The organism is Metallococcus carri (assembly GCF_011440275.1).
In the GTDB taxonomy this organism is placed as follows: domain Bacteria; phylum Actinomycetota; class Actinomycetes; order Actinomycetales; family Dermatophilaceae; genus Metallococcus; species Metallococcus carri.
Genome location: NZ_JAAOIV010000001.1, coordinates 225,896 through 282,698 on the forward strand (window position 1 = coordinate 225,896; position 56,803 = coordinate 282,698).

The following is a 56,803-nucleotide window of genomic DNA, read 5'->3' on the forward strand; positions in this document are numbered from 1 at the left end:
CCGCAGGGTCGCGACACTGCGCCCATCCCTCGATAAACCCGCACCCGGTGATGTCGGGTATCGGATCGGCGCGTCCAAGGGACGCGAGGTGTGGGCGTCGGTGGAGGACTCCATCCTGCTCATCGGCCCCCCGCGCTCGGGCAAGGGCCTGCACATCGTCATCCCCGCGATCCTCGACGCGCCCGGCGCCGTCGTCACCACCAGCACGCGGCCGGACAACCTCACCGCTACCCTCCGCGCCAGACAGCGCCTCGGCCCCGTGGCGGTGTTCGACCCCCAACACCTCGCCGAGGGCATCCCCGCCGGGATGCGCTGGTCACCGATCCGCGGGTGTCAGGACCCGCTCACGGCAATGATCCGCGCCACCGGCCTCTCGGCCGCGACCGGCCTGTCCGCTGGCGGGGTCGAATCCGGCGGCTTCTGGGAAGGCAAGACCCGCACCGCCCTCCAAGCACTCCTGCACGCCGCAGCCCTCGACCACCGCCCACCGGCCGAGCTGTTCCGCTGGACCCTCGACCCCTCCGCCGCCGCCGAAGCCGTCGCGATCCTCACCAACAACACGCAGGCAGCCACCGGGTGGGCAGACTCCCTCGGGGCGATGATCGACGCCGACCCCAAAACCCGCGACTCGATCTGGCAAGGCGTCGCCCTCGCCCTCGGCGCATTGGCCGATCCGCGTGTACTCGATGCCGTGTCCCCGGGACCGGGCGAGGGTTTCGATCCGGAACGCTTCATCCGCGGCCGCGGCACGCTCTACCTCCTCGCCACCGGCGCGGGCGCCGGGGCATCCGCCGCCCTGGTGGCGGCGTTCGTCGAAGACCTCATCGAAACCGCCCGCCGGATCGCCGCCCGCTCACCCGGCGCGCGCCTCGACCCACCGCTGCTGCTCGCCCTGGACGAGATCGGCAACCTCGCACCCCTGCCATCGTTGCCCACCTTGATGGCCGAAGGCGGCGGCACCGGCATCACCACCCTGCCCGTCCTCCAGTCCCTCGCCCAAGCACGAGACAAATGGAACGACAACGCGGCCGGAGCGATCTGGGACGCCTCCATCGTCAAGATCATCCTCGGCGGCGCATCGAACTCCCGCGACCTCCAAGACCTCTCCACCCTCATCGGCGAACGCGACGAGTACACCGACAGCGTGACCCTCGGCGACCACGGCACCCGCTCCAACCAACGCTCCGTGCGACGGGTACCGATCCTTCCGCCGGACCGGATCAGGACCCTGCCATTCGGCACCGGCGTCACCCTCCTTCGATCCGCCCCACCGATCGTCACCGACCTACACGCCTGGCCCTCCCGACCCGACGCTGCTCAGTTGAAGGCCGACCGGGCTGGCATCGAGGCGCTGCTGCGCGGACCCGGCTCGTAATCGGGGCGCGCGCGTTGGTGGGGGCCGTGCACCTGACTGGCACAGCCGCGGCGTCAGATCGCGCGGCCCGATTGGAAGGAAGCCGGAGATGTCGATACTCAGCAAGCCATCGATCCGGGGGTTCGTCGCGAAAGCACCCCAGGAACTGGAGACAAAGAACGGTGATCCGTACGTCAAGGTGAGGTTCGGCCAGGACCGCAAACACCGCGAGCCGGACGGCACCTTCACCGACCTCGGAAAGACCTACGACACGATGGTTGCCTACGACGACAACGTGCAGCGGATCATCGACAATTTCGTTCCTGGTGACCGTTTCGTCGCGCAAGGTCACATCCGTACCTTCTCTAAAGGCGACGACGGCCCCGAGAGCGAGGTGTTCGTCGTGACCGGGATCGGCCACGACAGCGCCTACACCCGCTATGACGTGGACCGCAGCGCTCGACGGGCCCCCGTTGAGCAGACGCCCGAACGCGCCGCCTCACAACAGGCACCCGCGTTCGAGTCACCCGAGCGATCAGGGCAGAGCACATCCGCTCCTGCCCTCGGCCTGTGACACAGGCGGGGAGACGCCGTGAGCGAGTACCTGACAGACCCTGACAGGCTCGACGAGGACGACCTGCTCGATGTGGACGAGTTTGCCTCCGACGAGGCGCCGGACGTCGCGGAGCTGCCGCATCCGGTGAACTGGAACCTGCTGACCGCCGAGGAGCTGGAGGCCGAGTGGTTCGCCCTAGACCGGTGGGTGACCTGGCTGCGCCGCACCTACGGTCTGCCCGCTTTGGTGGTGCCGCCGTTCTGGCACCACCACCCTGAACTGGTGTGGGAGCTGTCAGCGCTGCATCTGCACTGGCTGGCCGCCTATGACCCCGAGCAGAATGCCTCCGCGGCGATCGGTTGGCACCGCGACTTCGCCGACGCCCGTGCACGGCTACGTGATTGGGTCGCGGCCTCGGGCACCCGGATCGATCGTGATCGGCCGACCCGTCAGACGGTCTGGCCCGGGGAGGAACCAGCCGAGCCCGTCGAGGACACCGCGATCGCCGACCGAGCCGCGGAGTTCGAGGCCTTCGTCACCGCGGAGGTCGCCCAACGCCGGCAGGCCGAGGACGACTTCTACGCCGCGATCGCGGAAGAGGAACCGTGAGCACCGTGAGCACCGATACCGCGTGCCCGCCACCCGCTGAGGTGGGCGAGGTCATTCCCGAAGCCGCCTACGGAGCCTTCGTCGCTGGGTGGTGTGCCGGGATGGCCCGGCGCACCACCCATCCTGCATCTCAAGACGTAATCGAGCAGGTCGCGACGATGCTCGATGCCGCCAACGTGGCCGACGCGCTCACTCGGCCGGAGTGATCCTCAACCGCTCCTCGGTCGGTGCCGTACCCGGCAGCGCGTCGATCCGGTGGATCATCCGTCGCAGGTAGGCGCGCTTCTCGGTGATCGTCCTCTCCTTCCACGTCGCGATCAACGCTGGGCCGTCCTTGATCGGGAACTCCTCCAGCTCCATTGCATCCAATCGGCGCTGGAGGCCATCAAGGCGCTGCTGCGCGTCAGCGATCAGCGACAGCAGCACCGTCACCATCGCACCCCGGTACTCCCCGGTGCCCTGCTTGGATAGCAGCGCATCACGCTCGGCCCTGGCTTCATCGAGCTGTGACAGCACCTCATTGATGCCCACATCGGCCCGGGCGGCACGACGTCGGGTACGCGCGGCGGCGAGCGCATCATCGGTGATCTGGGCGAAGAACCAGCCCAGCACAAATGCCTCGCCCTTGACCGCATCGATCGTGCATCCGCCCAAGCAGTTCCCCGGACCCCGGATCTTGTTGGCCTGGCAGCGGTACGCGAACGCCGGCACTCGCTCACCAGAGGCACGCTTGCGAGACTTCTGATGCCCGTACAGGCGTTCCCCGCACTGGCAATGCAACAGCCCTGTCAGCAGCCACTCGTGCGAACCCCACGGTCGCCTGGTCCGTGAGGTCTTCGCTTCCTCTAACAGTCGGCGCGCACGCAACCAGGTCACCCGATCACAGACCGGTTCCTGAGCGATGACCGGTTCGCCTGACGCATCCCGGGCGATGAAGTCGAGCAAGTCGAGTTTCACACCACGCTGGTGTTCGGGCACCTGCCGCATCCGGTAGCCAATCATCCGGGGCGAGACCAGCGACCGGTACACCGTCGCCTCAAACACCGGCCCGCCCGCAGCAGTGGTGATCCCGTACTGGTCGCTCCAGTAGCGAGCGATCTGCGCCAGGCTCTTGCCCGCTAGCACCATGTCCACCGCGTCCTTCAACGCCGGATGTTCCACCGGATGCGGCACCAGCCGCACCCCGGAACGTCCGAACTCATCGACCACGCGCGGGCCAGCCATCCACCCAAGTGGCGGCGTGCCGCCGTGGTGGAACCCAGCCTCGGCCAGGTGCCGCTTCGAGGCCAATTGCCGCTCACTCATCGAGTCCGTCTCAACCTCCGCGAGCAGTGCCTTGATCCCGGTCACCAGCTTCGCCCCCGCGGTCGCGGTGTTCAGCTCATCGGCGCTGTCTTGATGCGACAACAAGTACACGCCCGAGCGCTGGCACTGCCCGATCCACTCGATGCACTTCGCCGCGATCCGGTTCGTGCGATCCAGCTTCCAGAACGCCACTGCTGGTACCGTCCCGGCCTGGATGTCCTGGTTCAGCTGACGCCACCCCTTGCGGTTCTTCGCCGCAGAAGCGCTCGCTGAGTCGTTATCGATGTACTCACCCATCACCGTCCACCCACCCTCGGCGGTGAGCTTGCGAGTCAGATCAAGGCGCTGACGCTCGATCGCATCCGCCTTGTCCTTGTGGTACTTCGACAGCCGCAAGTACAGATAGATCGGCCGCGTGCCTTCCACTGGTGTGTCCGGCCCCGTCTGAGTAAACGCCGGATAGACCACCGCCCGTGTCGCCCGTCCCGGCCGTGCGTTCGCGCCAGGCTGCCTCGTAGTCGTCTTCATCAGTGACCTCCTTCGAGAAGGAGGTGCACTTTCCATTGCTCGACTCGTCGAGGAAGAGGATGCCGGTGTGGGCCCGCGAGACGGCGCCCGGCCGGATGCGTCCCGAACCGCCGCCCACCATCGCCGCCAACGACGTCCCGTGGTGCGGAGCGACGAAGGGTGGGTGGCGCACCAGCACGTCCGCCTCGAGCTGACCGAGCACCGAGTGGATCGCGGTCACCTCGAGCGCCTCGGCCTCGGTGAGCGCCGGCAGGATGCCCGGCAGTCGTTCGGCGATCATCGTCTTGCCCGCGCCGGGCGGTCCGATCATCGCCATGTGGTGTCCGCCGGCCGCGGCGACCTCGACGGCATACCTCGCCTCGGGTTGTCCCACGACATCGCGCAGGTCGGGCAGCGACCGCGAACTCGGCGAGGGCGGTTCGATGACCGGCAGCGGCGGCGGCTGCTTACCGCGGGCCAGGCAGCGATAGCGCACCACGAGGTCAGCCAGATCCCGCACCGGCACCACCTCGACACCGCTCACCAGTGCCGCCTCGCGGGCATTCTGCTCGGGGACGACGACCGTGCGCACGCCGGCCGCGGCGGCCGCGAGCACCGCAGGCAGCACGCCGGGCAATGGCCGCACGGTGCCGTCCAGACCGAGTTCACCCAGGTGCACCACATCGCGGATCACCCGCGTGTCGACCTCGTCGCCACCGGCGGCGAGCGCCGCCAGCGCGATCGCCACATCGAAGCCGGACCCCTGTTTGGGCAGGTCGGCCGGCGACATGTTCACCGTGATCCGCTGGCGCGACAGCTTGAGATCACTGTTGGCGCAGGCGGCCAGGATGCGGTCGGGCGCTTGTTTGCAGGCGGTGTCGGGCAGGCCGCCGAGGATGAACTTCGGCAGTCCGGCGGACACATCGGCCTCGATATCGACGACCGTCCCCTCGATCCCCACCACGGCGACGGCCCGAGTCCGTCCGACGCCCATCAGGCCACGTCCCGCAGGTGTTCGAGCTGATAGCTGCCGTCCCTGGCGACCAGCACCCCGATCACGTCGACGCGCAGCGCGGCGGCGTGCGCGTCGTGGTCGCGCGCCCAGCGAGCGGCCAGCCGCCGCAACCGATGTGCCTTGACCTGGGTGACCGCCTCGATCGGGCTGCCGAAGGCGACGGACCGGCGCGTCTTGACCTCGACGACCACGATCGTGCGGGTCGGCTCCTCCCAAGCGACCAGGTCGATCTCGCCATCGCGGCAGCGCCAGTTGCGGTCGATGATCCGCAGCCCGGCGCGGGTCAGGAAGGCTGCGGCGTAGTCCTCACCGCGGGCGCCGAGGGCCCGGCGGTCGCCTGTGTCGATGTCCATGCCGACCAGCGTCGGCTGCGCGCACAGGCGAGGCGAGCGGCATACGGCCGGACTGTGAACAACTCGACCTAGCGACCCAAGGTCCCCTGTGAATTACTCCGGGAGCTCAAGCTCCCGGGGCGGCAGCTCCTCGACGTTGACGTCCTTGAAGGTGAGCACCCGCACGTTCTTGACGAACCGCGCCGGCCGGTAGACATCCCACACCCACGCGTCGTTCATCCGCACTTCGAAGAACACCTCCGCGCCCTCGCCCCGCACCAGGACATCCACCTCGTTGCACAGGTAGAACCGCCGCTCGGTCTCCACCACGTGGGTGAACAGGCCGACGACATCGCGGTACTCCCGATAGAGCTGCAGCTCCTGCTCGTTCTCATAGCGTTCGAGGTCCTCAGCGCTCACACCTGCATCCTTTCAGGATCGCCGGCGACAGGGGCCTCCGCGACGAACCGGCGCCACGATCGCCGGTGCAGCTCGCACGGCCCATGCTGATCCAGCGCTGCCAGGTGGTCCGGCGCCGAGTAACCCTTGTTGCCGGCCCAGTTGTACTGCGGAAAGCGCTCGTGCCTGTCGACGAGCATGCCGTCGCGCTCGACCTTGGCCAGCACCGACGCGGCCGCGACCGACGAGCACTTCATATCCGCCTTGATCATCGTGCGCACCGGGGGTGTCGCCGGCGCGTCGAGCAGGCCGAACAATCCCACCCGTGCGGGATCGGTGAGCCAGTCGTGATTTCCGTCCAGGATCACCAGATCAGGTATGACGGGCAGCGCGGCGAGCGCTCGCTCCCCCGCCAGCCGCAGCGCACGCATGATGCCGATCTGGTCGATCTCCGCCGCGGATGCATGGCCAACGGCATACGCCACCGCCCACCGCCGCAGCTTCGGCACCATCGCGACCCGGGCGGCGGGCGTGAGCAGCTTTGAGTCACGCACACCCTGCGGCGCGGTCCGGGATGACTCATCGATCACGACGACGCCGACCGACACCGGGCCGGCGAGCGCACCGCGCCCGACCTCGTCCATCCCGGCCAACAACCGGAATCCCTCGCGCTGCAGTGACCTCTCGACCCGCAGGCTCGGCCTGCGGACGGTCACGGGTTCGGCACCTTGGCGAAGACTTGCGGGTATGCCGGCAGCGACTGGATGCGACTGATCGGCCACGCGATCGCCACCACCTGGCCGGTGATGAGGTTCTCCGGCACCGAGCCGGTGCGGCCGGATCCGTCGTCATGGCCACGCGAGTCGTAGGAATGGTCCCGATTGTCACCCATCACCCAAACCCGTCCGGCCGGCACGGTGATCGAGAAGTTGTCGGCGCACGGCCGGTTGCCCGGGGCGACATACGGCTCGTTGAGGGCGGCACCGTTGACGGTCACCTTGCCGCTCACGCAGGCGACATTGTCACCGGGCAGGCCGATCAACCGCTTGACGACGTGGTGGCCGCCGCCGGGCAGGATGCCGACGAACTCAAGCGCGCTCTTGGCACCGCGGACCACCGCATTGGAACTGTCCTGCTGCACCGGTCCCCACGAACTGGGCTGCTCGAACACGATCACATCTCCACGGTTCAGCGCCGAGCGTTGCGGCGTGAACTTGCTGACCACGATGCGATCGCCGATGTCGAGGGTGTTCTCCATCGACTCCGACGGGATCGAAAACGGCTGCGCCACAAAGGTTTTCACCAGAAACGAAATGGTCAACGCGATGACCGCGATGATGATGACTTCCCGCAGGGCACCGCCACCGCGGCGCGGGCGGCGCTTGCCCTCGGACCGGCTCGGCACCTCGCCCGGGGCATAACCGTCGTCCGTTCGCGCGGGAGAGTCGGTGGGTTCCTCGGTCATCGATCAGGCACCTTGTCGAAAGTCGTCGAATAATTGCTCAGCCAGCTGCCCCGCCCGACCGGCCAGATGATGCCGATCGCGCGCCCGGTGACCTTGTCGATCGGCACCGACCCGGTCTTGCCCGTCCCGTCGTCGTGAGCACGCGAGTCGGCCGAATCGTTGCGATGGTCGCCCATCACCCAGATCCGGCCCGGAGGCACCACGATGCTAAACCGTTCGTCGCTCGGTGCGGCCCCGGCATACAGATAGGGCTCGGTGAGCGGGACGCCGTTGACGGTGAGGCGACCCTGCTGGTCACAGCACGCGACCTTGTCGCCGGGCAGCCCGATCAGTCGTTTGATGAGGTGGTCGTCGCCGGCCGGATAGAGACCGACGAACTGCAGGCCGGACACCACCGCTCCGCTCACTCCGGACCGCTTGGCCGGCGGCTGGTCCAGCCAGTTGTCCGGATCGGAGAAGACCACGACGTCTCCGCGGCGCAGGTCGAAGACCCCAGGCGTCAGCTTGCTGACCAGCACCCGGTCACCGGGCTCCAAGGTGCTTTGCATCGACCCCGACGGGATCGAGAAAGGTTGCACCACAAAGGTCTTGATCAGCAGCGACAGCACCAGGGCCGCCACGATCACGATGGCGAGCTCGCGCACCCATTGCAGCACCGAGGTGGGCTTGTGGGTGAGCGGCAGTTTGGTGCGCAGGCCGGTCGGCACCGGCGAGGGCCGCGGCGCTCCGCGCTGCAGCTCGATCGCCTGAGTCAGGTTGGGGTCGGCGGGTGCCTTGGGCATGGGCAGCTTGGCGCGCGGCCGGCCCCGCTCGACGAGCTCGCGCACCTGGGCGGCCGACATCGCCGAGGTGTCCTCGGTCGAGGTATGCCGCCGCGGCAGCCGGAATCGCTCCTCGCTCACGGCCCGAGTCTCCCCCACGATGACGTCGGCCAGTAACGCCACGTCGCCACTCCGATCACATCGCCCTGCCGTATGCCGCCGCCGCCCGGGTCACCGAGATGGTTGCGGGAGTCGTCGGAGTCGGCCCGCCGGTCGCCGAGCACGAAATAGCGGCCGGCCGGCACGGTGGTGTCGAAGGGCGGGCCCTTGGCGCCCCGCGGGCTGAGATAGGGCTCAGGTTGCACCCGCCCATTGATGCGCAGCACGCCGCGGGAGTCTGCGCTGACGCGGTCCCCCGGCATACCGACGACGCGTTTGACGTAGACCGGCCGGCCGGGATGAAAACCAAGCGCAGCGAGCACGCCGCCGCCACCGTCGCTGCCGCGGAAGGCCTCGCCGGCGTCGAAGACGACCAGGTCGCCCCGGTGGATCGCGGTATGACGCAGCACGACGATTCGATCGCCGGGACGCAGCGTGGGTTCCATCGAAGAGGACGGCACCGTGAAGGTCTCGACCACGATGCCGTGCAGGACGGCGACCAGCGCGACCACGAGGAGGGCCGCGAACGCGGGGCGCCGCAGACGCGACGGCGGCGCGCCCTCCGAAGAGGACGCGCCGCCGGTCACGTGCGCTGTGGAGATGCTCAGGCCTGAGCCGGAGTCTCGCGCTTCTCCTTGATCTTCGCCGCCTTGCCGCGCAGCTCGCGCAGGTAGTAGAGCTTGGCGCGGCGGACGTCACCGCGGGTCACGACCTCGATCTTGTCGATGACCGGGGTGTGCAGCGGGAAGGTGCGCTCCACGCCGACGCCGAAGCTGACCTTGCGGACGGTGAAGGTCTCGCCGACGCCCGCGCCGTGGCGGCGGATGACGACGCCCTGGAACACCTGGACACGGCTGCGGTTACCTTCGATGACCTTGACGTGCACCTTGACGGTGTCACCCGCGCGGAAGGCGGGGATGTCGGTCCGCAGGCTGGCCTTGTCGATCTCGTCGAACTTCTGCATGAGTTCTGCTTTCTCGTGACGCCGCAGGTCGTCACCGTCGTGGGTCTGGTGCGCGTCGTCCTTCGCGGCCACATGCTGCGCACTCCCCCTGCGGCGGGGGCCGGTCGACGCAAGGATCAAGTATGCCGGACCACCCGCCTCCCCGCGAAATCGCCGGTGCGGTGCGCAGACTGGTGCCGCCACTGGCATGCGCTCCGGCCACTCGCATGCGGTCCGGCTACTCGCATGCGCTGACCACGGCATGCACGTGCGCTCACCGCATGCGAGTGGGCTCAACGCATGCGAGTGCGCGCCAGCTGGACCACGCGGGCGGGATCGGTGAGGTCGGACCACACCAGCCGGACCACCTCGTAGCCCGCGCGGCGCAAGGCATCCTCGCGCCGCTTCTCCGCGACCAACGCAGCCCGACCGTCGGCGCCGTCATACTTCACCGCGCCATCGAACTCGATCACCACATTGCGGACGAGCAGGTCGACACGAAAGCACCCCGCGTCGGTGCCGATCTCGACCTGACTGCGCACTGGGAAACCGGCACCGACGAGGATCAGCCGGGTGAGGGACTCGCCGGGCGATTCGGCCAGCCCGTCTGCCAGGTGCAGCATCTGGCGCGCAGACCGTATGCCGGGTCGCCGAGCGTTGGCGTCGATCCAGGCCATCAGCGATTCGGTCGTCACCAACGAGTGGTGCAAGGCGGCGTCGCACGCCACGACGCCGGCCTCGAGACCGGATCGCAGAGCATGCGAGATGACCGCCACCTCGGGTCGCACCACGCCAACGCCCGCGAGCTGCACAGCCGACCCGGGGCCCCAGCAACGCTCCACCACGACACCGGGGTGGCGATAGGCCCCACCGGCCGCAACCCGGGCGAGCACGACCAAGGGATCGTCGTGCAGGACGGGGAGCCGATGCACCGCCAGCGCCGTGTGCCCGCTGCCGACCCGAGCGATCTGCCCGGCGTCAAGGTCTGAGCCACGAAACCCGCGCAACACAGCGCGCGCCTCGAGCATCCGTCTCGTCGCCCGATCCCCCGCCTGCCACGCGTCGTTGTGCACATAAGCCCCACGCCGCACGCGGCGCAGCACGCCCTCGCGGACCCATCGGTCGGCCTGGGTGGCATCGACGCCGATGGCCTCGAGGTCAGCGAGACCGACGGCACCACCCATCGCGAAGAGTCGGGCGTGCAGCGGTGAATCGAGAACGGTCATCGGCATACGGTCGGCCGAGGCACACCGGACGGTGAAGGGACTCGGGCCGCAGCTGTGGATATCTCGGGCTTCGAGCTCACCGCGAGCTGTGGACAACAAGGATGCCCGGCACCCACTCGCATACCTTCCGGCCACTCGCATGCGGGCACATCACCTGCATGCCGTGGTCACGGTCTGCGAGTCAACCCAGCGCATGCAAGTGGGCTCAGCGCATGCGAGTGCAGGTCAGCTGTCGGCGGGCGGGGGCGGTGGCGGGAGGAGGTCGGGGCGCCGGGCCTGGGTGCGGGCGATGCGTTGCTCATGCCGCCACTGGGCGATCCGGCCGTGGTCACCGGACAGCAGCACCTCTGGCACTGAAAGCCCTTGCCACACAGCGGGTTTGGTGTAGACGGGATACTCCAGCAACCCGTCCTCGTGCGACTCCTCCACCAGGGATTCGGCGTTGCCGATGACACCCGGCAGCAGTCGCGCGACCGCCTCGACCATGGCGAGCACCGCCACCTCACCACCGTTGAGGACGTAATCGCCGAGCGAGAGGACGCGCACGTCATACGCGCTGGTGGCCCACTCGTAGACCCGCTCGTCGATGCCTTCGTACCGCCCACAGGCGAAGACCAGCCACGGCTCCTCGGCCAGCGCACGCGCGGTCGGCTGGGTGAAGCGTTCCCCACCCGGCCCGGGCACTATCAACGTCGGGCGTGAATCACCTTGCCCCGCAACGTATTCGAGCGCCTCGGCCCACGGCTGGGGTTTCATCACCATGCCGGCACCACCGCCATAAGGCGTGTCGTCCACGGTGCGGTGCCGGTCGTGCGTGAAGTCGCGCAGGTCGTGCACATGCAGCTCGATCAGCCCGTCGCGCCGAGCCTTGCCGATCAGTGAAAGGTCAAGAGGCGCAAGGTAATCGGGGAAGATCGTGACGACATCGAGGCGCATCAGCCGAGCTCCAGCAGACCCGGCGGCGGGGTCGCGATCACCCGGCCGGACTCGAGGTCGACCTCGGGCACGATCTCCTCGACGAACGGCAGGTATGCCGATCCGCCGTCCTCCCGCTCGATCTCCAGCAGGTCTTGCGCCGGCCGGGAGTGCAGCGCCACGACGGTCCCGAGCGGAGTGCCGGAAGCATCCACGACCTGCAGGCCGACGAGGTCGTCCTCGTAGAAACCGTCGTCCTCCTCCTCGTCGGCCGCGGCGAACAAGCGCGTCCCGCGCAGTGCCTCGGCCGCCGTCCGGTCGAGTGCTTCCTCGAAGCCCAGCAGCTGAATCCCGTTGTGCACGCGGGCTGTTCGCAACCGCAGTGGTCCGCGCTCGGCGGGTTCGGTCGCGAAGACCGCGCCCACCACGAACCGCTCGTCGGGGCTGTCGGTGTGCACCTGCACCGTGACCTCGCCGCGCAGCCCGTGCGGCTTGCCGATCCGGGCGACCAAGACCTCGTCCATGCGCTCAGTCTCCCAGGATGGTTTTCTCGGTCGGCATCACCAGGGACATCGCCGACAGGGCCACGGCCGCGAGCAGGGGCAGCACCAGTGCCCGCTGTATGCCGAACTCGTGCACCAGGGCGCCCATCGCGCCGGGCCCGATGAGCGAGGTGGCATAACCGGTGGTCACCACGATCGACAGGGTGCGCCCGCCACCCGCCATACCGGCAAGGCCGTAGATCTGCGGTGCGATGAGAGCGACACCGGCACCGACGACACACCAACCGAGCAGCAGGACCGGCAGTGGCTTCGCGAGCACGCCGATCAGATAGCCGAGCGCAGCCAGCCCGGCGCCCCACCGCACCACCTGCCGCCGACCGAAGCGGTGCACCAGGTGGTCACCACCGAAGCGCACCGCCAGCATGCACACCGACACCGCCGCAAGCCCCCAGGCGCTCTGCGCGGAGGTCACCCGGGCGACATCGCGCACGTGCACCGACGACCAGTCGTATGACGTGCCTTCGGCAAGCCCGAAGCCCACCGCCATCGCGGCGAGCACCCACGCTGCCCGCGGAATCGGTTGGCGCACACCGGATTCGTCCCGATGGACGACCCGCGGGGTGTCGACCCTGGACCACAGGCCCAGCACGGCCACGACGACCAGCACCACGCTGGCGACACCCAGCGCGGACCGCGCCACCGCCGCTGGCCCGGACCACAACCGACCCGAGAGCACCACCGCACCCGAGCCGAGCAGCATCCCCACGCTCCACATCGCGTGCAGCCGGCTCATCACCGGTCGGGGCCGCGCCGCTTCGACCAACACGGCGAGCGCGTTCATCGCCACATCGGTCAGGCCGTTGCCGAGGCCGTAAAGCACGGCGATGGCGATGCCGATGCTCGGGCTGGGCGCAAAACCCATGCCGCACAACGCAATCGCCATGAGCAGACCGCCGGCGACCATGAATCGCGACGCCCCGAAACGGTCCGACAACCGGCCGCCCGCGCTGATGCCGACCACGGCACCGAGCCCGGCGGCGACGAGCAGCGCGCCGAGCGCCCGGGTGTCGGTGTCCCACCGGTCGGCCAGCGTCGGCAACAGCCCACCGAGCACGCCCACGCCGAGGCCGTTGGCGACGAAGGTCGCGGCGGTGGTTGAAACGGCTCGCGACGAGCCGAGGTGAGGACGCACGGGGGAAGCCTTTCGCACAAAGACAGGTGAGGTAGGCCGAGAGGCGAGCTCTCGTCCTACCTCACCTGGAGGTTGAACCGGTCAGCGAGCGCGGTCGGTGTCGACGATGTCGACGCGCACATTGCGCCCGGCCGCGAGGGCCTTGATGACCTCTCGCAAGGCCGACGCGGTGCGACCGGAACGGCCGATGACGCGACCGAGGTCGTCCGGGTGGACGCGCACTTCGAGCATCTCGCCGCGGCGTCCGTCCTTGTGCCGCACGACGACCTCGCCGTCGTGGTCGACGATGCCCTTGACCAGGTGCTCCAGTGCTTCCTCGAGCACCGGATCAGCCCTCGGACTTGGCGCCCGGCGCCACGAAGCCGGCGGCCTCGGCGGCCTCGGCCGTGGTGAACCAGACCTCGGCGACGGTCGAGTCGTACCACTGGCTGTCGGTGGTGTGGTACTTCATCGAGTCCTTGTTGCCCTTGACGGTGAACTTGGCCGGGTCGGGCGACGCGCCGTCCGCGAGCGGAGCGGCGGAGTCGGGGCCGAAACCACCATCAGCGGCCTCGGCCGCCGGAGCAGCCTCAGTGGCCTCAGTGGCCTCAGCAGCCGGAGCCTCGTCGGCCTTCTTCTCGGCCTTCTTCTTGGTGGTGGCGCCGCCCTTGGCGGAGTCGTCGGCACCGTCCTGCGCGGCCTTCAGCGCGGCCTCGTAGAGCGACTTCTTGTCCGGCTTCGGCGGGGCGACCTTGAGGGTGCCCTCGGCACCCTTCTCGCCCTTGAACTTCTGCCAGTCGCCGGTGACCTTCAGCAGCGCGGCGACCTGCTCGGTCGGCTGCGCGCCAACGCCGAGCCAGTACTGCGCGCGCTCGGAGTCGATCTGGATCAGGCTGGGGTCTTCCTTGGGGTGGTAGACCCCGATCTCCTCAATCGCGCGGCCGTCGCGCTTCGTCCGCGAGTCCATGACGACGACGCGGTACTGGGCGTTGCGGATGGCGCCGAGGCGCTTGAGACGAATCTTGACTGCCACGAGTGTGGTGTCTCCTTCTTCAGCTGTGAGACACGGCGAGACCGGGTGGGGAACACGCGGGGAGCCGATGCCTCGGGGGTAGGTGCGCGATCCGTCCGGGAGAGGGCCATCGGGGGCGCAGGTACGCCGGACATCATGCCAGAGGTGCGCCCTTGCGGCCCAATCGTGCGACCGGGGTGACGAGCACCGTCAGTCGGTCGGCGCGTGCCTGTCCAGGAACTGGTAGATCTCGGTGTCGTCGACGCCGGGAAAAACTCCGGGCGGCATCGCGGCGAGCAGGTGGGAGTGCACCCGGGCCGACGGCCAGGACTGCCCCTGCCAGCGGCCGGCCAGATCGGGCGGCGGCTGGGTGCAGCACGACGGGTCGGGGCAGCGCGACACCGCTCGATGGGTCGTCTCGCGGCCGCGCATCCACTTCACCTGCTGGTAGGGCACGCCGACGTTGACCGAAAACAGCCCATCGGGAGTGCGATCGACGACCGCGGTGCACCAATAGGTGCCGGACCGGGTGTCGGTGTAGGCCTGGAAGGCCTGCGAAAGGTCCGGTTGCTCGAAGACCCGGCGCGCGGTCCAGGCCCGGCATACCCGTTGTCCCTCAATGGCTCCCGTCGCGTCGGAGGGGAAGATCACCCCGTCGTTCTCGTAGGCCTTGTAGATCACGCCGCTCTGCGCGATCCGCATGAAGTGCACATGTATGCCGAGATGCTTGGTGGCGAGGTTGGTGAACCGGTGCGCCGCCGTCTCATACGAGACCGCCCAAGCATCGCGCAGGTCCTCGATGGCAATGTCCTTGTCCTTCATGGCTGTTCGCAGCGCGGCGACGGTTTCGGACTCGGGCATGAGCAGCGCGGCGGCGAAGTAGTTGATCTCGACGCGTTGGGAGAGGAACTCGGCGTAGTCGGCCGGGACCTGGTGGTCGAGCACCAGATGGCCGAGCGCCTGCAACGCGAGCGACCGCGAATCGTGTTGTCCCGCTTCGGGTTGCGGCAAATAGATGCGTTTGTGGTGCAGGTCGGTGACGGTGCGGGTCGAGGCCGGCAGATCCGAGGTGTGCACCAGCCGGAAGCCCAGGTGACCCGCGAGCCGGTCGACCGCGGCCCGGCTGATCGGGCCGCCCGGGTGGTTGATCGCGCCGAGCAGCCGGCCGGCCTCCGCCTCGATCTCACCGAAGTAGTTGTCGGCCGCGCGCATCTTCAGCCGCAGCTCGGCATTGGCCCGGCGGGCCTGCTCGGGGGTCGCGGCCCGCTCGGCCTGCGCTGCGGCCATCGCCTCGTGCATGCCGACGAGCGCCTCGAGCGCCTCCATCGGCAGTCGCGGGCCGATCTTCACCGCCGGTATGCCGAGCGCCTGGTAGCTGTCGCGTCGCTGCGCGCGTTCCAGCTTGATCTCCAGGGCGGCGCGCCGCGTGGGCGGCGTGGAGGTGAGCAGATCTTGCACGCTGGTGCCGAGGGCGCTGGCCAAGGCGGACAGCACCGACAGCTTGGGCTCGCGCTTGCCGTTCTCGATGAGCGAGAGCGCCGAGGCCGACATACCCACCTCCCCGGCGACGTCGCCGAGGGTGCGGCCACTCTCGGAGCGCACGTGGCGCAACCGGCGACCGATGAGGAGCGGATCGAGCTCGACCGGAGCAACAGACGTCATACGTCCACGATAGCGAAAGATCCGCAGATATTTACACCCGAACCGCGGTGCAGAACCGGTTGATCGCGGTCACGATGGCTGTGTTGATCAAGAAACCCCCATCTCGAATGAGGAGCCATGAGCGAGAACCTGACCGCCGCTGACCTGCAGAAGGCCTGGGAGACCGACGAGCGCTGGAAGGGCGTCACCCGCGATTACTCCGCCGACGACGTCGTCAAGCTGCGCGGCTCGGTCCAGGAGGAGTTCACCCTCGCCAAGCGCGGCGCCGAGCAGCTGTGGGACAAGCTGCACACCGAAGATTTCGTCAACGCGCTTGGCGCGCTGACCGGCAACCAGGCCGTGCAGCAGGTCAAGGCCGGCCTCAAGGCCATCTACCTGTCCGGCTGGCAGGTCGCCGGTGACGCGAACCTCGCCGGCCAGACCTACCCCGACCAGTCGATCTACCCGGCCAACTCGGTGCCGGCCGTCGTGCGCCGCATCAACAACGCGCTGCTGCGCGCCGACCAGATCGAGTTCGCCGAGGGCAAGAAGTCGGTCGACGACTGGCTGGTGCCGATCGTCGCCGACGCCGAGGCCGGCTTCGGTGGCGTGCTCAACGCCTACGAGCTGATGAAGTCGATGATCGCCTCCGGCGCGGCCGGCGTGCACTGGGAGGACCAGCTCGCCTCGGAGAAGAAGTGTGGTCACCTCGGTGGCAAGGTGCTGATCCCGACCCAGCAGCACATCCGCACCCTCAACGCCGCCCGTCTGGCCGCGGACGTCGCGGGCGTGCCGAGCGTGGTCATCGCCCGCACCGACGCCGAGGCCGCGACCCTCATCACCACCGATGTTGACGAGCGCGACCAGCCGTTCATCACCGGTGAGCGCACGGTCGAGGGCTTCTACAAGGTGAAGAACGGCATCGAGCCGTGCATCGCCCGCGCGAAGGCCTACGCGCCCTACGCCGACCTGATCTGGATGGAGACCGGCACGCCCGACCTCGAGCTGGCGCGCAAGTTCTCCGAGGCGGTCAAGGCCGAGTTCCCCGACCAGATGCTGGCTTACAACTGCAGCCCGTCGTTCAACTGGAAGAAGCACCTGGACGACGCGACCATCGCCAAGTTCCAGAAGGAGCTCGGTGCGATGGGCTTCAAGTTCCAGTTCATCACCCTGGCCGGCTTCCACGCGCTGAACTACTCGATGTTCGACCTGGCACACGGTTACGCCCGCAACCAGATGTCGGCCTATGTCGACCTGCAGGAGCGCGAGTTCGCTGCCGAGGAGCGCGGTTACACCGCGACCAAGCACCAGCGCGAGGTCGGCGCCGGCTACTTCGACCTGGTCGCCACCGCGATCGACCCGAACAGCTCCACCACGGCGCTCAAGGGCTCGACCGAAGAAGCTCAGTTCTGATCAAGAACTGCAGTTAGACCACTCGGGCTCCCGCGGTCACCTGGCTCCGGCCGCGGGAGCCCGAGTTTCATCCCACCAGCGCTCGTCCACCCGGCTCACGACCCCTTGAGGAGGTCGCCATGAACACCGCAACCCGCAACCCCACCGTCCGCGGCACGATGCATCCACGATTCGAGGAGATCCTCACCCCCGAGGCCCTGCGGTTCGTTGCAGCGCTGGACGACGCCTTCGCCGGTCGTCGCGCAGAACTGTTGCAGGCCAGGCGACTTCGCTCGCGTGAGATCTCCAATGGCGCCAACCTGGACTTCCTGCCCGAGACCGAGCAGATCCGTGCCGACGACAGCTGGCAGGTCGCGCCCCCGGGCCCCGGCCTGGAGGATCGCCGCTGCGAACTCGTCGCGCCCGCCAACCGCAAGATGGCGGTGCACGCTCTCAACTCCGGTGCCAACATCTGGCTGGCCGACCTCGAGGACGCCACCGCGCCCTCCTGGCAGAACGTCATCGAGGGACAGCTCAACCTGTATGACGCCGTCCGCGGCACCCTGACGTATGACGAAGCCGACGGTGCCCGCCTCTCGGTGGGCGACCACCGCCCCACCCTGGTGATGCGTCCCCGTGGCTGGCACCTGTGCGAGAAGCACATCGTGCTCGACGGGCGACCGTTCTCGGCGTCCCTGGTCGACTTCGGCCTCTACTTCTTCCACAACGCCCAGCGGCTGATCGACCTCGGCCACGGTCCGTACTTCTACCTGCCGAAGGTGGAGTCGCACCTGGAGGCGCGACTGTGGAATGACGTGTTCGAGCTGGCTCAGCAACTGCTCGGCATACCGCAGGGGACGATCCGCGCGACGGTGCTCATCGAGACCATCACGGCGGCCTTCGAGATGGACGAGATCCTCTACGAGCTGCGCGAGCACTGCTCCGGGCTCAACGCCGGCCGGTGGGACTACATCTTCAGCTATGTGCGCACCTTCGCCCACCGTGGTGAGGAGTTCGTGCTGCCGGACCGGGACAAGGTCACCATGACCACCCCGTTCATGCGGGCTTACACCCAGCTGCTCGTGGACACCTGCCACAAGCGTGGAGCGCACGCCATCGGCGGTCCCGCTGCGGTCAACCCGACTCGTCAGGACGAGGAGTCGCGTCATCGGGCGCTCGGCCTGGTGCGTTCGGAGAAGGAGCGCGAGGCGGCGGAAGGTTTCGACGGTTCGTGGGTGGCGCACCCGGCGCTCGTCGAGATCTGCCAGACGGCATACGCCTCGGTGCTCGGCACCCGGCACGACCAGCGGGACGTGCGGCGCGCGATCGACGTGACAGCCGCAGACCTGGTGTCGCTCAACGGAACTCAGCAGACGATCACCCTGCAGGGCGTCCGCACCAATGTCTCCGTCGCGCTGCGCTACCTCGCGGCGTGGATCGGCGGCCGCGGTGCGGTCGCGATCGACAACCTGATGGAGGACGCCGCGACGGTCGAGATCTCGCGGGCCCAGCTGTGGCAGTGGCTGTTCCACAACAGCCAGCTCGCCGAGGGTCCGCAGGTCACCCGGGACCTGCTCGACCGGATCGTCGACGAGGAGCTCGCCAAGCTGACCCGCGGCCTGGACGACCGGCACTCCAAGCGCTACGAGCAGGCGCGGCAGATCCTGGAGGAGACGGCTTTCGGCGACTACCTGCCGGGCTTCTTCACGCCGTACGCCTACGTGCGCTACCTGATCGACCGGCCGCTGCGGATGTCCGGCCCGCTGAGCAAGGAGGACGTGCGGCAGTCCGAGCAGGTCGCGGCGGCGCGCACGAACGGCACCGCTGCCTGACGCAACACCTCACGCCGGAGCGACCGTCCTCAGCCGAGGGCGGTCGCTCTGGCGTGTAGCGCGATGTTGACAATCTGGTTGGGCGTCAACGGATTTCGCGTGTCGATGCGAAAGACCCGTCCGATCGGCAACGGCTCGGCGTCCGCGGGAATCACCTGCAGGACCCGCTCCGGTGCGATGCCCGCGCTCGCGAGGCCGCGCTGCACGTGGGCGAGGTCGGACTGGCGGAGGTTGTTGTCCAGCACTCCCCCGCTCGGTGAATCGGCGAGCAAGCGCCACATCAGTTGCGAAGCCGCCGCTTCGTCATACAGCGTCTCCTTGAGGATGTCCTTGGACCACAACGGAATCCCGAGTTCGGCGGCGACCCGACGCGCGATCGTCGTCTTGCCGGAGCCGGGCAGACCGTTGACGAGGACGACCACCCGTGGGTGCTCGTTGTCGCGGTATGCCGCTGTGTCCTCCCCGGCCGTGAGCGCATAACTGTCGTGGTCGCGCCAGGCAGCGGGCTCGTCCTGGGCCTCGAGCAGGAGCATGTCCCGGACGAAGCCCTCACGGCGAAAACCTAATGACCGCAACAGTCCTGCCGACCTGGTGTTGCCTGGCCGGACGTTGGCCTCGATGCGGTGCAGCCCCATGCCGGCGGGGGCCGGGTCGAAGCCGAGACGCAGGATCAGCCGCATGCCCTCGCTGAAGAGCCCGCGCCCGTTATAGGGGTCGTAGGAGTCGTAACCCATCGTTGCGGACTGGAAGCGACCACGAATCACGTTGCTGACATTGACCTTTCCGACCAGGTCGTGGGCTGCCTCGCGTTGCCGGGCGTGGATCAGGAAGGTGCGGTGGTCGGCGCTCTGGCGCTCGAGATGCCACAGCAGATCCTGGGTGGAGACCGGGTTCCACTGACCGATGCGCTCAGCGGACGCCTCGACCGCCGAGCGGTATTGCGCGAGATCGGCGCTGACGAGGCTGCGCACCCAGACACGCTCACCCTCGGCATACAGCGGGCGAACCTCGGAGCTCACCGGAAAGCCTTGCCGCGCAACACGATCTGGGTGGGGGCGGCGAGCACACGGACATCGTCGCGTGGGTCTTCGGCATACACGACGAAGTCCGCGCTCGCTCCCTCGGCGAGCGCGTCGCGACCGAGCCACTCGCGGGCGCCCCAGGTCGCTGCGTTGAGCGCCTCGACGTTGGTCATGCCGACCTTGGTGAGCTCCTCGACCTCGCGGGCGACGAGACCGTGCGGGAGTTGGCCGCCGGCGTCGGTGCCGACAAAAACCTGGACGCCTGCCTCGTGCGCCGCGCCGATGGTCGCGTAGCGGCGGTCGTAGAGGTCGCGCATGTGCGCGGCATACCCGGGGAACTTCGCCTCGCCCGCGTCAGCGAAGCTCGGGAAGTTGGCGATGTTGACCAGGGTCGGCACGATCGCAATCCCTTGTCGCGCAAAGGAATCGATGCTGTCTTCGGTGAGACCGGTGGCGTGTTCGATGCAGTCGGTGCCGGCCCACGCGAAGTCACCGAGCGACTCCTCGCCGAAGCAGTGGGCGGTGACGCGGGCGCCCTCTTCATGGGCAGCGTCGATGGCAGCCTTGAGGGCTTCACGCGGCCAGCACGGTGCGAGGTCGCCTCGATCGCGGTCGATCCAGTCGCCGACGAGCTTGACCCAGCCGTCGCCGCGGCGGGCCTCCTGGCGGACATAGGCGACCAGGTCCTCGGGCTCGATCTCGTGGGCGAAGTTGCGGATGTAGCGCTTGGTGCGCGCGATATGACGCCCGGCCCGGATGATGCGGGGCAGGTCGTCGCGGTCGTCGATCCAGTGCGTGTCGTAGGGCGAGCCGGCGTCGCGCAGCAGCAGGGCTCCGGCGTCACGGTCGGCGACGGCATGCTCCTCGGCGCGCTCGGGTGGCACTCCCCCGGTCGCCTCGAGCCCGACATGGCAATGTGCGTCGACGAGGCCGGGGACGACATACCCCTGGACGGTCTGGACGTCCGTGCTCGCCGGCCGGTCGAAGGTGACCTTGCCGTCGACGACCCACAGTTCGTCCATCACCTCCTGCGGGCCAATGAGGATCGAACCGTTGACGTGCAGGACCGCGCCACTCATAGTCCTCGACCTTAGTCAGCGAATGCGCTCGTATGCCGTCCCTTCCCGGCCAGTCGGTCGTGTCGCGTCCGGGTGCAGCAGGTGGGCGAGATCCTCGACGCCGTCGACGAGGCGCGGGCCGGGCCGCGCATAGGAGGCGTTGGCGTCGACCGCCCAGACGGGGACACCCTCCGGAAGGTTGCCCGAAGCGAGGAGTTCGCTGGCCAGTCGGCTGGACTGCTCCAAGCCGAATCCGCATGGGGCACAGACGATCACGTCCGGTTGCGCTGCGCGGATCGCCTGCCACGTGGTGCGCTGGGACTTCTCGCCGGCGCGCCCGAGCAGAGGTATGCCGCCGGCTCGCTCGATCATCTCCGGGACCCAGTGGCCGGGGGTGAATGGTGGGTCGGTCCATTCGAGCAGCATCACCCTGGGTCGTGGGGCGCCCTGGACATCTTCCTCGACCGCGGCGAGGCGTGCGCGGAGGCTTTCGACGAGTTCGCTTGCTGTCTGGTCGCGGTCGGTGACCTGGCCGAGACGCGTGATGGAGTCGAGGACGTGGTCGAGCGTGTGCGGGTCGATGGTGACGACCTCGGCGGTGCAACCGAGATGGGCGAGGGCATCGTCGACGACCGACACGTCGACGGCGCAGACGGCACAGAGGTCCTGGGTGACGACGATGTCGGCGTCGAGGCCGGCGAGGGCACCCGCGTCGAGGTGGTAGAGGTCTTCGCCGCGGCTCATCGCCTCGCTGACCCAGGCGTCGATCTGTTGCGGGTCAAGGCCTTCGGGCATCGCGGAGGTCGACACGATGGTGCGGGTCAGTGCTTCCGGGGGCGTGTCGCATTCGAAGGTGACACCGACGACCTGGTCCCCAGCGCCGAGGTCGAAAAGGATCTCGGTGGTCGAGGGCAGCAGCGAGACGATTTTGCGCACGCTCTCACCGTAGGCGCAGCACCCTTCGCAGCAGGGTGAGGTCGAGGTCCGAAACCCGGCCGAGTGCGCTCGCGTCGTCGATGCTGATCCAGGCGACACCGGCGATTTCGGCGTTCGGGACCAATTCCCGGGTAGCGACCACCGCCCCGGTGAACAGCGCGCACCGGACTTCGAGTCCCGACGCGAGCCGAAGCCTGCGCACGCCGACGAAGCGAGCGTCCCGCATCGAGCCGCCGGCCTCCTCGGCGAACTCACGGACCGCAGCCTCTTTGGGACTCTCACCGGGTTCGATCTCGCCGCCGGGCAGCTCCCACTGGTCGCGATTCTTGTTGTGCACTAGGCAAATTCGTTCACCATCCGTGGCGATCATCACCGCGACGGCGAGCGGCCATCCCTCGACGTCGACGAGCAGTTCGCGTTCGTGGCCCGAGTCCCAGCTGACCATCTGGGTGCCGATGTGGTCGGTAGCGATCGGCGGCCCTGGCCAGCCAGCTTCGTCGTTCATGACGCGTCGTCGTTCATGCGGCCATGACCAGTCGCAGGAGTTCCTGCTCGAACCGGGAGGGATGCTGGGCGTCGATGGTCGGCAGCGGCAGAGGTGGTGGGGTGCTGGTGTACGCGTGGCCCGTCGGGGTGGTGGTGCTGACGGTATGCCGCCGACTGCCTCCGCTGCCGCTGTCGTCTTGGGTGTCGCGTCGGGTGTGCCAGTCGGGGTGTTCTTTGAGGTAGTTGCAGCTGGCGCACAGGCCTTGACCGTTGTCCATGCTGGTGGGTCCGCCGTCGGTGTGGCGGCGGATGTGGTCGATGTGGCGGATGGGTGCGTCGCAGTAGGGGGTGCGGCAGACTTCGTCGCGCAGGCTGATCGCTTGGCGCAGCAGCCCGGTGAAGGTTCTTGAGGTGGATTCGATGCGGACCAGGTCGGGGTCGTCGGGGTCGGTGAACAACCGCCGGATCAATGCCCGCGAGGTCCGGTACTCGCGCTGCCGATCCTCACGCTCACCCGTTTCGTCGGGATTGCCGGCTCGATCGTCGGCGCGATCTGGGCTACCACCTCCACCGCCTTCTCCAGTCGCACCGTGTCCAGCAGCGCCGTGTCCAGCTGCACCGTCGTGCCGCCCACCGGGTTCGTCGGGTGCGTGGGGTGCGTCTGGTACGTCTGGTGTGTGGGGTGGGGTGGCGGTGGGGCGGGTGGTGCCGGTCGCGGCGAGTTTGCGGGCCAGGATCCCGGGCAGGGTGCCCATGTTCTCGATCCGGGCGGGGGTGTTGCTCGCGCCGACCAGCGTGTCGGGGGTCATCAGCACCCCGATGGTCACGTCGCACCCGCCGGTGACGGGGTTCCGGCCGGTGAGGCGTTCGATGAACAGGTCGGCTTCGATCTGCGCCCTAGTGCGCCGGGTGCCACCCATGGCTTCGGGGACCTGCCCGGGCTGGGTGGCGTATACGGCCGCGGCGGCATCGCGTACCGCGAATTTCGCGGCGACGGCTTCGGTGAACGGCACGATCGCGGTCAACGCGGCCATCCCATCACCCAGGTCCCGCACGCTGACCCGCCGCCGGGTCACGGCCGCAGCGTGCCGGTGTGCGGCCGCGTCGGGTTCGTGCTCATCGACCAACGCCCGGGCGCGCCGCCCGACCCGCCGGGCCGCCCACCGGGTGCACCCTTCGGCGTGCAACCGGGCATCCACCACTCCTGCGGTGTGCCGGGAAGTGTGCGCGGTCGCCCGGGCGATCTGCGCGGCGGCGTCTTCGGACAACTCCCCACGCGTCATCGCCGCCAACGTGCCCGGTAACCGGTCCACCAAAGCCTCAGCCACCCCGAGCAGGCGCCGCCCCTGGGATGGGGAACACCGCTGGGCTAACCCGACCTGCGCGGCCACCGACCGGCGGGTCACGCCCTCATCCAGCCCGCGGGCCTGGTCCCGACCGGTCTGCACCCGGTCCAAGTCCACGGCCAGGCGGGCCTGCGCGGCCGCGCACGCGTTCTTCACCCGCTCCAACACCGTGATCGCTTCCACCAGCACCGCACCCGTCAGATCCGGGCCGCCCGAATCAGCGGCAGCACCAGGATCAGCGGGGTCGGCAGTGTCGGCGGGCGGGGACACACTCAAGCTGACCTCATCCAGGGCAGCTAACCGCTCGATCAACACGCGCAACTCCGCAGCGGTCGGCGCCGACAACGCCCCATCACATGTCGGGGCGGCCGCAGCGGTGGGTGCGGCGGTGGGTGCGGAGGTGGCGTCCGACACAGCATCCACCGCGCCGTCCGACATGGCGTGCGATGAGGTGGCGGGCACCGGGTCACCGGCGTGACCGGAGGCGTCGGAGGTGTTGTTGGTGCTGTTCGAGCGCATGGGGTCCGCGTCAGCGGCCGGTTCCGGCCCTGACGTGGGGGTGTTGTCGCGCGCTTCGAACATGTTTCTATTCTAGCTGCCCGGTGCGACATTGTCAGCATTTTTCACAGGGTCTATTTACGCTGAGAGCGAACATTCGAGGCTGTCAGTGGTGCCGGTTAGCGTGGTCCCGTGTGTGCTTCTTGACGGCCGCGACCGGCACCCAATTCCGCAACGACAGAACCTCCCCCGAAGGGCCGAAAAGTGGTCGCTATCACCGCCACATTCCTCTACTACGGATGTAGAGAACGCGAGGCGAGCTCACGGCAACCGGATCGGCAGGCAGGCAGTCCGGCAGGCGGGCACTGAGCTCGCCGAGGAGGACTGCCGGATCGGCCGGCTCGGCGTTCTGGTCCCCTGCCCGCGGGATTCACCGCCCCGGCGGGGCGGGTGAGAAATCAGCGGGGGCACGACGAAAACTGGTCGCTATAGCCGCCGGTTTCCTCTACTACTGATGTAGAGAAGGCGAGGCGACCGCCAGGCGACCATAACTCGCCGCTCGGCCGGTGATTGGTGCCCGCTCGGGCGACGAAAACGTGCCGCTCGGCAGCCTCGGGAACTGGTCGCGATAACCGCCGGATTCCTCTACTACGGGTGCAGCGAGCGCGAGGCGACCCACCCCGTCATACCGGCCGAGGAGAGTTCGCGCAGGGGCTCGGCGGCCTCACCTCGCCCGCGCCTGAGGACGAGAGCAGTGACAGTGTCGGTGGCAGCGGCAATGCTGGTCATCGTCGAGCACCACACACCGAGGAGGCAGCATGTCCGGACCCGTTCACTTCGAGATTCAGGCCGATGACCTGGAGCGGGCAAAGTCGTTCTACGAGAAGGCCTTTGGCTGGAAGTATGAGGACTACAGCCAGTTCACCGGCTCGCCCTACTGGGGCATCACCGCCGCTGCTGAGGGCGGCAACGACGGCATCAACGGCGGCCTGCTGCAGCGTCCCGCCGCCGCGCCCAGCCCGCAGCAGGGCACCAACGCCTATGTCTGCACGATGGCCGTCGACGACTACGACGCTGCCGAGAAGCGCATCCTCGACGCCGGCGGCCAGGTCGCCATGCCGAAGTTCGCGCTGCCCGGTATGGCGTGGCAGGGCTACTACATCGACACCGAAGGCAACACTTTCGGCATCCACCAGCCCGACGAGAACGCCCGCTGACGGCGCTTAGCGCAGGAAGTCGCGCAGGATCGCGGTGAAGGTCGCCGGCTGCTGCGAGTGCACCCAGTGGCCGGCGTTCTTCACCGTGACCAGCCGCACCCGCGGGAAGAGCGCCTCCATCGCCGGCCGGTAGTCCGGCGTGATGTATGCCGAGTCCGCGCCCGCCACCCAGACGACCGGACCGTCATACCGAGCATCGCTCGGCAGCCGCGGCCAGCCGCCGAGTTTCGGCAACGACCGGGCGAGCAGGTCGAGGTTCATCTGCCAGCGCCACCCGTCGTGATCGCGGCGCAGGTTCTGCAACAGGAAGGCGCGCACCACGTCGTCGGGGACTGCGTCGCGCATGGCCCGGTCGGCCTGGGCCCGGGTCGTGGTGGCCGGCAGGTCGAGCGCCGCCATGGCCTCGACATACCCGTCGAAGGAGGTGAGACCGCCGTAATCCACCGGCGCGATGTCCACGACGCACAACCGTGACACCAGGTCCGGCTCCGACAACGCGAGGATCATCGCGACCTTGCCGCCCATCGAGTGACCGACGACGGCCCACGGGTCCGAGCCACCGATCTCCCGCAGCGTCGATGCGACCTCGGCCGCCATCGCCTTGTAGGAGAAGGACTCCGACCACGCGGACCGGCCGTGATCGGGCAGATCGAGCAGCGTCACCCGGTGATCGTCGGCGACGGCCTTGGCGACCCCGGTCCAGTTGCGGCCCTGCCCGAACAACCCGTGGCAGAACGCGACCCGGGGGCCGGCCTCGCCGTATGACGTGGTGTGCAGCTTCACGTGACCCCCGAGTCCGCCTGCGCGTCAGTCCTGCTTGCCGAGGTACTTCTCGAAACCCTTGGGCAGCTTCAGTTGCGACAGATCCGGCTCCTCCTGGGCGCCGACCGCCTCGTTGAAGGCCTTCTCGCGCGCTTCCACCTGACGCTGCTGGGCGGCGGCCTCCTGCTGGGCGCGCTTGGCCGGGTTGCCCGACTTGCCCTTCTTCTTGTTCTGGGCCTTGCCCTTCTTCGCGCCGCCGGCGCCACCGGGGATCCCCGGCATACCAGGCATTCCCGGCATACCGCCGCCGCGACGCAACTGGCGCATCATCTTCTGGGCCTGACCGAAGCGCTCGAGCAACTGGTTGACCTCGGACACCGTCACACCCGAACCGCCGGCGATGCGCGCCCGCCGTGAGCCGTTGATCTGCTTGGGGTGGGTGCGCTCGAAGGGCGTCATCGAGCGCACCATCGCCTCGACCCGGTCGAACTCCTTCTCATCGAGGGAGGCGAGCTGGTCGCGCATGTTCGCCATGCCGGGCATCATGCCGAGGATCGACTTGAGGTTGCCCATCTTGCGCACGGCGCTCATCTGCTGCAGGAAGTCGTCGAAGGTGAAGTCCTCCTCCGCCATGAACTTGCGCTGCATCTCGGCGGCCTGGCGCTTGTCGAACGCCTTCTCGGCCTGCTCGATGAGGGTGAGCACGTCGCCCATGTCGAGGATGCGCGAGGCCATCCGGTCGGGGTGGAAGACCTCGATGTCCTTGACCTGCTCGCCGATCGAGCTGTACATAATCGGCTTGCCGGTGACCGAGGCGACCGACAGGGCGGCACCACCGCGGGCGTCACCGTCGAGCTTGGACAGCACCACACCGGTGAAGTCGACGCCCTTGCTGAAGGCCAGCGCGGTCTCGATCGCGGCCTGGCCGATCATCGCGTCGATGACGAAGAGCACCTCGTCGGGCTGGATCGCGTCGCGGATATTGCGCGCCTGGTCCATCAGCGCCTCGTCCACCGCGAGCCGGCCGGCGGTGTCGACGATCACCACGTCGTACTGCCGGACCTTGGCCTGGCCGACACCCGCCTGCGCCACCCACACCGGGTCGCCGAACGAGCGCGTGCCCTCCCCGGTCTCGGTCACCGCGTCGTGGCCGCCCTCGTTGCCCCGCTCCGGCGCGAAGCACGGCACCCCGGCCCGGTCGGCCACGACTTCGAGCTGCCGCACCGCGTTGGGGCGCTGCAGGTCGGCCGCCACCAGCACCGGGAAATGTCCCTGGTCGCGCAGCAGCCGGGCGAGTTTGCCGGCGAAGGTGGTCTTGCCCGAACCCTGCAGACCGGCGAGCATGATCACCGTCGGCCCGGTCTTGGCCATGTTCAGCCGGCGGGTTTCGCCGCCGAGGATCTGGATCAGCTCGTCATTGACGATCTTGACGACCTGCTGCCCGGGGTTGAGCGCCCCACTGACCTCCGCGCCGAGCGCCCGCTGACGCACCCGGCCGGTGAATTCGCGCACCACCGGTGTCGCGACGTCCGCGTCGATGAGCGCGAGGCGGATGTCGCGGATCGTGGAGTTGATGTCGGACTCGGTGAGTCGACCCTTGCCACGAAGGTTCTTGAAGGTGCCGGTCAGGCGGTCGGACAGACTGTTGAACACGCTGCGTAGGGTATCTCGCGAGCCGTCGCTCAGGCCTCGCAGGCGTCGATCACGGCAGCGATCAGTTGCGCTGCGGCCGGTGGCGTGAGCGGTTCGTCGCCGAGCGAGGTGAGATAGAAGGTGTCGAGCGTCTGCCCGGCATAGGTCGCCACATGCGCGGAGCGGACCGCGAGGCCGAGCTTGGCGAACGTCATACCGAGATCGCGCAACAGACCCGGACGGTCGGGCGAACGCACCTCGAGCACGGTCGCGTCCGCGGACGCTCCCGGCACCACCGTGGCACGTGCGGGCGGTGCGGTCAGGTCGCGAGACTTGCCGCGCCGCCGGTCCAGCCCGCGCAGCGGAGACCGATCGCCGGTGGCGAGCCGGCGCAGGCCACGGACGAGTTCCTCGGCCTCAGGTGCCTCGTCGGTCGGCACCTCGACCTGCCAGATGTCGTATGCCGACCCCTCCAGCGTGTGCAGCAGCGCCGACCGCACCGTCATGCCGTATGCCGCGAGCAGGCCGGCCGAGTCCGCGAAGAGTCCCAGCCGGTCGCGATGGGCGATCTCGACCTGGGCGCCCCCGGCGGACGGGGTGACCTGCACCCAGGGTTCACCGACGGCGAGGCGCTCGCTCGCACCGACGGGGAGGGTCGCCGCGGGCAGTGGCTCGGTGGCGGCCGGTTCGTCGCCGAGGGTCGCGCGCACATGGGTGGTCAGGTCGCCGACCAGCTTGGCCCGCCAGCCGGTCCAGGCCTTCGGGCCGGCGGCGAGCGCGTCGGACTCGGTGAGGGCCCGCAGCTGTTCCAGCAGGTCGCGGCGTCCGTCGACCGCGGTGGACAAGGCCTTGACCGTGGCCGGATCGCGGGGATCGCGCCGGGTCGCCAGGTCGACCAGGGTGAGGTGTTCGCGGACCAGCAGCTCGACGTCGGCCACGTCCTCGTCGGGCAGGCCCATCCCCCGCGCGATGGCGGCAGCGACCGGCGCGCCCTCGAGCGAGTGGTCCAGCGCCCCGCTCACCTTGCCGATGTCGTGCAGCAGCGCGGCGAGCAGCAACAGGTCGGGGCGAGCAACATCGGCCCGCCGCTCGTAGGCCTCGACCACCGTTTCGACCAGGTGCCGGTCGACGGTGAACCGGTGCACCGCATTGCGCTGCGGGCGGCTGCGCACCGCCTTCCACTGCGGCAACCACAGGTCCACCACGCCCGCCAGGTCCAGGCTCTCCCACACCGGCAGCAGCCCCGGCCCGGTCGCGAGCAGGTCGAGGAAGGCGTCGCGCACCTCCGGCGGCCACGGCGTGCCGAGCGGCTCGAGCGTGCGGCTCAGGTTCGCGATCGTGGTGGGGGCGAGCGGCATACCGCGGCGGGCGGCGATGCGGGCGGCGCGCAGGAGCAGCAGGTGATCGTTGGGACCCGGGGTCACACCCGGACCCAGCACGACCTCGCCGTCGTGTTCGTGCAGGCCGAAGCCGAGCGGTTTCAGCACCGGCCGGCGCGGACCAACACGCAAGGTCCGCGCTCGCTGGCTCTGCGCCGCCCGCCGCATCGTCGCGTCGAGGGCATAGGAGATGGTCCGGGCCGACTGCACGACATAGGTCAGCAGCGCGTCGCTGTCGGGCAGGCCGAGCAGGGCCGTGACGGTGTCCTGGTCGTTGCGCGCCAGCCGATCCCGGCCGCGCCCGGTGGCGACATGCAGGGCGTCGCGCACATCGAGCAGCGAGGCATAGGCCTGGTCGACCGCACCGTGCGGGCGGTCGGTGAGCCAGGCCGAAGTCAGCGCCCCGAGCACGGTCATATCGCGCAGGCCACCGCGGGCCTCCTTGAGGTCCGGCTCCAGATCGCTGGTGAGGTCGCCGTGGCGCTCGTGCCGGGCGCGCAACGAGTCGATGAGCTCGGGCAACCGCTTGCGCGCGTTGGCCCGCCAATCGTGAGCGATGCCCTGGCGGACGCCAGCGACGAGCACGGCGTCACCGGCGATCCAGGTGAGGTCGAGCATGCCGACCGTGGCGGCGAGATCGGCGGCCGCCACCTGCCGGCACTCCCCCAGCGTGCGCACCGAGTGATCAAGTCGAATCCCGTTGTCCCACAACGGATACCACAACCGGTCGGCGAGCGCGTTGACGTCCTTCGAGCTGAGCGAGCGCCCGTCGTGCAGCAGCACCAGGTCGTAGTCGCTGAGCGGTCCGGGGTCACCGCGACCAACGCTGCCGACGGCCGCGAGCGCGACGCCCTGGTCCGCCCGCCCGCGGAGTGGCGCCGCCGCGTCCACCCACAGGTCGCCGAGCAGGCTGGTCGCGTATGCCGTGAGCCGGGTCCGGCGCGCTGCCCCCGCGCCGGACCGGCTGAACTCACGGGTCGCCGCCAGATCGAGCCGCCGGCCCGTGTGGTCGGTGATCGTCATCGTCAGAGCGCGGTCGGACCGTGCTCACCGGTGCGGACCCGCACGACGTCCTCGACCGGCATCACCCACACCTTGCCGTCGCCGATCCGGCCGGTCTGCGCGGTCTTGACGATGACGTCGACGACCGCCGCGGCGTCCATGTCCTCCACGATCACCTCGATGCGCACCTTCGGCACGAAGTCCACGGTGTACTCGGCGCCGCGGTAGACCTCACTGTGCCCGCGCTGCCGGCCGTACCCGCTGGACTCGCTGACCGTCATACCGGCGATGCCGTAGGCCTCCAGCGCCTCCTTCACCTCGTCGAGCTTGAACGGCTTGATGATGGCGGTGACGAGCTTCATGCGTGGACCTCACTGTCGATCTCGTGGTGGTGCCGGGCGTCCGGTTCGTGCTGGCCGAGGGGGGACACGCGACCGGCGCCGCGGCCGCCGAAGTCGTATGCCGACTCCGCGTGCTCGGCCTGGTCGATGCCGGCCACCTCGTCGTCCTCACTGATGCGCCAGCCCATGGTGGCCTTCAGCGCGAGGGCGATGACCGTGGTGACCACGGCCGTGAAGACGAGCGCGACCAGCGCGATGATGAGCTGGACGACCAACTGGCGCCAGTCGCCATACGCCAGGCCGGTGCCGCGGGCGAAGATGCCGAGCGAGATCGTGCCCCAGAAGCCGGCCACCAGGTGGACGCCGACGACATCGAGGGAGTCGTCGAAGCCGAGGCGGTATTTCAGCCCGACCGCCATCGCCGCCGCGGCACCGGCGATCACGCCGACGCCGATCGCGCCGAGCGGGGTGACATTGCCGCAGGCCGGGGTGATCGCGACCAGGCCGGCCACGATGCCGGACGCCGCGCCGACCGAGGTCGCATGCCCTTCACGCAGCTTCTCCACGACCAGCCAGCCGAGCATCGCCGCGCAGGTGGCGACGGTGGTGTTGACCCAGGCCAGCGCCGCGGAATCGTTGGCGGCGAGCGCCGAGCCGGCGTTGAAGCCGTACCAGCCGAACCACAGGATGCCGGAGCCGAGCATGACGAGCGTGACATTGTGCGGACGCATCGGCACCTTGCCGAAGCCCTTGCGGCGCCCGACGATGAGCGCGAGCACGAGGCCCGCCATACCGGCGTTGATGTGGACCACGGTGCCACCGGCGAAGTCGATCGGAGCGATCGTCGCGGCACCGTCGGTGAGGCCGAACAGCTTGGCCGCGATGCCGTCGGCGGAGCCGGAGAGCAGACCGCCGCCCCAGACCATGTGCGCGAGCGGGAAATAGGCGAGGGTGACCCACAGCGCGGAGAAGACCATCCAGGTCGAGAACTTCACCCGGTCCGACAGGGCACCGCTGATCAGCGCGACGGTGATGGCGGCGAAGGTGAACTGGAAGCCGACGAAGATGAGTGTGGGGATGCCGCCGTCCTGCAGCACGGTGGCGCCGGGTTCGCCCGGCAGCATTCCCTTCAGGCCCCAGAACTCCAGCGGACTGGCGATGATCCCGCCGATGTCCTTGCTGCCGAAGGACATCGAGTAGCCCCACAACACGTAGATCACGCCGATCAGGCCGAACGGCCCGAACGACATCATCATCATGTTGAGCACGCCCTTGGAGCGGTTGAGACCGCCGTAGAACAGCGCCAGGCCGGGGATCGTCATAAACAGCACGAGCGCGGCCGACGTCAGCATCCAGGCGGTGTTGCCCGAATCCAGCGTGGGCGGCGGCTCGGCCGCAGCGAAGGCGAGAAGAGAACTCATGACACGGAAAGTTCCCAAACGCGCGTTTCACCTGCCGCCACGTCGTGTTACAGGCATGTGACGAATAATCGGAGGTATGCCGATCCCCGCACCTCGCGTCGCGATGGCGGGCGTGGCGCAGAAGATCAGTGGCTTCATCTCGACCACGACCTTCGGCACGATCGAAGCGGCCGAACGCACGATGACCAGGGTGCGCCGGGTGCACGACCGGATCGGTGGCGTGGCCGGCGAGCGCACCTATCGCGCCGGCGACCCGGATCTGCTGACCTGGGTGCACATCGCCGAGATCAGCAGCTTCCTCGACAGCTACCAGCGGTTCGCGCCCTCGCCGCTGTCCCCCGCCGAGGCCGACCTGTATGTCGCCCAGACCGCGCGGGCAGCGCAGGGCATCGGCGTGCCGGACCCGCCGCGCTCAGTCGCGGCGCTGGACGAACGGCTCACGGCATACCGGCCGGTGCTTGAGGCGGGACCGGACGCGCGCGACGTGCGCGACTTCCTGCGCAACCCGTCACAGCTGAATTCCGTTGGCGTTGCTGGGTATTCGTTGCTCTACCGCGGCGCGATCGCGACCCTTCCGCCGTATGCCGCCCGCCTGCTCGGGCTGCCAACCGCCGGTCCCCGGCACGCGGCCGATCTGCGGCTCGGCGCGGCCGGGGTGGCGATGGTGCGCTGGATGCTGAGCGACCCGCTCATCCAGACCGATCGCCGCGCAGATCGTCGAGGATCTCGCGAGAGCTGAGTCCACGCGCGCGTTTGATATCCGCGAACGCCGATCGGCGCCGGATCGACGTGATGAGCTGTTCGACCAAGTCCGCTGGGGTCTCGGTGAGGATCTCCGGCGTCACCGTGATCTCGGTGAAGCACCACCCGGGCACGTCGGCCCGCTGCCAGCCGAAGGGCAGCGCCACGTGGTCTCGCTCCAAGGCCTGCACGACCTTCTTCCGTATGCCGTCCCGGTCGCCTTCGAGGTAGAGCCGGAAGGCATTCGTGTGCGGCTGTTCGGGGTGGACGCGTAGACCGCTCGCCCGGAACGCCTCAGCGAGGGATTGTGCGAACTCGTGCAACCGCGGCATGAGCGGCAGCACCTCGTCCAGGCCCTGGAGCGCGGACAACGCGTGCGGCGCCGCGGTCCACACGGTGCCGCCGAGCCGTCGGCGCCACAACCGGGATTCCCGCACGAAGTCCGCGTCGCCGGCGAGTGCCGCGCCGGACAGGCCGCCGAGGCCCTTGTAGAAGCTGACATAAACCGAGTCCGCGAGGCCCGCGATCTCGTCCAAGGAGCGCGCGAAATGCGGTGCCGACTCCCACAGCCGGGCGCCGTCCAGGTGGAAGGGCACTCCACGCTCCCGACAAGCGGCCGCAAGTGCAACGAGCTCCTCCCAGGTCGGCAGGAGATGGCCGGCGTCACGCAGCGGCAGCTCGACGAGCACCGCCCCGAGCTCGCCGGGGACCTTCGCGAGGTCGGCCGCGGTGGCGGTCACCGGACCGGTGGTGAGATGCACGTAGTCGAGGTCGTGCACGGCCCGAGGACCGTCTTCTTCGTGAACGATCAGATGCGACAGATCCGGCAGCGCCACCCGGCGCGAACCCAACCGCTCGGTCCAGACCCGCAGAGCGACCTGCTGGGCCATCACCCCGCTCGGGAAGTAAGCGGCGGCCTCGGTGCCCAGGAGGTCAGCGACGCGCTTCTCGACCTCGGCGACTGGGCCCCGCTCGCCGTAGCCGTCCCAACTGGTGAGGTCGTCGCCCTGGCGCTCGGCATACCTTGCGAGCGAGCGCAGGCGGTCGGCAAGGCCGACCCGCGGACGCCAGAACCCGCGCTCGGCGAAGGGCTGGGCCGCGCGGAAGCGCGCGTCGAGACTGTCAGTCGAGGACGGCATCGACGAAGGCCTTGGGGTCGAAGGGCGCGAGGTCGTCGGCGCCCTCGCCGAGGCCGACGAGCTTGACCGGGACGCCGAGTTCGCGTTGGACGAGCACGACGATGCCGCCCTTGGCGGTGCCATCGAGTTTGGTCAGCACGACGCCGGTGATGTCGACAGCCTGGGCGAAGACTTCGGCCTGGCGCATGCCGTTCTGACCGGTGGTGGCGTCGAGCACGAGCAGACACTCATCGATCGGGCTCTGCTTCTCGATGACCCGCTTGACCTTGGACAGCTCATCCATCAGGCCGACCTTGTTGTGCAGCCGGCCTGCGGTGTCGATGATCACGACGTCGACTTCTTCGTCCTTGCCGTCCTTGACCGCATCGAAGGCGACCGCCGCGGGGTCGGCGCCTTCCTTGTCGGAGCGGACGGTGGCGACGCCCACGCGGGCGCCCCAGGTCTCGAGCTGGTCGGCGGCGGCCGCGCGGAAGGTGTCGGCGGCGCCGAGCAGCACTTCCTTATCCTCGGCGACGAGCACTCGGGCGAGCTTGCCGACGGTGGTGGTCTTGCCGGTTCCATTGACGCCGACGACCATGATCACCGCCGGACGGTCGCCCTGGCGGCTGGCGGCGATGCGGCGGTCGAGGTCGGGGTTGACGAGCGTCAGCAGCTCTTCGTGCAGCCAGGCCTCCAGCCGCTCGGCGGTCGGAGTGCCCTCGACCGAAACGCGGCGCTTGAGGTTGTCCACGAGCTCGGTGGTCGCCTCGACCCCGAGGTCCGCGCCCAGCAGGGTGTCCTCGACCTCTTCCCAGACGGTTTCGTCGAGCGACCCGGCCGACAGCAGGGACAGCAGCCCCTTGCCCATCGTGTTCTGCGAACCGGCGAGTCGCGAACGCAGCCGGGTCATCCGGTTGCGGGCGGACTCCGGGCGCTCGGTGCCGACCTCGGGCTCGGTCTCGACCGGCGCAGTCTCCGGTATGGCGGGTGCGTTGTCCTCGACGGTGGGTCCGGTGGGGACTTCGGCCGGTTCGTCGTCCTTCGGCGGCGCCGGGGTCGCACCCTTGCTGGTGTCGATCGTCGCGGTGGAACTCGGCTTGTAGGTGTTCGCACCGCGCGTCGGCGCATCCTTGGCGGACGGCACCTGCGTCTCTTGCGGCGGCAGTTCCTTGGTCGCGCCGCCTCGCCCTCGCCCGCGCACGAGGGCCACGGCACCGACCACCCCGGCGACGAGGATGACGGTGATGACAGTCAGGATCTCCCAGAGCTGGTCCACGCGCCCATCATGGCAAACCGCACCGACGGGTCACGTCGGTGCGGTCCGGGCAGGTCGGGCTCAGGCGTCGGCGCGGTCGCGCTTGGCGACCGACTTGACCGATTCGGTCGCGCCCTTGGCCTTGCTGGCCACGGCCTCGGTGCCGTCGGTCACCCTCGCCACGACATGCTCGCCGCGCTCGGTGAGCAGCGGCCGGCCCTCGCGGCGGGCGGGCACGGCAACCAGACCGACCACGACGGAGGCGAGGGCGACGCAGATCAGAAGGGCGAGGATCAGCCAGAGCATGGCGCTATTGTGCCGGAACGGTCCGTGTGCTACCGCATCGAAACGCTGTGTTCCGGCTGACAGTTCGGTGAATTATCACGCGCTCGCGGGCTCGGGTTGCGGCTCGTCGGGCTGGACGTCCCGAATGCGCTGCGACACCACCGTGGTGACGCCGTCGCCGCGCATGGACACGCCATACAGCGCATCGGCGACTTCCATGGTGCGCTTCTGGTGGGTGATGACGATGAGCTGGCTGGAGTCGCGCAGTTCCTCGAAGAGGGTGATGAGGCGCCCGAGGTTGGCGTCGTCGAGGGCGGCCTCGACCTCGTCCATGATGTAGAAGGGGCTGGGCCGCGCCTTGAAGATCGACACCAGCAGCGCGACCGCGACCAGCGAGCGCTCGCCACCGGACAGCAGCGACAGCCGCTTGATCTTCTTGCCCGGCGGGCGGGCCTCCACCTCGATGCCGGTGCCGAGCATGTCCTCGGGGTCGGTGAGCACCAGGCGCCCCTCGCCACCGGGGAACAGCCGGGAAAAGACACCCTCGAACTCGCGCGCCGTGTCCTCGAACGCCTCGGCGAAAACCCGCTGCACCCGCTCGTCGACCTCGGCCACGATCTCCAGCAGGTCGCGCTTGGAGTTCTTCAGATCCTCCAGCTGCTCGACGAGGAACTTGTGTCGCTCCTCCAGCGCCGCGAATTCCTCCAACGCCAGGGGGTTGATCCGGCCGAGCTGACCCAGCTTGCGCTCGGCGGACTTGAGCCGCTTCTCCTGCTCCTCGCGCACGAACGCCGTGGGCTCTGGCTGGGCGTCCGGGTCGTCGTCCGGGCCGGCGATATGCGGGATCGGCAGGTGCGGGCCGAACTCCTCCATCAGCTTGTCGGGCTCGATGCCGAGCTCCTCGACCGCCTTGGTCTGCAGCGCCTCGATGCGCATCCGCTGCTGCGCACGCGCGATCTCGTCGCGGTGCACGGTGTCGGTGAGCTCACGCAGTTCATCGGAGATGGTCGCGACATCCTTGCGCCGCTGGGCAAGCTGGGCGTCCCGCTGCTGTCGTTGCTGCTCCGCCGCAGACCGCCGACGGCCGGCCACCTGCAGCAACTGCTCGACGTGGGCGACGAGCGTGGCGGCTCCCGCCTGGACCGCGCGAGCGGTCGACGCCTCACGCGCGCGGCGCTCGCGGCGCAGCCGCGCCTTCTCGCGAGCTTCGATCTCCGACCGCGCGGCCGCTTCGAGACCGTCGGCCCGACCGGATAGCGACCGCGCCTGTTCCTCCTTGGTGCGCAGAGCGAGGCGCAGATCCGTCTCCCGGGTGCGCGCCTGCGCGGCCTCGGCGGCCAGTCGGTCGCGCTCGTCCGTCGTCGGCTCCTCCTCTTCGGGGGCTTCCTGCGCCGAGGTGAGGCGGGCCTCGAGCTCGGTGAGCTCCTCCCGGGTCGCGGCGAGTTGCTGCTCGACGCCGGCGCGGCCGGTGGTGAGCCGGTCCCGCTCCGAGCGAGCCGCCTTGAGCGCCTGGCCGAGGCTGCTCAACTGTTCGCCGATCGAGGCCATCCGGGCATCGCTCGCGCTCAGCCGCTCGAGGGCCGCGTCCAGCGCGGCCTGCGCCTGCTCGACCTCGCCGCGGGTCTGCTCGAGCAGGAACTGCGCCCGCTCGCCCCGCTGCGCCGCCTCCTCGACCGCGGCGCGGCTCTCGTCGACGGCCGACTGGATCTCGAGCAGGCTCGGTGCACCCGATGAGCCGCCGCGCAGATAACCGGCGGCGACGAGGTCACCGTCCGCAGTCACTGCGGTGAGCGAATCATCCTGAGCCACAACGGATTTGGCATCGTCCACCGAATCAACGAGCACGATTCCGTCGAGCAGCCGGTCGACGGCTGGTCGCAGGTCGGCTGGCACCGTGACCACCTCGGCCGCCCAGCGCGCGCCGGCGGGCAGGGTCACCTCGCGGCGACCCGCATCGGGCGCTCCCGCGAGCAGCACGGTGGCCCGTCCGGCATCGTCGGCGCGCAGCCGCTCCAGCGCCGTCGCGCCCGCGTCGAGACTGTCCGCGACCAGCGCGTCGGCCGCCCAGCCGAGCGCGGCCGCGATGGCCGCCTCGTGCCCGCCAGTGACCGTCATCAGCTCGGTGAGCGAACCCCGCAACCCCGCCCCGTCAGCCTGTTCGAGCAGGTGCGCCGCGCCGTCCTGGCGACGGAGGCTGAGTTCGAGCGCATCCACCCGCGCCTGGTGCGTATGCCGGTCGCGCTCGGCCGACCGTCCCTGCTCAAGGGCCGCCTCGTGCCGCTGCTGGGCGCTCGCCAGGGCCGCCTCGGCGGCGTCATACGCCTCGTCGAGCCCTTCCTCGCCCTCCTCGTCCTGGGCGATGGTGGACTCGAGGGCGGCGTGTTCCTTCTCCAGGGCGGCGACCCGGGCGACGATCTCGTCCGCGCTGCCGGCCATCCGGCCGAGTTCGGCCTCACCGGCCTCGATCCGCGACCGGCGGGCGGCGACCTGACCTTCGAGTTTGGCCAGCCCTTCGCGCCGGTCCGCCGCGGCCCGGGCGAGCCGGGTGAGGCGCTGCTGCTCGGTGTGGTGATCGTCCTCGAGTTGCGAGCGCCGGGCGATCGCCTCTTCGAGGGCGACGCCGGCGGCCTCGATCTCCGACTCCAGGCGACTGAGTGCCTCGCGGGCTTCGGCAGCCTGCCGGCGCAGCTTCTCCGGGTCACGACCGGAGTCACTGCGTTCCTGGCTCTCGTCCTCGCTGAGCAGCCGAACCCGTTCGGCGGCGAGACTGCCGGTCGCGGCGACCCGCTCCTTGAGCGAGGACAAGCTGAACCACTGGTCCTGGATGCGGGTGAAGCGCGGCGCTGCCTCGGCGGCCTCCTGCTCCCAGCGGGCGAGTTCGCCCTGAGCGCGCTCGAGGTCGGTGCGGACCTGCTGCTGGCGTTCGAGCAGGGCGGTCTCGTCGGCGACCTCTTGCTCAAGCGTGGTGGTCAGCTGGACGAGATCGTCGGCGAGCAACCGCAACCGGGCGTCGCGCACCTCGGCCTGGATGACGGCGGCCTTGCGCGCCGTCTCGGCCTGCCGGCCGAGGGGGCCGAGCTGGCGCCGGATCTCGGTGGTGAGGTCACCCGCGCGCTGGAGGTTGGCCTCCATCTGCTCCAGCTTGCGCAGCGCTCGCTCCTTGCGCTTGCGGTGCTTGAGGACGCCGGCCGCCTCCTCGATGAAACCGCGGCGCTCCTCCGGGGTCGCGCGCAGCACGGCGTCGAGCTGACCCTGGCCGACGATGACGTGCATCTCGCGGCCAATTCCGCTGTCGGACAACAGTTCCTGCACGTCGAGCAGTCGGCACGAGGTGCCGTTGATGGCGTATTCGGAGCCGCCACCCTTGAACATCGTGCGGCGGATCGTGACCTCGGTGTAGTCGATCGGCAGCGCACCGTCGGTGTTGTCGATCGTCATCGTCACTTCGGCGCGACCAAGGGCGGGCCGACCGGGGGTGCCGGCGAAGATGACGTCCTCCATTTTGCCGCCGCGCAGGCTCTTGGCGCCCTGCTCGCCCATCACCCAGGCGAGCGCGTCGACGACATTGGACTTGCCCGAACCATTGGGGCCGACGATGCAGGTGATGCCCGGTTCGAGCCGCATCGACGTGGCCGACGCGAAGGACTTGAAGCCCTTCAGGGTGAGGCTCTTGACGTACACGAGGCGGTGGTCTCCTGCCCGGGCGGCGCTGGGTTCCGGGTCACTCTATCCGCGCGGGATGGTACTTTCGCGCAGCACGTGCCCCCACCCCGAGAGGTGAATCACGATGGTCAACTTCAACAACCTGGTCAACAAGGCCAGGGACTTCGCCCGGAAGAACCCGGACAAGGTCCGCCAGGGCCTGTCCAAGGCCGAGCAGGCGATCGACACCAAGACCGGCGGCAAGTACAACAGCCAGGTCCGCTCGGGCGTCGAGGCGGCCGAGAAGCAGCTCGGTGTCCAGGAGGCCCAGGGCCAGCCCGGTCAGCCTGGTCAGCCGGGTCAGCAGCCGCCCGCCACCGGTCAGTGAGCCGAAGCCCCGGCATACCTCACGTGCCAACTGGCACGCACGAAAAGGGGCGCGAGGCACGCGAGCGTCATGAGCGCGACGCACACCGCGAGCACGCGACCGGCACCGTATGACGCCGCCAGCACCCCGCCGAGCGCGGAGCTGAGCGGTATGACGGCCCAGCTGCCGAGCTGATCCCACGAGGCCACCCGGGCATACAGCTGCCCGGGCACTTCCTGCTGCACGACCGTCTCGTAGACCACGCCGTAGACCATCAACCCGGCGAAGCCGAGGGCCAGGCCGACGAGAACCACCGGCAGCGGCCACGGTCGCACCAAGGGCAGCATGCCGAGCGGTGTCGAGACGAGAAATGGCACGGTGCAGACCAGCGGCCGGCGCGGACGCACCCAGGTGCCGAGCAAGGCCCCGAGCAGACTGCCCAGGCCGATCGCGGCTTCGGTGAGGCCGACGGCACGCGCTCCGCCGAGGCTTTGCACCGCGATGACCTGGATCAGCACCAGGGCAGCGCCGTTGCCGACGTGGTAGACGAGTGCCATCAGAATCTGCGCCGACAACCATGGCCGGTCGACGATCGCGGAGAAGCCACCCCGCAGGTCGGCGAGGAATCTCGCCGGCTCCGCGCGCTCGGGACGCGCCCGCACCCGAAGGACGCACAGCGCGGAGATGACGAAGGACGCTGCGTTGGCGGCGAATCCGATCGGTGCGCCGGCGATCGCGACCAGCCCACCGGCGAGGACCGGCCCGGCGATCGCGGCGCCGGTCTGCAGCGAACTCAACAGGCCGTTGAGCTTCTGCCGCTCGGCGGGCTCGACGAGATCGCGCTTGAGGCTCATCATCGCCGGCATGAAGAAGGCGCTCACGGCGCCGAAGAGGCCGAATGTGACCGTGAGGATCGCAAGGTTCCAGTCGCCGGTCGCGAACATCCACGCGACGGCCGCCGCAAGCGCGGCCCGCACCAGATCGCTGCTCACCATGATCACCGTGGGCGGCAGGCGGTCGGCCCACACCCCGCCGACCAGGCTGAAGATCAGCCGGCCGGCCATCGTCGCGCCGATCGGCAGGCCGAGATCCGCGGCGCTGCCGCCGTGGGTCAGCACCGCCACCGCGAGCGCGACCGACACGAAGCCGTCGCCGAGCCAGGACAATCCCTGGCCGAGCATCAGCCAGCGGACGTCGTGATGGCGAAGGACGCGGCGCATGACCGACATCATCATACGGCGTCTAACTATCTGTCAACGAATAATCCGCGATCTGCCACACTATCCGGCATGGCTGCTGCACGAGATTCCGTCGACGACCATCTGGACCGCTGGTCGGCCCTGTGGACCGATGTCGACGGCTACGACCGCGAGGTCGAAGGCGCGCTCTCGCGGATGATGTCGATCACCAAACTGTCGAGCCAGCGGTTGCGCACCTTGTTGCGTCACGATCCCCTCTCGTATGACGAGTTCATGACCCTGCACGCGCTCGTCGGCGGCGAGGTGAAGGAGCAAGCTCGCTCGACGCCGGCCGAGCTCGCCAAGCGCACGGGGGTCACCCGGGCTGGTATGACGAGCCGCGTCGACAAGCTGGTGCGCGCCGGGCTGGCGACGCGCACCGAAGACCCCAAGGACCGGCGCAGCATCGTCATCGAGATCACCCCGGATGGGCGCGCGGCATGGGACCGGATCATCACCCTGTGGACGCACGAGGAGCAGCGGTTGCTCTCTGCCCTCTCGGTCACCGAGTTGCGCCGGCTCAACGTCCTGCTGCGCCGGGTGCTGATCACCGCCGAAGCAGACGCGACCAGCGAGCGGTGAGTGTCTAGCGAGCGGTGAGGACGAGCGGGTCGCCGTCGGTGATTGCGATGGTGTGCTCGCTGTGCGCCCCACGGGAGCCGTCCACGCTGCGCAGGGTCCACCCGTCGCGGTCGGTGTAGAGCTGGTCGGTCCCCCGCATCAGCCAGGGCTCGATCGCGATGACCAAGCCCGGACGCAGCACAAGGCCCCGCCCGGCGCGCCCGTCATTGGGCACATGGGGCTCGCCGTGCATCGTGCGGCCGACACCGTGGCCGCCGAACTGGGTGTTGACCGCATAGCCCGCACCGTGGCAGACCTGCGCGATAGCGGCGGAGATGTCGCCGAGCTTGTTGCCGGCCTTGGCCACGCCGATGGCTGCCTCCAGGGCTTCTTCAGTGGTGTCGATGACCCGCTGGTCCTGCTCGTCGCGGTGCTTGCCAACGATGGTCGAGACCGCCGAGTCGGCGACCCAGCCGTTGATCGAGGCGGCGAAGTCGAGGCTCAGCAGGTCCCCATCGCGCAGCCGATAGTCGTGCGGCAGACCGTGCAGGACGGCGTCGTTGACGCTCGTGCACAGCACCTTGCCGAACGGGCTCGCGCCGAAACTCGGGTGGTAGTCGATATAGCACGACTCCCCGCCCGCCTCGCGAATCATCTTGTGCGCCAAGGCGTCCAGGTCGAGCAGGTTGACGCCGACATCGGCGGCCTCGAGCAGCGCGGTGAGCACCGAGGCGACGAAGCGGCCGGCCGGCCGCATCGCCTCGACCTCGGCGGGGGTCTTGAGTTCGATCACGAGGTCAACGTACGCCGCGGCCTTGGTTGCGACGTAGCGGGTCGGTCAGTGCTCGTTCTTGATGACGAAATACGAGCCGCGAATCGTGCCGGCGAGCTTGGACTTCTGCCGGGCGAACTTGAACGCACTGAGCTCCTCCGGCACCTCCATGCCGTCGGACAGCTTGAAACCGACGGCGCGCTTCTCGCCCTCGGCGAGCGTGTAGAGCACGTTGATCGCCAGGCCGCTCTCGTAGAAGACGTAAACCCAGCGGATCCCCTCGGGGTTCGGCTCGGCGACTTCGAGGGCGGGCGAAGCAATCTTGATGCCGCGCTCCTCCTGCAGGATTCGGGTCACCCAGTCGAGGGTGTCCTTCGCCTCGTCCGCTGGGACTGTGGTGAAGGTGATGTCGTATTTGTTCTTGAAGTAGCGCGCCTCGTTGGCGCGCAGCCCGGCGAGGGCGTCGGCGACAGGTGACGACTCGAGGCCGACGGTGGACACGTCGGTGAAGTCAACGGCATACGGCATGGGCGCTCCTTGGCTCGCGGATGATGGGTGGTGAGTCTGCTGCATCTGGTTGACGAACGACAGGCTGCGGATGTGACATCTCGATGATCGCGGCCGGCCGTGGTGCCAGCCAAAGCGGCGTCGTGAGCCCACGAACCCGATCCCCATATCACGGACCACTGACAGCGCTGACGGTGTCGATCGCGTTGTCTCCCAGGCGAATAAGTTCTCCACAACGTCGTCGAAATCCTTGAATTGTAGGTTCGAACACAGATACAATCAGGTATGCCGCCCACCAGCACTGCGACACCGAGCAACCGGTCCGCCGGGCTGCTCGCGGACGCGGCACGCCTGGTGAGCCAAGCCTTCGAACTGCTCGCCAACGACGACGCCACGATCGAACTGCCGCGGCAGGAGTTCGCGGCCCTGGCCGGGGACTGCGAGCAGTTGCGGCACCGTATCGAAGCCACCCAGGTCGTCGCGATGGCCCGGTACGCCGCCATCGAAGAAACCACCGACCCGGACACCGGCCAAACCCGGGAGGTCCACCACCCCTTGGGTCACGCCGAAGAGTTCGCCGACACCGACCTGGGCACCGCACTCAACTGGTCACCGCGCACCGCCTCCGGCCGGCTCAGCGACGCGGTCACCGCCGCCGAACGCACCCCACGCCTGTTGCGGATGGCCGGTCACGGCCAGGTCGGGATGGCCCAGGTCCGCGCGGTCGGTGACGAACTATTGAACGCCTCCCCAGCCACCTGCGCCGTCGTCGAAGACGACGTCATCCGCGCCGGGATCACCGGGTGGACCACCCGGCAAACCGCCCGCCGCACCCGCACCCTGGTGCTGACATGGGAAACCGGCGCCGCCCGCCAAGCCGCCACCCGCGAACGCCGCCGCGAACTCGGGGTCTGGTTCACCGGCCACCACATCCACGGGCTGACCAGCATGACCGCGGTCCTGCCCAGCGAACTGGCCGCCACCGTGCACGGCATCATCGAAGACCACGCGCACCACCTGCGGGACATGTCCGCCACCAGCAAAACGTTGGCCGAGCACCGCGTGGACGCCCTGACCGACCTGATCAGCGCCCAGGCCGAGGTCACCACCACCCTGGTCTTCCACGTCCCCGTCCGACCCAGCGACGACGGCCACACCCGCGCCCTGGGGGATGTGACCATTCCCGGGATCGGGCACATCCCCGCCGAGGTGATCACCCGCCTGACCCGCGACCTGGACACCACCCTGGTGCGCGCCCTCACCGACCCGGCCACCGGCGTCCTGCACGACACCAGCAGCGACGCCTACCGCCCCGGGATCCGGATCCGCAGATTCCTGGAAACCCGCGACCAACACTGCCGATTCCCCACCTGCGACACCCCCGCCCGAGCCTGCGAAGCCGACCACGTCACCCCCTGGCCCAACGGCCCCACCACCCCGGCCAACCTGCAACTGCTGTGCAAACACCACCACCGCGTCAAACACGAATCAAACTGGTCGGTGACCATGACCGACGACGGTGTCTGCACCTGGACCAGCCCGCACGGCAACACTTACATCACCGAACCCGAAAACACCACCACCGCCCGACTCGACCGCGCCAGCTAGCCGCAATCGACCGTGACCACGTCCGGGAACGCGAGGTTCGACCAGTAGGCACCTGCCTCCGCCGGGTCGACGATGCCCCGTGAGAGCAGCCACGCGGTGAGCACCATTCCGTGTGTCCCGATGACGAGGGGTCGCTCCCCCGTCGCGTGCGCTCGCACGCCGTCCTCGAAGCGAGCCGCGGCCTCGGCGGACGTCTCCCAGCCGGTATGCCGTTCGTCGGGTCGCCGCTCGATCCAGGCGAGCCGACGAGCACGCACGTCGGCATCGAAGGGTTCGCCGGGTCGGCATACCTCGGCGAAGCGAGCGTCGGTGACGATCGACGCCGAACCGGTGGCGAGCGAAACCGTTTGTGCCGCTTTGGTTTCCGGACTCGACACGACGTCCGCATCAGTCGGCAGCAGGCCACGCAACGCGCGCGCGGCCGACTCACCCTCCGGCGACAGCTGCCACTGAGCCGACGCGATGCGGGCATCCAGTGCTGGCATCGCATGCCGCACCAGGATGAGCCGACTCAACTCACCACCTCGATCGGACCGCGCTGTCGTCAGTCATCGAGCCAGTTCGCGTAGGCGTCGAAGGTGTACGGCCGGCCGAGAAAGTCCTCGACCAGATCGGCGGCATCCTTGCGACCGCCTTGGGCGAGGACCGTGTCGCGATAACGGTTCGCGACGGCCGGATCGAACAGATCGGCCCGGTCGAACGCGCTGAACATGTCCTTGGCGATCACCAGCGACCACATGTAGGTGTAGTAGCCCGAGGAATAGCCGTCCAAGTGCCCGAACGAGCAGTGGAAATGGGTGTCCTCGACATACGGGAAGACCGAATATGCCGCCTGCTTCTCCCGCAGCAACTCGGTCAGATCGGATGGCGAATCCCGGTGTGCGGCAACCGAAAGCGCCGCATAGAACATCTGGGTGCGTGCCTGGAACCCCTTGCCGAAGTCATCTGCCTTGCGCATCTTGTCGACCAGTTCGGCGGGGATGACGTCACCAGCGTCGTTGCGCGCGAAGGTCGCGAGCACGTCGTGATCCCACGCCCACTCCTCGAGCATCTGGCTCGGCGCCTCGACGAAGTCCCACTCGGTGGCCACGCCCGAGAAGCGCACCCACTCCTGGTCGCCGCCGAGCACCGTGTGCACCAGGTGGCCGAACTCGTGGAAGAGCGTCACCACCTCCGAGTGCTCCATCAGCCCGCGGCTGAAGTTGCACACCAGCACCCCTTCGGACAGCTGCCGACCGCTCACCCCTGGCGCGAGGGTGAACTGCGCGGCGTGCTTGTATTTGCCCTCGCGCGGATGCAGGTCGAGGTAGATCCGGCCGATGCGGGTGCCGTAGCGCACGACCTCGTATGCCGCGACGTCCTCATGCCACACCTGCGCATCGGCGACCGGCCGCCATTCGACGCCGAACAGCCGCGCCGTGACATCCAACAGACCCTGACGCACCGCCGGGAAGCGGAAGTAGGTGCGCGTCTCCTGAGCGTCGACGGCGTACTGCTCCTTGCGAACGAGCTCCGCGTAATAGGTGAGGTCGGCGGCGTCGATGTCGACGGCGTCGGGGCGGTCCAGACGCAGCCGGTCCAGCACCACCTGCTTGTCCGCGAGCGCGCGGTCCTTGGCGGCGGCAGAGATTCTGTCGACGAATTCCTGGATCGCCGCGCCGGTGCGGATCATCTTGACCTCGGCGTCGTAGTCCGCCCAGTCGGAGTAACCGAGCAGCTCGGCGTGCTCCTGGCGCAGCTGCAAAAGTCGTTGCAGCACAGCGTCATTCGCCGGCCAGGCGATGTTGAGCCGTTCCATCGTCATCGCCCGGCGGGTGTCAGCGGAGGCGCAGTAGGTAATGAGCGGGATCGAGTCCGGGTAGTCGGTGGTCACCGTCACCAGGCCGTCGTCACCCGCAGGATGAGCCTCCAGCCAGTCGGACGGCATACCCTCCAGCGCTTCGGGCGGGACGGAGATCGAGCGCACCCCGTTGCGAATGTTCTTGCTGAACTCCTGGCCGGCCTTGAGTTCGAGCTCGGCGAGCTCCTGCAGCCGCGTGCGGACGTGTTCCGGCTGGTCGACGCCGGCGCGGCGGAAATCGCGACGGATCTTGCCGATGAGCCGGGCGGCGTCCGCATCGAAACCCGCGTCGTCGACCCCATCGAGTATGCCGAAGAGCTCCAGGTCGAGACCGAGCTCGGTGGAATAGGCGTCGACCCGCTGCGCGTGCTCGTCGGCTGCATCGCGGACGTCGGCGTCGGTGTGCACCTGGGCGAAGAGCGACGCCGGCAGCGCCGCGTTGGCGAGCTCAATGGAGATGTCGTTCCAGGCGCGCAGCACGTCCATGCCGTCCGAGGGCGGCGACGACTTCAGCGCATCGACCAGGCCGCGCGCCCGCTCCAGACCTCCGCCGCAGCGCTCGTCCAGCCAAGTACCGGCATCGGAGGTGGGCAGGGCGATCGGGGTCAGCTCAGTCACCCTGCCACCTTAGAGATGCCGCGTCGGATCCACGCGGCCGTTGCTGGCAGCGCGGACAGCTGAACGACGAGCGATTCATGAACGCCTCGCGCCGGATCGGTGTGCCGCACCGCGCACACGGCCGCCCTTCCTGGCCGTAGGCGTGCAGCGACCGATCGAAGTAGCCCCACTCCACACGTTTGTGACATTGATCTACGCGAAGTGAAAATGGAAGCGTTTCTCCTTGCCAAAGGCTGGTTTCGGCCGGCTGGCGAGTGCCCGTAGCGGGCTCCACGCCGGTTCCAATCAATGACTTCTGTATCTCAACGTACATCGGCTCCCTTCCAAGGGAGAAGCCGGCAGCCGAGGACCACGCTGCGCCGTCGACACCGCCTGCGGTATCTGAGGTTTCTGGACGAGTCTGTGGCGACTGGATGGCGTGGCAGACCTGAGGATCGGCACTCATGACCTCGTGCGTCGCCATCCCGGACGAGAGCAGTGTCGAGCCGCCGGCTGGCACCCGCATCGTGTCGTACGCGGCTCGGCGTCAGAGCCCCCTGCCCCCTCGTCGGCGAGCGATCCGCGACCCACACGACTCGACCCAGCACGATCGCACAGAACCCTTGCAACTTATACCCTAGGGGGGTATGGTTCGATGAAATCGTCCCGCCGAAGGAGCTGAGATCCATGGATACGACAGCGGCAACTCCCAAGCTGACCCGAGACCCTCGACGGTGGGCAGCATCGACTACCCGGGAAGATCTGATCGCCGCCGCATTCGGACTGTGGCTGATGGGCGCTCTGTACACCGACGGCTGGGCTCATCTGAACGTGCCTGGCATGGAGACCTTCTTTACGCCCTGGCATGCCGTTCTCTACTCCGGCTTCGCCGCACTTGCCCTGTGGACGGCGCGACTGGGGTGGAAGCAGTGGCGAGCACGTCCCCACGAATCCGCATCCCAGTCATGGCCGCTTCGTGCACGGATGGCTTTCCCACCTGGCTACGGTCTCTCCGCGATCGGTGTCGGAGTGTTTCTGCTGGGTGGCGTGGGAGACATGCTGTGGCACACGTTGCTGGGCATCGAGACCGGCATCGATGCGCTGGTCTCCCCGACGCATCTTCTGCTCCTGGTGGGCGCGGGTCTCCTCGTCTCCGGCCCAGTTCGTGCTGACCGCCTCACGCGGCGCAGCGGTTCGCTCGTGTCCTGGCCGGCGGTGATCTCCTACGCCGTTGTCGCCGGGATCGCCGGCTTCTTCCTCAGCTACACCTCGGTTTTCGTCACACCGTTGGCCCGGATTCCGATGACCACGATCCCCGAAGGCGCTCCGGGTCATGAGGCCGGCGAAATGCCGACGTCACTGGGGCTGGCATCCTATTTGTTGACAACGGCATTGCTCACCGTTCCGCTGTTGATGGCCAGCAACGGCCGGCGACTCCCGACCGGGGCGATCACCATGCTCGTTGCGCTTGCGGCCATCCCGGGGGCCGCGTTGCAGAACTGGCAGAACATCGTGGCGGCGATTGCAGCCGTGCTGGGTGCTGCCGTCGCCGACATCGCCGTGTCCGCCGCACGGACTCGGCGGCCCGAACACCAGGGATGGGTTGCGGCAGTACCGCTGTTCGTATGGCCGGCACAGCTACTGGGACTGCATCTGAGTGTCGGGGTGGCATGGACCGTTGAACTCTGGGCCGGCGTGGTAGCCCTCACCGTTGTGGAGGCGGTGGTGCTCGGCCGGCTGCTGGTCACACCGCCAGATGATGCAGCCCAGCCCGCCACCCTGGGACACGGGCGATCACCGGCAACGCAGTGAAGCCGCCGGCCCCGGCTCCAGCGCAGCGGGGACCGACTCGACCAGCACCACCCCTAACTCGACCAGCGCTTCCGAGTTCACCGGCTTCCAGCAAGGGCGCGAACGGCAGTCGCCTTCGCCAAGTCCCAGCTCGGAAAACCCTACGAATTCGGAGCGACCGACCCCGGTTCATATGACTGCTCCGGCATCACCCAGACAGCCTGGGAAGCCGCCGGCGTCCAGATCAGCCGAACATCGCAGCCCCAATCCCGCGACGGCTCACCCGTCGCCATATCCGACTTTCCAAGCTGGCGACATCGTCTTCTTCTGCAACGCCACCGCACCCAGCGACGTCGGCAACGGAGTCATGATCCACACGCCGCGGCCGGGCAAATCGGTCGAGCACTCCAAGATTAGATGCATGCCGTTCTCCGGCGCACGACGACCCTGCTGATCCAACGCTTTGCCCCTTCTGGTCTGAAAGCGCCTCACGCCGCCGGGATCCTCTCCGTGAATCCCCTGTATGACCAGAGGACGCCGCTTGATCGCTCGATGGCCAAGAACCTCAACCAATTGGGTGTGCGCGGGAACCTGCAGCGGCCAACAACGACCCGTTTGCGCTTTGGCCCGTTTAACGCCGGGCCCCTTGGCCGCCGAGCTCGTCCGACAGGTCAACCCTGCTGGTAGGCGACAGCGGCCATCATCCCGGCCTCGCCGTGGTAGACGTTGTGGCAGTGCGTGAGCCAGCGGCCGGGGTTGTCGGCGTCGAACTCGACGCGGAGGGTCTTGCCGGGCAGGACGATGGAGGTGTCCTTGCGGGGCCCGCCGCCGGCGTGCTGGTAGGTGTGGCCGTGCAGGTGCATGGGATGCCACATCTTGGTGCTGTTCTTGAACTCCAGCGCGACGCGCTCCCCGTCGACGATGCCGAGGGCGTCGCGCATGGGCTGCTCCATGTCCATGCGCTTGCCGTTGATCGCCCAGTCGTACTTCTCCATGGCCCCGGTCAGCTCGAGGACGAGTGTGCGGTCCACGGCGCGCTTGGGCAGGGCGACCGCGCCGGTCGCCTTGAGGTCGGCCGCGGTGGCGGGAGCTTTCGTCTGCGGGAGCTTCGCGCCCTTGGCCGGGGCGCTGCCGGATCCGGTGCGCAGGACGGCGACGGCCTGGTCCTGCTTCCCGAGGGCTTCGGCCATGACGGCGAACGCGCCGTCGCCGACGGTGATGACGGCGTCGTAGCGCTCGCCCATGCCGAGCACGACGCTCTCGGCCTCGTGCGGCTTGACCGGGTAGCCGTCGGTGTGGGTGATGGTGAGCGGGTGCTCGGCGACGCCGAACCGGAAGGCGGTGTCGCCGCCGGCGTTGATGATCCGCAGTCTGATCTTCTGGCCCGGCTTCGCGGTGAAGGTTTCGGGGTCGGCCGCTGGCCTGCCGTTGATCAGGTAGAGCGGGTAGTAGACGTCGCCGGCGTCGCCGCCGAGCAGCGGCGAGGTCGCCCCCATCAGGGTGTTGCCCATCCGCATCGGCCCCATGTCCATGCCGCCGTGGTCCATCATGCCCCTGCCGAGTTCCTTCATCACCTGGTCGGGTGTCGCGGTGACGCCGTCGAGCCAGTCGTCGAGGACGATGATCCATTCCTGGTCGTAGTCGGCCTTCTCGTTGGGGTCGTCGATGATCAGCGGCGCGTACAGGCCGCGGTCGAGCTGGGTGCCCACGTGCGGGTGGAACCAGTAGGTCCCGGCCTGCGGGAGCGCGAACTGGTAGGAGAACGTCCCGCCTGGCTCGACCGGCTTCTGGGTGAGGTTCGGCACCCCGTCCATGTCGTTGCGCAGCGCGAGCCCGTGCCAGTGCACGGTAGTCGGGTCGGGCAGCTTGTTGGTGAGGGCGACCTTGAGGGTGTCGCCGACGTTGCCGCGGATCGGCTTGGTCGCCGACGCTCCGGTGAAGGCCCAGGTCTTCGCCTCTTTCCCGGCCAGGTCCACGGTGGCCGGTTCGGCGGTCAGGGCGCGCTGCACGGTCGCGCCGGTGCGGCGGCGCTTGGATTCGGCCTTCGCGACGGCGGCGCTGTCGGGCCCGACGAACGAGGTGGGCTTGCTGGTGGAGGTGCAGCCGGCGAGGCCTGCGGCGGTGAGGGCCAGTGCGCCGGCGAGGAACTGGCGGCGGTTCAGGTCGGTGTGCATGGTTGAACGATGTCCTTCTGTGTCGATGGTGAGCGGTGCCACGGGCATCGGCCTCGACGCGCTCGACGACCACGGTTGATCGGATGCGCAGGCTCGAGGGCCCTCGGGAGAGGGGTCAGCGCCATCTGGGCGCGATGCCGTCGCAGATGCAGGGCAGGGTCATTGGCCTGCCCCCGATGGGCAGGAGCGCCGATGAGGGCGCTCCCCGCTGCTCACGTTCGATAGATCGACAGTTCCAGGTGCGACAGGGCCAGCCTTCGGGGCGTCTGGAGCAACAGCACCGGCTCGGGCGCGGGGCCGAGCTCGGGCAGGGTCGCGGCGAGCGGGGCCGGAAGGACGGGGATGCTCTTGCCGGTGGGCCCAGGGACGCAGGTGGAGCCTGAGCCGCTGCTCATGGCACCCGCGCAGCCGCCGGAGCCGTGGACCATGCCGTGCGATCCGGACGTCGACGACGAGGGGACGGCCGCCTCGGCGGTCAGAGCTGGCGTCGCCGGGGCGGAATGCTTCATCGAGGCCATGGGGGCGCTCATGGCCGTGGCCCCGGCACCGCTGACCAGCGAGTGCATGCCGAGGAGGCCGGCGATCAGCAGGGCCGCGAGGACGAAGAGCTGCAGCCGGTGCCGGCTGCAGCGGGGTTCGGCGGTCGCGGTCTCCACGCTGCACAGCATACCCCGGTGGCGTATCCCGTCTCCAACGGAGGATCCGTCGACGAGGCGCACGCCCCGCCTTGCGAGAATACCCAGCAGGGGTATACGGTTACTCGTACGCGGTACCCACCGGGGGTATCTCTACTGAGGAGGCAATCGATGGCTGCGAACGAGTACCAGGTGACGGGCATGACCTGCGGGCACTGCGAGATGTCGGTCCGCGAGGAGGTCAGCGGGGTCCCCGGCGTCGAGGACGTCGAGGTCAGCGCGCAGACCGGCAAGCTCGTCGTGTCCGGCTCCGGCGATATCGACGACGCGAAGGTCCTAGCCGCTGTCGAGGAGGCCGGCTACACGGCCGTGCGCGCCTGACGACACCACCACCAGCGCGGCTCACGCTTCCCGTCGACTCCGATGGCGACGGGGGCTGAGCGCGCACCACTGATCGCACGGGGTATGACTGCCCTGCGCACGAGCCGGACGCCGCAGAGCCCGGAGGAGAGAAAGGACGGCAGAGGATGACTGCACCAGCGCCGCTCAGCGCGGACGCCGGCATCGAGCTGGAGATCGGCGGGATGACCTGCGCCTCGTGCGCGAACCGGATCGAGCGCAAGCTCAACAAGCTCGACGGCGTCACCGCGTCGGTCAACTACGCCACTGAGAAGGCCAAGGTCACCGTGCCCGCGGACTACGACCCCGCGCTGCTGGTCGCCGAGGTCGAGAAGACCGGCTACACCGCGGCCCTGCCCAAGCCCCCGAGCTCGACGACCGCCGAGTCGGCTGACGGCGAGAGCGAGGAGGCCGACCCGGAGCTGACCTCGCTCAGGCAGCGGCTGATCGGGTCGATCGTGCTCACCGTCCCGGTGATCGCGATGTCGATGATCCCGGCCCTGCAGTTCACCTACTGGCAGTGGGCCTCGCTGACCCTGGCCGCGCCGGTGATCGTCTGGGCGGGCTGGCCGTTCCACAAGGCGGCGTGGACCAACCTCAAGCACGGCACCGCGACGATGGACACGCTCGTCTCGATGGGCACCTCGGCGGCGTTCCTGTGGTCGCTCTACGCGCTGTTCCTCGGCCACGCCGGCATGCCCGGCATGAAGCACCCGTTCGAGTTCGCCCTGGCCCGCTCCGACGGCGCGGGCAACATCTACCTCGAGGCGGCCGCCGGGGTGACGATGTTCATCCTCGCCGGCCGCTATTTCGAGAAGCGCTCCAAGCGCCAGGCCGGCGCGGCGCTGCGCGCGCTGCTCGACCTCGGAGCGAAGGAGGTCTCGGTGCTGCGCGACGGGGCCGAGGTCAAGATCCCGACCTCCGAGCTGGCCGCGGGCGACGACTTCGTCGTCCGCCCGGGCGAGAAGATCGCCACCGACGGCACCGTCGTCTCCGGCACCTCCGCGGTGGACGCCTCCATGCTCACCGGCGAGTCCGTGCCCGTCGAGGTCGGCGAAGGCGACCCGGTCACAGGGGCCACCGTGAACGCCGGCGGCCGCCTGGTCGTCCGGGCGACCCGCGTCGGCTCGGACACCCAGCTGGCGCAGATGGCCAAGCTCGTCGAGGACGCCCAGTCCGGCAAGGCCGCCGTCCAGCGGCTGGCCGACAGGATCTCGGGCGTGTTCGTCCCGATCGTCATCGCCATCGCGCTCGTCGCCCTCGCGGCATGGCTGATCTCCGGGGCCGGCGTCTCGGCCGCGTTAACCGCCGCGGTCGCGGTCCTGGTCATCGCCTGCCCCTGCGCCCTCGGCCTGGCAACCCCCACCGCCCTGCTGGTCGGCACCGGCCGCGGCGCGCAGCTGGGAATCCTGATCAAGGGCCCCGAGGTGCTGGAGTCCACCCGCAAGGTCGACACCGTGGTGCTGGACAAGACCGGCACCGTCACCACCGGCAAGATGACGCTCGTCGAGGCGATCGCCGAGCCCGGCACCGACCGCGCCGAGCTGCTGCGCCTGGCCGGGGCGCTGGAGGACGCCTCCGAGCACCCAATCGCCCAGGCCATCGCCAAGGGCGCGGTCCAGGAGGTCGGGCAGCTCCCGACGCCGGAGGACTTCGCCAACGTCGCGGGCAAGGGCGTGCAGGGCGTCGTCGACGGCCACGCCGTGCTCGTCGGCCGCGAGTCCCTGCTAGCCGACTGGTCCCAGCACCTCTCCCCCGACGTCGCCGCCGCCAAGGCCGCAGCCGAGGCCGAGGGCAAGACCGTCGTCGCCGCCGGCTGGGACGGGCAGGCCCGCGGGATCCTCGTCGTGGCCGACACGGTCAAGCCGACCAGCGCCGAGGCGATCCAGGGCCTTAAGGGCCTGGGCCTGACCCCGGTGCTGCTCACAGGAGACAACGAGGCCGTGGCCAAGCGGATCGCCGCCGAGGTCGGCATCGACCAGGTCATCGCCGAAGTCCTGCCCAAGGACAAGGTCGACGTCGTCGCCCGCCTCCAGGGCCAAGGGAAGGTGGTGGCGATGGTCGGCGACGGCGTCAACGACGCCCCGGCGCTGGCGCAGGCCGACCTCGGCCTGGCCATGGGCACCGGCACCGACGTCGCCATCGAGGCCTCCGACATCACCCTCGTGCGCGGCGACCTGCGCGCCGCGGTCGACGCGATCCGGCTTTCCCGCAGGACGCTGGGCACGATCAAGGCCAACCTGTTCTGGGCCTTCGCCTACAACGTCGCGGCCATCCCGGTCGCGGCCCTGGGCATGCTCAACCCGATGCTCGCAGGCGCGGCGATGGCCTTCTCCAGCGTCTTCGTCGTCGGCAACAGCCTCCGCCTGCGCGGGTTCCGCAGCATCGTCCCGGTCCGCGCACGATGATCCGGCCGTGATCAGCGGCGGCGAGACCGGCGTGGGCCGCGGTCCATCAAGCCTTGCGCTGAGCGGCGCAAGTCACGGGGCCCAGACGGGCGCGCGAGCACCGGGCCATCGGTTCACCGCGTGTGCGCCCGGACCTGGTCGGTCATACACGGTCCTGCGTGACGGCGTTGGAGATGGCCTTCTAGCTGTGGCCCGGCAAGGTTGTCGTGATCTGCTGGGCGATGGTTCGAGCGTCGTGTTGGACGAATCCCAGCAAGGCCGATCCGATTGTGGTCTGCCACGGTCGGCCGACGGTGTAGAGGCCGGCAGCGCCGGTCACGACACCGCGCTCGTGTCGGAGCCGCGACCAGTCGTCCAGTACGCCATCGATCCCGATCCAGGAGTCGTCGATCACGAAACCGGTTGCCCACAGGACCGCGTCAACTTGCAACGACGAACCGTCGCTGAACCCGACGAGCCGACCTTGACCGCCGACCAGCCGGGGCCGGAAGGAGACGCCGCGCTGTGTCAACTGGCGGCGGGACGAGCCGATGACGGTGCCGTCGTTGGCCTGCATCTTCCTGCCCAGCGGGCTGTTGGCCGCGACCCGGAGCAGCCCGAGGCGATCCTGCCACCAGAAGATGTCCCGGCCCAACGGTCGCTGCGGCACGCAGGCGTTCTGCCGGCCCTCCGACAGCACGACGCGTCGACCGGCAGAGGCCAGTTCGGCAGCGATCTGAAAGCCGGAGTTTCCGCCGCCGACCACGAGCACGACGCCATCAGGAAACCGCGTCGGGTTGCGGTAGTCGGCCGTGTGGACCTGGACCACCGCGGCCAGGCCGGTCGCCACGGGTGGCACGAACGGCTGGGAGAACGGCCCGGTGGCGATGACCACCTGCCGCGCGGTGATGGTGCTACCGGCAGCGGTGCGTGCTCGGAAGTGGTCGCCTGAGGTTTCGAGCCGGGTCAGGCGGGTGTTCAGGCGGAGGGGCGGTTCCAGCCAGGTGGCGTAGCTGCCGAGGTAGTCGGCCACCTGATCCCGCCCCGGGTAGGTGTCGGTCGGTGCAGGGAACGCCCGGCCCGGCAGGTTCGCGTACTGAGCAGGTGTGAAGAGCTTCAGCGAGTCCCACCGCGAGCGCCAGCTGTGGCCGATCGCCGGGCCGGCGTCGACGATGAGAAAGTCCACGTCCCGCTGCAGCAGGTGGTAGCCCACCGCCAGCCCGGCCTGGCCGCCACCGACGACCAGAACCTCATGATCGACAGCTGTCATCAGCCCGGCAGCTCACTTCCGCTCGTGTCGCCCGCCATGCGTCGATCCAAGCACAAGCGGCGCTCTCCTGCCCGGGGCGCGGCCAACAACACGATGACCACGTTGATGGAATACCCCATAGGGGTATATGGTTGCTAAGACCAGGATCGAGACGAGGATACGGAGTCCACATGCGAAAGCGACTGACAGCAGCACTGGCCGCGGGAGTGCTCGGCGGAGCGCTGGCCCTCGCCGGATGCACCAGCGCCGGCCAGGACCATCAGGGCCACGGCAGCAGCTCAGCCAGCACCCCGGCCAGCAGCGACGGCGGGATGGACCACTCGTCGATGGAGCACCCCATGGACGGCGGGCCCGCGCCCGCGGGCATCAAGACCGCCGCCGCCCCGAAGTACCCGGTCGGCACGAAGGTGATCCTCACCGCCGACCACATGATGGGCATGGACGGCGCGAAGGCCACCATCGTCGGGGCCTACAGCACTTACACCTACGCGGTGGACTTCGCCCCCACCACCGGCGGCGAGCCGGTCAAGGACCACAAGTGGGTCGTCCAGCAGGAGATCAAGGACGCCGGTAGCAAGCGGCTGGCCGACGGCACCGAGGTCACGCTGGAGGCCGAGCACATGAAGGGGATGAAGGGCGCGAAGGCCACCATCGCCTCCTCCACTGACGAGACCGTCTACATGGTCGACTACGAGGCGGGCGGCATGAAGATGACCAACCACAAGTGGGTCGTCGAGAGCGAGATCAAGCCGGCCGCCTGAGCCGGCCACCACCGCAGAGCAGTGCCCGGACAAGGGAAGCAGCAATGACAGATCCGAACGCGCACCAGCACCACCACGGCGACGCCGCAGACGCAGCCGCCGACAGGGGACACGCTGTCGCGACCACCGTGCCCGGCCATGGGGATGACCCGCACGCCGGGCACGAGGGCCACGCCACGCATCAGGGGCAGCACGGCGACCACGCCGCGCACGACGAGAAGGGAGACCGCGCCGGCCATGGCGGTCATGGAGGCCACGGCGACCACGTGGGCCAGTTCCGGCGGCTGTTCTGGATCAACCTCGTCATCGCCGCTCCGGTGGTGGCGCTCTCGCCGATGTTCGCGATGCTGCTGGGCTACTCGGTGCCCGGCTGGTCGGGCTGGGTCGCAGCGGTGCTGGGCACCGTCATGTACGCCTGGGGCGGCAAGCCGTTTCTCACCGGTGCCTGGAGCGAGCTGAGGAGCCGCAAGCCGGGGATGATGCTGCTGATCGCGCTGGCGATCACCGTGGCGTTCTTCGCGTCCTGGGCCGCCACCCTCGGGCTGGTCGACCACGAGCTGGAGTTCTGGTGGGAGCTGGCGCTGCTGATCGTGATCATGCTGCTGGGGCACTGGATCGAGATGCGCTCCCTGGCCCAGACCACCTCCGCGCTGGACTC

General features: G+C 69.0%; 53 protein-coding genes and 5 pseudogenes (2 of these 58 cut by a window edge). 17 read left to right on the forward strand and 41 right to left on the reverse strand.

The annotated features are described in order from the left end of the window. From G9U51_RS01090 to G9U51_RS01105, 4 genes are all read left to right on the forward strand, one after another. Positions 1-1,375, forward strand: the 3' portion of a protein-coding gene (locus G9U51_RS01090; protein WP_166191927.1) for a type IV secretory system conjugative DNA transfer family protein. Its footprint begins 407 nt before the window's first position; 1,375 of the gene's 1,782 nt are visible here — the last part of the coding sequence; the start codon falls outside the window, past its left edge; it ends in the stop codon at positions 1,373-1,375. A gap of 88 nt (positions 1,376-1,463) precedes the next feature. Then, positions 1,464-1,928, forward strand: a complete 465-nt coding sequence (locus tag G9U51_RS01095; protein WP_166191930.1) for a single-stranded DNA-binding protein — start codon at positions 1,464-1,466, stop codon at positions 1,926-1,928. Positions 1,929-1,946: 18 nt separating this feature from the next. Continuing rightward, positions 1,947-2,519 carry a hypothetical protein gene (locus G9U51_RS01100; protein WP_166191933.1) on the forward strand — a complete coding sequence of 191 codons (573 nt, stop codon included), beginning with the start codon at positions 1,947-1,949 and terminating at the stop codon, positions 2,517-2,519. 5 nt (positions 2,520-2,524) lie between these two features. Beyond that, the gene (locus G9U51_RS01105; RefSeq protein WP_166191936.1) at positions 2,525-2,725 is read left to right on the forward strand and encodes a hypothetical protein; all 201 of its coding nucleotides are present in this window, start codon (positions 2,525-2,527) and stop codon (positions 2,723-2,725) included. Here G9U51_RS01105 and G9U51_RS01110 read toward each other — a convergent pair. The 17 genes and pseudogenes from G9U51_RS01110 to G9U51_RS01185 form a co-directional block, all read right to left on the reverse strand. Then, complete coding sequence (locus tag G9U51_RS01110) at positions 2,709-4,250, reverse strand: recombinase family protein (protein ID WP_328823240.1); 1,542 nt, start codon at positions 4,248-4,250, stop codon at positions 2,709-2,711. The genes G9U51_RS01105 and G9U51_RS01110 overlap by 17 nt on opposite strands. Further along, complete coding sequence (locus tag G9U51_RS01115) at positions 4,162-5,325, reverse strand: ATP-binding protein (RefSeq protein WP_235945281.1); 1,164 nt, start codon at positions 5,323-5,325, stop codon at positions 4,162-4,164. Before G9U51_RS01115 ends, G9U51_RS01110 begins: the two co-directional genes overlap by 89 nt. Then, positions 5,325-5,699 (reverse strand): YraN family protein, encoded by a 375-nt coding sequence (locus G9U51_RS01120; RefSeq protein WP_166191941.1) that lies wholly within the window; start codon positions 5,697-5,699, stop codon positions 5,325-5,327. Before G9U51_RS01120 ends, G9U51_RS01115 begins: the two co-directional genes overlap by 1 nt. A gap of 93 nt (positions 5,700-5,792) precedes the next feature. Beyond that, a complete protein-coding gene (locus G9U51_RS01125; protein WP_166191944.1) occupies positions 5,793-6,098 on the reverse strand; it encodes a DUF2469 domain-containing protein in 306 nt (101 codons plus the stop codon). Continuing rightward, complete coding sequence (locus tag G9U51_RS01130) at positions 6,095-6,793, reverse strand: ribonuclease HII (protein ID WP_328823241.1); 699 nt, start codon at positions 6,791-6,793, stop codon at positions 6,095-6,097. Before G9U51_RS01130 ends, G9U51_RS01125 begins: the two co-directional genes overlap by 4 nt. Beyond that, positions 6,790-7,542 (reverse strand): signal peptidase I, encoded by a 753-nt coding sequence (lepB, locus tag G9U51_RS01135; RefSeq protein ID WP_166191947.1) that lies wholly within the window; start codon positions 7,540-7,542, stop codon positions 6,790-6,792. Before lepB (G9U51_RS01135) ends, G9U51_RS01130 begins: the two co-directional genes overlap by 4 nt. Further along, the gene (gene lepB / locus G9U51_RS01140) at positions 7,539-8,444 is read right to left on the reverse strand and encodes a signal peptidase I (RefSeq protein WP_328823242.1); all 906 of its coding nucleotides are present in this window, start codon (positions 8,442-8,444) and stop codon (positions 7,539-7,541) included. The genes lepB (G9U51_RS01135) and lepB (G9U51_RS01140) overlap by 4 nt, the downstream gene beginning before the upstream one ends. Further along, positions 8,441-9,049 carry a signal peptidase I gene (lepB, locus tag G9U51_RS01145; RefSeq protein WP_166191950.1) on the reverse strand — a complete coding sequence of 203 codons (609 nt, stop codon included), beginning with the start codon at positions 9,047-9,049 and terminating at the stop codon, positions 8,441-8,443. Before lepB (G9U51_RS01145) ends, lepB (G9U51_RS01140) begins: the two co-directional genes overlap by 4 nt. Positions 9,050-9,066: 17 nt before the next feature. Further along, positions 9,067-9,426, reverse strand: coding sequence for a 50S ribosomal protein L19 (rplS, locus tag G9U51_RS01150; protein ID WP_166192615.1), 360 nt, complete (start codon positions 9,424-9,426; stop codon positions 9,067-9,069). 272 nt (positions 9,427-9,698) lie between these two features. Continuing rightward, positions 9,699-10,631 (reverse strand): type IV toxin-antitoxin system AbiEi family antitoxin domain-containing protein, encoded by a 933-nt coding sequence (locus G9U51_RS01155; RefSeq protein WP_166191954.1) that lies wholly within the window; start codon positions 10,629-10,631, stop codon positions 9,699-9,701. Between the two features lie 255 nt (positions 10,632-10,886). Further along, positions 10,887-11,567: pseudogene (gene trmD / locus G9U51_RS01160) on the reverse strand (tRNA (guanosine(37)-N1)-methyltransferase TrmD); the annotation flags it as partial. Further along, entirely contained in the window at positions 11,567-12,070 is a 504-nt protein-coding gene (gene rimM, locus G9U51_RS01165) for a ribosome maturation factor RimM (RefSeq protein WP_166191960.1), read from the reverse strand. The gene rimM and the pseudogene trmD, both read right to left, overlap by 1 nt. 4 nt (positions 12,071-12,074) lie before the next feature. After that, the gene (locus tag G9U51_RS01170) at positions 12,075-13,241 is read right to left on the reverse strand and encodes an MFS transporter (RefSeq protein WP_166191963.1); all 1,167 of its coding nucleotides are present in this window, start codon (positions 13,239-13,241) and stop codon (positions 12,075-12,077) included. An 81-nt stretch (positions 13,242-13,322) separates the two neighbouring features. Then, positions 13,323-13,565: an RNA-binding protein gene (locus G9U51_RS01175; protein WP_166191966.1), complete on the reverse strand. Its 243-nt coding sequence runs from the start codon at positions 13,563-13,565 to the stop codon at positions 13,323-13,325. A gap of 4 nt (positions 13,566-13,569) precedes the next feature. Next, positions 13,570-13,701: pseudogene (locus G9U51_RS18045) on the reverse strand (sunset domain-containing protein); the annotation flags it as partial. An 87-nt stretch (positions 13,702-13,788) separates the two neighbouring features. Beyond that, positions 13,789-14,253 (reverse strand): annotated as a pseudogene (rpsP, locus tag G9U51_RS17170) (30S ribosomal protein S16); the annotation flags it as partial. Between the two features lie 189 nt (positions 14,254-14,442). Then, a complete protein-coding gene (locus tag G9U51_RS01185) occupies positions 14,443-15,894 on the reverse strand; it encodes a helix-turn-helix domain-containing protein (protein ID WP_166191972.1) in 1,452 nt (483 codons plus the stop codon). A gap of 117 nt (positions 15,895-16,011) precedes the next feature. On the opposite strand from G9U51_RS01185, the gene aceA reads away from it, so the two are divergent. Both aceA and aceB read left to right on the forward strand, forming a co-directional pair. After that, positions 16,012-17,286 (forward strand): isocitrate lyase, encoded by a 1,275-nt coding sequence (gene aceA, locus G9U51_RS01190; protein ID WP_166191975.1) that lies wholly within the window; start codon positions 16,012-16,014, stop codon positions 17,284-17,286. A gap of 119 nt (positions 17,287-17,405) precedes the next feature. Next, positions 17,406-19,097, forward strand: coding sequence for a malate synthase A (gene aceB / locus G9U51_RS01195; protein ID WP_166191978.1), 1,692 nt, complete (start codon positions 17,406-17,408; stop codon positions 19,095-19,097). A 29-nt stretch (positions 19,098-19,126) separates the two neighbouring features. Here aceB and G9U51_RS17015 read toward each other — a convergent pair whose 3' ends face one another. From G9U51_RS17015 to G9U51_RS01225, 6 genes are all read right to left on the reverse strand, one after another. Beyond that, complete coding sequence (locus G9U51_RS17015; protein WP_207947905.1) at positions 19,127-20,116, reverse strand: GNAT family N-acetyltransferase; 990 nt, start codon at positions 20,114-20,116, stop codon at positions 19,127-19,129. Beyond that, a complete protein-coding gene (locus G9U51_RS01205; protein WP_166191981.1) occupies positions 20,113-21,198 on the reverse strand; it encodes an amidohydrolase family protein in 1,086 nt (361 codons plus the stop codon). The genes G9U51_RS17015 and G9U51_RS01205 overlap by 4 nt, the downstream gene beginning before the upstream one ends. A 15-nt stretch (positions 21,199-21,213) precedes the next feature. Continuing rightward, complete coding sequence (locus tag G9U51_RS01210; RefSeq protein WP_166191984.1) at positions 21,214-22,113, reverse strand: cobalamin-binding protein; 900 nt, start codon at positions 22,111-22,113, stop codon at positions 21,214-21,216. 4 nt (positions 22,114-22,117) lie between these two features. After that, positions 22,118-22,618 (reverse strand): NUDIX domain-containing protein, encoded by a 501-nt coding sequence (locus tag G9U51_RS01215; protein WP_166191987.1) that lies wholly within the window; start codon positions 22,616-22,618, stop codon positions 22,118-22,120. A gap of 13 nt (positions 22,619-22,631) precedes the next feature. After that, positions 22,632-24,527, reverse strand: a complete 1,896-nt coding sequence (locus tag G9U51_RS01220) for an HNH endonuclease signature motif containing protein (RefSeq protein WP_166191990.1) — start codon at positions 24,525-24,527, stop codon at positions 22,632-22,634. A gap of 564 nt (positions 24,528-25,091) precedes the next feature. Then, positions 25,092-25,232 (reverse strand): hypothetical protein, encoded by a 141-nt coding sequence (locus G9U51_RS01225; RefSeq protein WP_166191993.1) that lies wholly within the window; start codon positions 25,230-25,232, stop codon positions 25,092-25,094. 29 nt (positions 25,233-25,261) lie between these two features. On the opposite strand from G9U51_RS01225, the gene G9U51_RS01230 reads away from it, so the two are divergent. After that, a complete protein-coding gene (locus G9U51_RS01230; protein ID WP_166191996.1) occupies positions 25,262-25,660 on the forward strand; it encodes a VOC family protein in 399 nt (132 codons plus the stop codon). A 6-nt stretch (positions 25,661-25,666) separates the two neighbouring features. Here the strand turns inward: G9U51_RS01230 and G9U51_RS01235 are convergent, their stop codons facing one another. The 5 genes from G9U51_RS01235 to G9U51_RS01255 are packed head-to-tail and all read right to left on the reverse strand — an operon-like array spanning position 25,667 to position 32,197. Then, positions 25,667-26,443, reverse strand: coding sequence for an alpha/beta fold hydrolase (locus tag G9U51_RS01235; RefSeq protein ID WP_166191999.1), 777 nt, complete (start codon positions 26,441-26,443; stop codon positions 25,667-25,669). Between the two features lie 24 nt (positions 26,444-26,467). Beyond that, entirely contained in the window at positions 26,468-28,075 is a 1,608-nt protein-coding gene (gene ffh / locus G9U51_RS01240; RefSeq protein ID WP_166192002.1) for a signal recognition particle protein, read from the reverse strand. Positions 28,076-28,104: 29 nt separating this feature from the next. Then, positions 28,105-30,456, reverse strand: a complete 2,352-nt coding sequence (locus G9U51_RS01245; protein WP_166192005.1) for a [protein-PII] uridylyltransferase — start codon at positions 30,454-30,456, stop codon at positions 28,105-28,107. Positions 30,457-30,458: 2 nt separating this feature from the next. Next, positions 30,459-30,797 (reverse strand): P-II family nitrogen regulator, encoded by a 339-nt coding sequence (locus G9U51_RS01250; protein WP_166192008.1) that lies wholly within the window; start codon positions 30,795-30,797, stop codon positions 30,459-30,461. Next, positions 30,794-32,197: an ammonium transporter gene (locus tag G9U51_RS01255; RefSeq protein WP_166192011.1), complete on the reverse strand. Its 1,404-nt coding sequence runs from the start codon at positions 32,195-32,197 to the stop codon at positions 30,794-30,796. Before G9U51_RS01255 ends, G9U51_RS01250 begins: the two co-directional genes overlap by 4 nt. Before the next feature lie 76 nt (positions 32,198-32,273). Here G9U51_RS01255 and G9U51_RS01260 point away from each other — a divergent pair, with 76 nt between their 5' ends. Beyond that, positions 32,274-32,936, forward strand: coding sequence for an oxygenase MpaB family protein (locus G9U51_RS01260; RefSeq protein ID WP_166192014.1), 663 nt, complete (start codon positions 32,274-32,276; stop codon positions 32,934-32,936). On the opposite strand, the gene G9U51_RS01265 is transcribed toward G9U51_RS01260, so the two are convergent. From G9U51_RS01265 to smc, 4 genes are all read right to left on the reverse strand, one after another. Beyond that, positions 32,887-34,077, reverse strand: coding sequence for a threonine aldolase family protein (locus G9U51_RS01265; protein WP_166192017.1), 1,191 nt, complete (start codon positions 34,075-34,077; stop codon positions 32,887-32,889). The genes G9U51_RS01260 and G9U51_RS01265 overlap by 50 nt on opposite strands. Beyond that, positions 34,061-35,332, reverse strand: a complete 1,272-nt coding sequence (gene ftsY, locus G9U51_RS01270; RefSeq protein WP_166192020.1) for a signal recognition particle-docking protein FtsY — start codon at positions 35,330-35,332, stop codon at positions 34,061-34,063. Before ftsY ends, G9U51_RS01265 begins: the two co-directional genes overlap by 17 nt. A 60-nt stretch (positions 35,333-35,392) precedes the next feature. Next, entirely contained in the window at positions 35,393-35,617 is a 225-nt protein-coding gene (locus G9U51_RS01275) for a hypothetical protein (RefSeq protein ID WP_166192023.1), read from the reverse strand. A gap of 75 nt (positions 35,618-35,692) precedes the next feature. Continuing rightward, positions 35,693-39,277, reverse strand: coding sequence for a chromosome segregation protein SMC (gene smc, locus G9U51_RS01280; protein ID WP_166192026.1), 3,585 nt, complete (start codon positions 39,275-39,277; stop codon positions 35,693-35,695). A 106-nt stretch (positions 39,278-39,383) separates the two neighbouring features. On the opposite strand from smc, the gene G9U51_RS01285 reads away from it, so the two are divergent. Beyond that, entirely contained in the window at positions 39,384-39,626 is a 243-nt protein-coding gene (locus G9U51_RS01285; RefSeq protein WP_166192029.1) for an antitoxin, read from the forward strand. Here the strand turns inward: G9U51_RS01285 and G9U51_RS01290 are convergent. Then, positions 39,620-40,825, reverse strand: coding sequence for an MFS transporter (locus G9U51_RS01290; RefSeq protein WP_166192032.1), 1,206 nt, complete (start codon positions 40,823-40,825; stop codon positions 39,620-39,622). The genes G9U51_RS01285 and G9U51_RS01290 overlap by 7 nt on opposite strands. Positions 40,826-40,894: 69 nt before the next feature. Between G9U51_RS01290 and G9U51_RS01295 the strand changes: the two genes are divergently transcribed. After that, a complete protein-coding gene (locus G9U51_RS01295; protein ID WP_166192035.1) occupies positions 40,895-41,425 on the forward strand; it encodes a MarR family winged helix-turn-helix transcriptional regulator in 531 nt (176 codons plus the stop codon). A gap of 4 nt (positions 41,426-41,429) precedes the next feature. Here the strand turns inward: G9U51_RS01295 and map are convergent, their stop codons facing one another. Then, positions 41,430-42,197 carry a type I methionyl aminopeptidase gene (map, locus tag G9U51_RS01300; protein WP_166192038.1) on the reverse strand — a complete coding sequence of 256 codons (768 nt, stop codon included), beginning with the start codon at positions 42,195-42,197 and terminating at the stop codon, positions 41,430-41,432. A gap of 45 nt (positions 42,198-42,242) precedes the next feature. Then, complete coding sequence (locus G9U51_RS01305) at positions 42,243-42,704, reverse strand: phage tail protein (RefSeq protein ID WP_166192041.1); 462 nt, start codon at positions 42,702-42,704, stop codon at positions 42,243-42,245. A gap of 264 nt (positions 42,705-42,968) precedes the next feature. Here G9U51_RS01305 and G9U51_RS01310 point away from each other — a divergent pair, with 264 nt between their 5' ends. Beyond that, positions 42,969-44,291: an HNH endonuclease signature motif containing protein gene (locus G9U51_RS01310; RefSeq protein ID WP_166192044.1), complete on the forward strand. Its 1,323-nt coding sequence runs from the start codon at positions 42,969-42,971 to the stop codon at positions 44,289-44,291. Here the strand turns inward: G9U51_RS01310 and G9U51_RS01315 are convergent. The 3 genes and pseudogenes from G9U51_RS01315 to G9U51_RS01325 all read right to left on the reverse strand — a co-directional run. Then, a complete protein-coding gene (locus G9U51_RS01315) occupies positions 44,288-44,806 on the reverse strand; it encodes a histidine phosphatase family protein (RefSeq protein ID WP_166192047.1) in 519 nt (172 codons plus the stop codon). The genes G9U51_RS01310 and G9U51_RS01315 overlap by 4 nt on opposite strands. Positions 44,807-44,835: 29 nt before the next feature. Then, positions 44,836-46,749 carry a M3 family metallopeptidase gene (locus G9U51_RS01320; RefSeq protein WP_166192050.1) on the reverse strand — a complete coding sequence of 638 codons (1,914 nt, stop codon included), beginning with the start codon at positions 46,747-46,749 and terminating at the stop codon, positions 44,836-44,838. Beyond that, positions 46,742-46,915, reverse strand: a pseudogene (locus G9U51_RS01325) (zinc finger domain-containing protein); the annotation flags it as partial. The pseudogene G9U51_RS01325 and the gene G9U51_RS01320, both read right to left, overlap by 8 nt. Before the next feature lie 500 nt (positions 46,916-47,415). Between G9U51_RS01325 and G9U51_RS01330 the strand changes: the two are divergent. Both G9U51_RS01330 and G9U51_RS17960 read left to right on the forward strand, forming a co-directional pair. After that, positions 47,416-48,540: a hypothetical protein gene (locus G9U51_RS01330; RefSeq protein WP_144009639.1), complete on the forward strand. Its 1,125-nt coding sequence runs from the start codon at positions 47,416-47,418 to the stop codon at positions 48,538-48,540. 144 nt (positions 48,541-48,684) lie between these two features. Beyond that, positions 48,685-48,936, forward strand: a pseudogene (locus G9U51_RS17960) (NlpC/P60 family protein); the annotation flags it as partial. A gap of 254 nt (positions 48,937-49,190) precedes the next feature. Here the strand turns inward: G9U51_RS17960 and G9U51_RS01340 are convergent. Together G9U51_RS01340 and G9U51_RS01345 are read right to left on the reverse strand one after the other, a co-directional pair. Further along, entirely contained in the window at positions 49,191-50,693 is a 1,503-nt protein-coding gene (locus G9U51_RS01340; protein WP_029144349.1) for a multicopper oxidase family protein, read from the reverse strand. 212 nt (positions 50,694-50,905) lie between these two features. Continuing rightward, positions 50,906-51,349, reverse strand: coding sequence for a hypothetical protein (locus G9U51_RS01345; protein WP_029144350.1), 444 nt, complete (start codon positions 51,347-51,349; stop codon positions 50,906-50,908). A 150-nt stretch (positions 51,350-51,499) separates the two neighbouring features. On the opposite strand from G9U51_RS01345, the gene G9U51_RS01350 reads away from it, so the two are divergent. Then, positions 51,500-51,709, forward strand: coding sequence for a heavy-metal-associated domain-containing protein (locus G9U51_RS01350; RefSeq protein WP_029144351.1), 210 nt, complete (start codon positions 51,500-51,502; stop codon positions 51,707-51,709). A gap of 146 nt (positions 51,710-51,855) precedes the next feature. Next, on the forward strand, positions 51,856-54,135 hold the full coding sequence (locus G9U51_RS01355) for a heavy metal translocating P-type ATPase (protein ID WP_029144352.1): 2,280 nt from the start codon (positions 51,856-51,858) through the stop codon (positions 54,133-54,135). Positions 54,136-54,316: 181 nt separating this feature from the next. Here G9U51_RS01355 and G9U51_RS01360 read toward each other — a convergent pair whose 3' ends face one another. Continuing rightward, complete coding sequence (locus G9U51_RS01360) at positions 54,317-55,384, reverse strand: flavin-containing monooxygenase (protein WP_029144353.1); 1,068 nt, start codon at positions 55,382-55,384, stop codon at positions 54,317-54,319. Between the two features lie 170 nt (positions 55,385-55,554). Here G9U51_RS01360 and G9U51_RS01365 point away from each other — a divergent pair, with 170 nt between their 5' ends. Then, positions 55,555-56,145 carry a YdhK family protein gene (locus G9U51_RS01365; protein ID WP_029144354.1) on the forward strand — a complete coding sequence of 197 codons (591 nt, stop codon included), beginning with the start codon at positions 55,555-55,557 and terminating at the stop codon, positions 56,143-56,145. Positions 56,146-56,189: 44 nt separating this feature from the next. Then, on the forward strand, positions 56,190-56,803 hold the beginning of the coding sequence (locus G9U51_RS01370) for a heavy metal translocating P-type ATPase (RefSeq protein WP_084515714.1). Its footprint extends 1,579 nt past the window's final position; 614 of the gene's 2,193 nt are visible here — the first part of the coding sequence; it begins with the start codon at positions 56,190-56,192; its stop codon lies beyond the right edge, outside the window.

Bases quoted from the DNA above. Each gene is read 5' to 3' on its own strand.
- G9U51_RS01250 (WP_166192008.1), bottom strand. From the start codon at position 30,797: ATGAAGCTCGTCACCGCCATCATCAAGCCGTTCAAGCTCGACGAGGTG.
- G9U51_RS01290 (WP_166192032.1), bottom strand. From the start codon at position 40,825: ATGCGCCGCGTCCTTCGCCATCACGACGTCCGCTGGCTGATGCTCGGC.
- rplS (WP_166192615.1), bottom strand. From the start codon at position 9,426: ATGCAGAAGTTCGACGAGATCGACAAGGCCAGCCTGCGGACCGACATC.
- G9U51_RS01220 (WP_166191990.1), bottom strand. From the start codon at position 24,527: ATGTTCGAAGCGCGCGACAACACCCCCACGTCAGGGCCGGAACCGGCC.
- G9U51_RS01245 (WP_166192005.1), bottom strand. From the start codon at position 30,456: ATGACGATCACCGACCACACGGGCCGGCGGCTCGATCTGGCGGCGACC.
- G9U51_RS01310 (WP_166192044.1), top strand. From the start codon at position 42,969: ATGCCGCCCACCAGCACTGCGACACCGAGCAACCGGTCCGCCGGGCTG.
- G9U51_RS01265 (WP_166192017.1), bottom strand. From the start codon at position 34,077: ATGCCGTCCTCGACTGACAGTCTCGACGCGCGCTTCCGCGCGGCCCAG.
- G9U51_RS01185 (WP_166191972.1), bottom strand. From the start codon at position 15,894: ATGACGTCTGTTGCTCCGGTCGAGCTCGATCCGCTCCTCATCGGTCGC.
- G9U51_RS01350 (WP_029144351.1), top strand. From the start codon at position 51,500: ATGGCTGCGAACGAGTACCAGGTGACGGGCATGACCTGCGGGCACTGC.
- G9U51_RS01120 (WP_166191941.1), bottom strand. From the start codon at position 5,699: ATGGACATCGACACAGGCGACCGCCGGGCCCTCGGCGCCCGCGGTGAG.
- G9U51_RS01305 (WP_166192041.1), bottom strand. From the start codon at position 42,704: ATGCCGTATGCCGTTGACTTCACCGACGTGTCCACCGTCGGCCTCGAG.
- G9U51_RS01115 (WP_235945281.1), bottom strand. From the start codon at position 5,325: ATGGGCGTCGGACGGACTCGGGCCGTCGCCGTGGTGGGGATCGAGGGG.
- G9U51_RS01365 (WP_029144354.1), top strand. From the start codon at position 55,555: ATGCGAAAGCGACTGACAGCAGCACTGGCCGCGGGAGTGCTCGGCGGA.
- G9U51_RS01355 (WP_029144352.1), top strand. From the start codon at position 51,856: ATGACTGCACCAGCGCCGCTCAGCGCGGACGCCGGCATCGAGCTGGAG.
- rimM (WP_166191960.1), bottom strand. From the start codon at position 12,070: ATGGACGAGGTCTTGGTCGCCCGGATCGGCAAGCCGCACGGGCTGCGC.
- G9U51_RS01275 (WP_166192023.1), bottom strand. From the start codon at position 35,617: ATGCTCTGGCTGATCCTCGCCCTTCTGATCTGCGTCGCCCTCGCCTCC.
- G9U51_RS01255 (WP_166192011.1), bottom strand. From the start codon at position 32,197: ATGAGTTCTCTTCTCGCCTTCGCTGCGGCCGAGCCGCCGCCCACGCTG.
- aceB (WP_166191978.1), top strand. From the start codon at position 17,406: ATGAACACCGCAACCCGCAACCCCACCGTCCGCGGCACGATGCATCCA.
- G9U51_RS01260 (WP_166192014.1), top strand. From the start codon at position 32,274: ATGCCGATCCCCGCACCTCGCGTCGCGATGGCGGGCGTGGCGCAGAAG.
- G9U51_RS01285 (WP_166192029.1), top strand. From the start codon at position 39,384: ATGGTCAACTTCAACAACCTGGTCAACAAGGCCAGGGACTTCGCCCGG.
- G9U51_RS01295 (WP_166192035.1), top strand. From the start codon at position 40,895: ATGGCTGCTGCACGAGATTCCGTCGACGACCATCTGGACCGCTGGTCG.
- aceA (WP_166191975.1), top strand. From the start codon at position 16,012: ATGAGCGAGAACCTGACCGCCGCTGACCTGCAGAAGGCCTGGGAGACC.
- lepB (WP_166191947.1), bottom strand. From the start codon at position 7,542: ATGACCGAGGAACCCACCGACTCTCCCGCGCGAACGGACGACGGTTAT.
- G9U51_RS01205 (WP_166191981.1), bottom strand. From the start codon at position 21,198: ATGAGTGGCGCGGTCCTGCACGTCAACGGTTCGATCCTCATTGGCCCG.
- G9U51_RS01215 (WP_166191987.1), bottom strand. From the start codon at position 22,618: ATGAACGACGAAGCTGGCTGGCCAGGGCCGCCGATCGCTACCGACCAC.
- G9U51_RS01330 (WP_144009639.1), top strand. From the start codon at position 47,416: ATGGATACGACAGCGGCAACTCCCAAGCTGACCCGAGACCCTCGACGG.
- G9U51_RS01155 (WP_166191954.1), bottom strand. From the start codon at position 10,631: ATGACCGTTCTCGATTCACCGCTGCACGCCCGACTCTTCGCGATGGGT.
- G9U51_RS01230 (WP_166191996.1), top strand. From the start codon at position 25,262: ATGTCCGGACCCGTTCACTTCGAGATTCAGGCCGATGACCTGGAGCGG.
- G9U51_RS01360 (WP_029144353.1), bottom strand. From the start codon at position 55,384: ATGACAGCTGTCGATCATGAGGTTCTGGTCGTCGGTGGCGGCCAGGCC.
- G9U51_RS01225 (WP_166191993.1), bottom strand. From the start codon at position 25,232: ATGACCAGCATTGCCGCTGCCACCGACACTGTCACTGCTCTCGTCCTC.
- G9U51_RS01095 (WP_166191930.1), top strand. From the start codon at position 1,464: ATGTCGATACTCAGCAAGCCATCGATCCGGGGGTTCGTCGCGAAAGCA.
- G9U51_RS01340 (WP_029144349.1), bottom strand. From the start codon at position 50,693: ATGCACACCGACCTGAACCGCCGCCAGTTCCTCGCCGGCGCACTGGCC.